The organism is Mesorhizobium sp. M0870 (assembly GCF_040319775.1).
Lineage (GTDB): Bacteria > Pseudomonadota > Alphaproteobacteria > Rhizobiales > Rhizobiaceae > Mesorhizobium.
Window position 1 is genome coordinate 1 of sequence record NZ_JAMYOI010000030.1, and the last position, 57,671, is coordinate 57,671.

At 62.9% G+C, this 57,671-nt stretch carries 49 protein-coding genes, 1 tRNA gene, 1 pseudogene and 1 riboswitch (1 of these 52 running past the window's edge); of the genes and pseudogenes, 29 read left to right on the forward strand and 22 right to left on the reverse strand.

All coding sequences use genetic code 11. The features are described 5' to 3' along the window. Positions 1-70 precede the first annotated feature (70 nt). Positions 71-469: pseudogene (locus tag NKH97_RS27300) on the reverse strand (iron chelate uptake ABC transporter family permease subunit); the annotation flags it as partial. Beyond that, positions 462-1,337 carry an ABC transporter substrate-binding protein gene (locus tag NKH97_RS27305; protein WP_352441453.1) on the reverse strand — a complete coding sequence of 292 codons (876 nt, stop codon included), beginning with the start codon at positions 1,335-1,337 and terminating at the stop codon, positions 462-464. The gene NKH97_RS27305 and the pseudogene NKH97_RS27300, both read right to left, overlap by 8 nt. Positions 1,338-1,851: 514 nt before the next feature. On the opposite strand from NKH97_RS27305, the gene NKH97_RS27310 reads away from it, so the two are divergent. Further along, complete coding sequence (locus NKH97_RS27310; protein WP_032808338.1) at positions 1,852-2,199, forward strand: hypothetical protein; 348 nt, start codon at positions 1,852-1,854, stop codon at positions 2,197-2,199. An 86-nt stretch (positions 2,200-2,285) separates the two neighbouring features. Here the strand turns inward: NKH97_RS27310 and ggt are convergent, their stop codons facing one another. The 3 genes from ggt to NKH97_RS27325 all read right to left on the reverse strand — a co-directional run bounded on the left by ggt (position 2,286) and on the right by NKH97_RS27325 (position 7,837). Continuing rightward, positions 2,286-4,025 carry a gamma-glutamyltransferase gene (gene ggt / locus NKH97_RS27315; protein WP_352799169.1) on the reverse strand — a complete coding sequence of 580 codons (1,740 nt, stop codon included), beginning with the start codon at positions 4,023-4,025 and terminating at the stop codon, positions 2,286-2,288. Between the two features lie 288 nt (positions 4,026-4,313). Further along, positions 4,314-5,606, reverse strand: a complete 1,293-nt coding sequence (gene rhaI, locus NKH97_RS27320) for an L-rhamnose catabolism isomerase (protein ID WP_352799170.1) — start codon at positions 5,604-5,606, stop codon at positions 4,314-4,316. 128 nt (positions 5,607-5,734) lie between these two features. Further along, positions 5,735-7,837 carry a bifunctional rhamnulose-1-phosphate aldolase/short-chain dehydrogenase gene (locus NKH97_RS27325; RefSeq protein WP_352799171.1) on the reverse strand — a complete coding sequence of 701 codons (2,103 nt, stop codon included), beginning with the start codon at positions 7,835-7,837 and terminating at the stop codon, positions 5,735-5,737. A 187-nt stretch (positions 7,838-8,024) separates the two neighbouring features. Between NKH97_RS27325 and NKH97_RS27330 the strand changes: the two genes are divergently transcribed. From NKH97_RS27330 to NKH97_RS27360, 7 genes are all read left to right on the forward strand, one after another. Continuing rightward, positions 8,025-8,834 (forward strand): DeoR/GlpR family DNA-binding transcription regulator, encoded by an 810-nt coding sequence (locus tag NKH97_RS27330; protein WP_352799172.1) that lies wholly within the window; start codon positions 8,025-8,027, stop codon positions 8,832-8,834. A 55-nt stretch (positions 8,835-8,889) separates the two neighbouring features. Then, on the forward strand, positions 8,890-9,885 hold the full coding sequence (gene rhaS, locus NKH97_RS27335) for a rhamnose ABC transporter substrate-binding protein (protein WP_023813908.1): 996 nt from the start codon (positions 8,890-8,892) through the stop codon (positions 9,883-9,885). Between the two features lie 113 nt (positions 9,886-9,998). Continuing rightward, positions 9,999-11,549, forward strand: a complete 1,551-nt coding sequence (locus tag NKH97_RS27340; RefSeq protein WP_352799173.1) for a sugar ABC transporter ATP-binding protein — start codon at positions 9,999-10,001, stop codon at positions 11,547-11,549. Further along, entirely contained in the window at positions 11,546-12,526 is a 981-nt protein-coding gene (locus NKH97_RS27345) for an ABC transporter permease (protein ID WP_352799174.1), read from the forward strand. Before NKH97_RS27340 ends, NKH97_RS27345 begins: the two co-directional genes overlap by 4 nt. Beyond that, entirely contained in the window at positions 12,523-13,518 is a 996-nt protein-coding gene (locus NKH97_RS27350) for an ABC transporter permease (protein ID WP_352799175.1), read from the forward strand. The genes NKH97_RS27345 and NKH97_RS27350 overlap by 4 nt, the downstream gene beginning before the upstream one ends. Then, entirely contained in the window at positions 13,518-13,835 is a 318-nt protein-coding gene (rhaM, locus tag NKH97_RS27355) for an L-rhamnose mutarotase (protein WP_352799176.1), read from the forward strand. Before NKH97_RS27350 ends, rhaM begins: the two co-directional genes overlap by 1 nt. Continuing rightward, positions 13,832-15,208 (forward strand): FGGY-family carbohydrate kinase, encoded by a 1,377-nt coding sequence (locus NKH97_RS27360; RefSeq protein ID WP_352799177.1) that lies wholly within the window; start codon positions 13,832-13,834, stop codon positions 15,206-15,208. Before rhaM ends, NKH97_RS27360 begins: the two co-directional genes overlap by 4 nt. Here NKH97_RS27360 and NKH97_RS27365 read toward each other — a convergent pair whose 3' ends face one another. From NKH97_RS27365 to galE, 3 genes are all read right to left on the reverse strand, one after another. Next, positions 15,209-17,035: an alanine racemase gene (locus tag NKH97_RS27365; protein ID WP_352799178.1), complete on the reverse strand. Its 1,827-nt coding sequence runs from the start codon at positions 17,033-17,035 to the stop codon at positions 15,209-15,211. Between the two features lie 2 nt (positions 17,036-17,037). Beyond that, positions 17,038-18,288: a D-amino acid dehydrogenase gene (locus tag NKH97_RS27370; RefSeq protein ID WP_352554088.1), complete on the reverse strand. Its 1,251-nt coding sequence runs from the start codon at positions 18,286-18,288 to the stop codon at positions 17,038-17,040. A 105-nt stretch (positions 18,289-18,393) separates the two neighbouring features. After that, positions 18,394-19,389 carry a UDP-glucose 4-epimerase GalE gene (gene galE / locus NKH97_RS27375; protein WP_352774590.1) on the reverse strand — a complete coding sequence of 332 codons (996 nt, stop codon included), beginning with the start codon at positions 19,387-19,389 and terminating at the stop codon, positions 18,394-18,396. A 268-nt stretch (positions 19,390-19,657) separates the two neighbouring features. Between galE and hemA the strand changes: the two genes are divergently transcribed. Then, entirely contained in the window at positions 19,658-20,935 is a 1,278-nt protein-coding gene (hemA, locus tag NKH97_RS27380) for a 5-aminolevulinate synthase (protein WP_127297829.1), read from the forward strand. 336 nt (positions 20,936-21,271) lie between these two features. Here the strand turns inward: hemA and NKH97_RS27385 are convergent, their stop codons facing one another. Next, positions 21,272-22,438, reverse strand: coding sequence for a pyridoxal phosphate-dependent aminotransferase (locus NKH97_RS27385; RefSeq protein WP_352792524.1), 1,167 nt, complete (start codon positions 22,436-22,438; stop codon positions 21,272-21,274). A gap of 112 nt (positions 22,439-22,550) precedes the next feature. Further along, entirely contained in the window at positions 22,551-22,973 is a 423-nt protein-coding gene (mscL, locus tag NKH97_RS27390) for a large conductance mechanosensitive channel protein MscL (RefSeq protein ID WP_023813897.1), read from the reverse strand. A gap of 263 nt (positions 22,974-23,236) precedes the next feature. On the opposite strand from mscL, the gene NKH97_RS27395 reads away from it, so the two are divergent. Next, positions 23,237-26,725, forward strand: a complete 3,489-nt coding sequence (locus NKH97_RS27395) for a PAS domain-containing hybrid sensor histidine kinase/response regulator (protein ID WP_352554085.1) — start codon at positions 23,237-23,239, stop codon at positions 26,723-26,725. Positions 26,726-26,872: 147 nt separating this feature from the next. Here NKH97_RS27395 and NKH97_RS27400 read toward each other — a convergent pair whose 3' ends face one another. After that, the gene (locus tag NKH97_RS27400) at positions 26,873-27,781 is read right to left on the reverse strand and encodes a LysR family transcriptional regulator (protein WP_352774596.1); all 909 of its coding nucleotides are present in this window, start codon (positions 27,779-27,781) and stop codon (positions 26,873-26,875) included. A 146-nt stretch (positions 27,782-27,927) separates the two neighbouring features. On the opposite strand from NKH97_RS27400, the gene NKH97_RS27405 reads away from it, so the two are divergent. Beyond that, on the forward strand, positions 27,928-29,439 hold the full coding sequence (locus NKH97_RS27405) for an MFS transporter (RefSeq protein WP_352799179.1): 1,512 nt from the start codon (positions 27,928-27,930) through the stop codon (positions 29,437-29,439). A gap of 32 nt (positions 29,440-29,471) precedes the next feature. Here the strand turns inward: NKH97_RS27405 and NKH97_RS27410 are convergent, their stop codons facing one another. Next, a complete protein-coding gene (locus NKH97_RS27410; protein WP_352774600.1) occupies positions 29,472-30,131 on the reverse strand; it encodes a response regulator transcription factor in 660 nt (219 codons plus the stop codon). A gap of 118 nt (positions 30,132-30,249) precedes the next feature. Beyond that, positions 30,250-30,678: a hypothetical protein gene (locus tag NKH97_RS27415; RefSeq protein ID WP_352799180.1), complete on the reverse strand. Its 429-nt coding sequence runs from the start codon at positions 30,676-30,678 to the stop codon at positions 30,250-30,252. Positions 30,679-30,865: 187 nt separating this feature from the next. Here NKH97_RS27415 and NKH97_RS27420 point away from each other — a divergent pair, with 187 nt between their 5' ends. Further along, positions 30,866-31,216, forward strand: coding sequence for a DUF952 domain-containing protein (locus NKH97_RS27420; protein ID WP_023813891.1), 351 nt, complete (start codon positions 30,866-30,868; stop codon positions 31,214-31,216). Then, positions 31,213-32,289 (forward strand): quinone-dependent dihydroorotate dehydrogenase, encoded by a 1,077-nt coding sequence (locus tag NKH97_RS27425; RefSeq protein WP_352799181.1) that lies wholly within the window; start codon positions 31,213-31,215, stop codon positions 32,287-32,289. The genes NKH97_RS27420 and NKH97_RS27425 overlap by 4 nt, the downstream gene beginning before the upstream one ends. A gap of 7 nt (positions 32,290-32,296) precedes the next feature. Here NKH97_RS27425 and NKH97_RS27430 read toward each other — a convergent pair whose 3' ends face one another. After that, positions 32,297-32,470 carry a hypothetical protein gene (locus tag NKH97_RS27430; protein WP_023813889.1) on the reverse strand — a complete coding sequence of 58 codons (174 nt, stop codon included), beginning with the start codon at positions 32,468-32,470 and terminating at the stop codon, positions 32,297-32,299. Between the two features lie 287 nt (positions 32,471-32,757). Further along, positions 32,758-34,131 (reverse strand): MATE family efflux transporter, encoded by a 1,374-nt coding sequence (locus NKH97_RS27435; protein ID WP_502897099.1) that lies wholly within the window; start codon positions 34,129-34,131, stop codon positions 32,758-32,760. Between the two features lie 132 nt (positions 34,132-34,263). Here NKH97_RS27435 and NKH97_RS27440 point away from each other — a divergent pair, with 132 nt between their 5' ends. Beyond that, positions 34,264-35,166 (forward strand): histone deacetylase family protein, encoded by a 903-nt coding sequence (locus NKH97_RS27440; protein ID WP_023813887.1) that lies wholly within the window; start codon positions 34,264-34,266, stop codon positions 35,164-35,166. Positions 35,167-35,225: 59 nt separating this feature from the next. On the opposite strand, the gene NKH97_RS27445 is transcribed toward NKH97_RS27440, so the two are convergent. Then, positions 35,226-35,489 (reverse strand): DUF6460 domain-containing protein, encoded by a 264-nt coding sequence (locus NKH97_RS27445; RefSeq protein WP_023813886.1) that lies wholly within the window; start codon positions 35,487-35,489, stop codon positions 35,226-35,228. A gap of 461 nt (positions 35,490-35,950) precedes the next feature. Here NKH97_RS27445 and NKH97_RS27450 point away from each other — a divergent pair, with 461 nt between their 5' ends. The 10 genes from NKH97_RS27450 (at position 35,951) to NKH97_RS27495 (ending at position 45,479) form a co-directional block, all read left to right on the forward strand. Then, complete coding sequence (locus tag NKH97_RS27450; protein ID WP_128305256.1) at positions 35,951-36,568, forward strand: outer membrane protein; 618 nt, start codon at positions 35,951-35,953, stop codon at positions 36,566-36,568. A 317-nt stretch (positions 36,569-36,885) separates the two neighbouring features. Continuing rightward, entirely contained in the window at positions 36,886-37,278 is a 393-nt protein-coding gene (locus NKH97_RS27455) for a hypothetical protein (protein WP_128305257.1), read from the forward strand. 40 nt (positions 37,279-37,318) lie between these two features. Next, positions 37,319-37,993 (forward strand): response regulator transcription factor, encoded by a 675-nt coding sequence (locus NKH97_RS27460; RefSeq protein ID WP_128305258.1) that lies wholly within the window; start codon positions 37,319-37,321, stop codon positions 37,991-37,993. Continuing rightward, complete coding sequence (locus tag NKH97_RS27465) at positions 37,990-39,489, forward strand: sensor histidine kinase (protein WP_352799182.1); 1,500 nt, start codon at positions 37,990-37,992, stop codon at positions 39,487-39,489. Before NKH97_RS27460 ends, NKH97_RS27465 begins: the two co-directional genes overlap by 4 nt. 80 nt (positions 39,490-39,569) lie before the next feature. Continuing rightward, positions 39,570-40,559, forward strand: coding sequence for a glycosyltransferase family 2 protein (locus tag NKH97_RS27470; protein ID WP_196815360.1), 990 nt, complete (start codon positions 39,570-39,572; stop codon positions 40,557-40,559). Continuing rightward, the gene (locus NKH97_RS27475; protein WP_023813884.1) at positions 40,552-41,253 is read left to right on the forward strand and encodes a class I SAM-dependent methyltransferase; all 702 of its coding nucleotides are present in this window, start codon (positions 40,552-40,554) and stop codon (positions 41,251-41,253) included. Before NKH97_RS27470 ends, NKH97_RS27475 begins: the two co-directional genes overlap by 8 nt. A 10-nt stretch (positions 41,254-41,263) precedes the next feature. After that, positions 41,264-41,698: a GtrA family protein gene (locus tag NKH97_RS27480; RefSeq protein WP_352441489.1), complete on the forward strand. Its 435-nt coding sequence runs from the start codon at positions 41,264-41,266 to the stop codon at positions 41,696-41,698. A 38-nt stretch (positions 41,699-41,736) separates the two neighbouring features. Beyond that, positions 41,737-43,218, forward strand: coding sequence for a hypothetical protein (locus NKH97_RS27485; protein WP_352441475.1), 1,482 nt, complete (start codon positions 41,737-41,739; stop codon positions 43,216-43,218). 196 nt (positions 43,219-43,414) lie between these two features. Continuing rightward, positions 43,415-45,328, forward strand: a complete 1,914-nt coding sequence (locus tag NKH97_RS27490) for an acyltransferase family protein (RefSeq protein ID WP_352720406.1) — start codon at positions 43,415-43,417, stop codon at positions 45,326-45,328. A gap of 77 nt (positions 45,329-45,405) precedes the next feature. Next, positions 45,406-45,479, forward strand: a tRNA-Gly gene (locus NKH97_RS27495). Positions 45,480-45,481: 2 nt separating this feature from the next. On the opposite strand, the gene NKH97_RS27500 is transcribed toward NKH97_RS27495, so the two are convergent. Both NKH97_RS27500 and NKH97_RS27505 read right to left on the reverse strand, forming a co-directional pair. Then, positions 45,482-45,718: a hypothetical protein gene (locus NKH97_RS27500; protein ID WP_023813880.1), complete on the reverse strand. Its 237-nt coding sequence runs from the start codon at positions 45,716-45,718 to the stop codon at positions 45,482-45,484. 221 nt (positions 45,719-45,939) lie between these two features. Next, a complete protein-coding gene (locus NKH97_RS27505) occupies positions 45,940-46,929 on the reverse strand; it encodes a LysR family transcriptional regulator (protein WP_127411597.1) in 990 nt (329 codons plus the stop codon). 311 nt (positions 46,930-47,240) lie between these two features. Between NKH97_RS27505 and chvE the strand changes: the two genes are divergently transcribed. The 4 genes from chvE (at position 47,241) to araD1 (ending at position 52,546) form a co-directional block, all read left to right on the forward strand. Further along, positions 47,241-48,311: a multiple monosaccharide ABC transporter substrate-binding protein gene (gene chvE, locus NKH97_RS27510; RefSeq protein WP_128305264.1), complete on the forward strand. Its 1,071-nt coding sequence runs from the start codon at positions 47,241-47,243 to the stop codon at positions 48,309-48,311. Between the two features lie 121 nt (positions 48,312-48,432). Then, positions 48,433-49,965 (forward strand): multiple monosaccharide ABC transporter ATP-binding protein, encoded by a 1,533-nt coding sequence (gene mmsA / locus NKH97_RS27515; RefSeq protein ID WP_352720403.1) that lies wholly within the window; start codon positions 48,433-48,435, stop codon positions 49,963-49,965. After that, positions 49,962-51,248: a multiple monosaccharide ABC transporter permease gene (gene mmsB / locus NKH97_RS27520; RefSeq protein ID WP_352720401.1), complete on the forward strand. Its 1,287-nt coding sequence runs from the start codon at positions 49,962-49,964 to the stop codon at positions 51,246-51,248. Before mmsA ends, mmsB begins: the two co-directional genes overlap by 4 nt. Positions 51,249-51,553: 305 nt before the next feature. Then, positions 51,554-52,546: an AraD1 family protein gene (gene araD1 / locus NKH97_RS27525; protein ID WP_352720399.1), complete on the forward strand. Its 993-nt coding sequence runs from the start codon at positions 51,554-51,556 to the stop codon at positions 52,544-52,546. Between the two features lie 205 nt (positions 52,547-52,751). Here the strand turns inward: araD1 and NKH97_RS27530 are convergent, their stop codons facing one another. The 3 genes from NKH97_RS27530 to NKH97_RS27540 form a co-directional block, all read right to left on the reverse strand. Beyond that, on the reverse strand, positions 52,752-53,525 hold the full coding sequence (locus NKH97_RS27530) for an ABC transporter substrate-binding protein (RefSeq protein WP_352720397.1): 774 nt from the start codon (positions 53,523-53,525) through the stop codon (positions 52,752-52,754). A gap of 99 nt (positions 53,526-53,624) precedes the next feature. After that, the gene (locus NKH97_RS27535; protein WP_128287794.1) at positions 53,625-54,011 is read right to left on the reverse strand and encodes a hypothetical protein; all 387 of its coding nucleotides are present in this window, start codon (positions 54,009-54,011) and stop codon (positions 53,625-53,627) included. Between the two features lie 72 nt (positions 54,012-54,083). Continuing rightward, positions 54,084-55,178, reverse strand: a complete 1,095-nt coding sequence (locus tag NKH97_RS27540) for a 2'-deoxycytidine 5'-triphosphate deaminase (protein WP_027039510.1) — start codon at positions 55,176-55,178, stop codon at positions 54,084-54,086. Between the two features lie 138 nt (positions 55,179-55,316). Beyond that, positions 55,317-55,394: riboswitch (SAM riboswitch) on the forward strand. Positions 55,395-55,451: 57 nt separating this feature from the next. On the opposite strand from NKH97_RS27540, the gene NKH97_RS27545 reads away from it, so the two are divergent. Then, positions 55,452-56,639 carry an O-succinylhomoserine sulfhydrylase gene (locus tag NKH97_RS27545; protein ID WP_292564337.1) on the forward strand — a complete coding sequence of 396 codons (1,188 nt, stop codon included), beginning with the start codon at positions 55,452-55,454 and terminating at the stop codon, positions 56,637-56,639. Positions 56,640-56,644: 5 nt separating this feature from the next. On the opposite strand, the gene NKH97_RS27550 is transcribed toward NKH97_RS27545, so the two are convergent. After that, positions 56,645-57,671: the 3' portion of a ceramide glucosyltransferase gene (locus NKH97_RS27550; RefSeq protein ID WP_352752736.1), read on the reverse strand. Its footprint extends 125 nt past the window's final position; the window shows 1,027 of its 1,152 coding nt (coding positions 126-1,152); the start codon falls outside the window, past its right edge; its stop codon occupies positions 56,645-56,647.

Genomic DNA, 57,671 nt, shown 5'->3' on the forward strand with positions numbered 1-57,671 from the left:
TGGCCTCCAATCCAGCCAGCATCTTGAATCACAAACATCCGGCTTTGGGAATCCTACGATTCTCTCAAAATAGGAATCGCTCTAGTGCCAGCGCCAGATAGGCGCCCGCCGAGACGCCAACCGTTTCGGGCGAGGCAAGCGGGTTGCGCAGAACCTGCTGCAGGACGGTTCCGGCAAGCCCGAGCGCCGCACCGCATAAAAGGCTGACGGCAAGCCTGGGCAGGAAGGCGTAGTGGACGAGCACCTGCCGCATATCATCAATGTCCGGGGCGGCGAGCGATTGGAGCCAGAGCGCCGATGGCAGCTGCACGGTGAGGTTTGAGACGGTTGCCGCGATCGCCGTCGCGAGCAGCACCGCGCAAAGCAGGATCGCGCCTACCGGCTGATTGCCAAGAGAGCCCCATGGCAAGGCGCGGCCCGACGGCGCAAGCTTTCCTTCTTGAGTGACGGCCGCGGCATCCTCAGCCATGGGCGGCCTCCGCGGTCATCGCCGACGCCAGGACCCGAGCAAAACGGCGCGCGGATGGAAGCGCGCCAAACATCAGGACGGCAGGAAGGCGCATGATCCAGCGGTTGCGCACGAAAGGCATGGCGTTCCAGACCGGACTTTCGGTCAGCGTGCCGCCAGCGCCCTCAGGCAAGGGTTCGAGATAGGCGAGGCGCGCATCGCTGGATGTTGCCAGCCCGTCGATACCGACGGTCGAAAACCCCCAGTAATTGGTCTCGGCCGTCCACGCGTTGCTGAGCCCGATGCGGTCGAACACCTCCTGAAACAGGCTCTTTGCGCCGTAGACGCGCACATTGCGGGGGTCCAGGAAGCTGACGACATAGATCGGCCGTGCCGACAGCGGCGCCAGTTGCTGGCGAACTTCCGTAAAATACGCGTCTGTCGCCACGATCAGCGCTTCGCCTTCGCTTTCCTTGCCGACAAGCCCGGCGAGCTGGCGCGTCGCCTCGACGGCGTGCTGATAGGGCTGCCCGGCTTCGGTGTAGAGACCGATCGTCGTCACCGGAGCCACGCGTTCGAGCAGCGGCTTGATGCCGTCGAGATACGGCATGGACAGGATGATGTCGGGCCTGAGCTGCTGCAGGAATTCAAGATTGGGCTCGAGCAGCGTGCCGACATCGGCGATGTCAGGCGGCAGCCGCGGCTCGACCACCCATTTCTCCCAGACCTCCCGATCGGCAATGGCGACCGGGCTGACGCCGAGCATGAGCAAGGTCTCGGTCAACCCGTCATCCAGGCAGACTATGCGCAACGGACGGGCTTCAGCCGTGGAGAACCCCATGCCGGCGAACGGCAGCGTGAAAAGCCCGAGCGCCTGGCGCCGGGTCATTCGGCTGCGCAAGTGATCGGACGCGGCTCTCGACTGGGGCTCTCGGTCTCTCTGCAATGCGGCGTGCCCTGCTTTTCGGGATACGGTCTCCAGTGACCACTGCCCGGTTGACTATGAAACATGAGTTTAATAGTCAACATTTTGGTGGCCTGACAAGTCAACTTTTACGCAACCGCATGCCAGGCGCAGCCGCCGCTTGGCCGCAAGGCGATTCGCCCGTACAACAGCGCTGTGCGATGTGGCCGCCAAAAAATCACGGCCCGCGAAGCCCAATCCGCGCCTCGCATCATTTTTCCTCCACGAAGGCATTCCATGATAGACGAAGCCACGGTCGCCTTTGGGCAGCCGTTTCCTGGATTGCCTGAGAGACCAAAGACGGCCAAGGAACGAACCAAAAAAGCCGGCAGCAAGCCGCCGCCTGAAGACGTCAAGGACCGGTCGAACGCATCAAGGCAGCGCGATCGGGTTGCACTCGGCAAGGCTTGATGATTTGTTGCCGCTATACGGAGAACGAATGATGCGAGAGCCTGCCGGTCAAGACGAATACGGGTCGACGAACCCCTTCGATCCGGACGACCTGCCGACGTTGAACGCAATCGGCCCGAGCATGGGTAGCGGCAATGATTTCGAGAGATATGCCGTTGCCGTGATCATCGTGTTCGGTGCGCTGATCATTGGCGGGCTGATGGCCGCATCGATGGTCTTCGGGCACCGCAACGGCTTCCTCTTCGCGCTTGGCGGCGCCACGTCCGCCTGGATATCCGGAAACGCGCTGCTGCTCGACCGGCCGCGTATCTATGCGCTGTTCGTCGGCATTGCCGCCTTGATGCTGGTTGCGTCCACCCTCACGCTGGTCTTGTGACGGTCAAATCGGTGTGAGCCGATCCACTTGAGCAGCGGGCGATCAACCCGAATCGCCGCGCGGCACCAAGCTTTTCCTCCGAGCTGTCAGTATCCGAGCGCCTCGCCAGAGGCCGCGCGGCTGTCGATGGCGCCGTTGTAGCGCGCGCCGCCGCCCTTCTCGATTTCCGCCAGGCTCTTGCCGCCGACCAGGATGCCGGCCGCCTGCCCCCAGGTCTGGTCAGCGAGATCTAGGTGATATCCCATGCCGGCCAGCAGCTTTTCTGTGTCCGGCGACAGGCCGAACGGCTCGACATAAACCTTGTCGGGCAGCCATTGATGGTGGATGCGAGGCGCGTCGATCGCCTCCTGGATGTTCATGCCGTGGTCGATGACATTGACGATGGCTTCCAGCGTGATGGTGATGATGCGCGAACCACCCGGGCTGCCGATGACCATGAACGGCTTGCCGTCCTTGGCCACCACGGTCGGGCTCATCGACGACAGCGGCGTCTTCTTCGACTGGATGGCGTTGGCCTCGCCCTGGACCAGGCCATAGAGGTTGGGCACGCCGGGCTTCTGGGTGAAATCGTCCATCTCGTTGTTGAGCAGGATGCCGGTGCCGTCGGCAACGACGCCGGCGCCGAAGGACCCGTTCAGCGTGTAGGTGACCGCGACCGCGTTGCCGTCATCGTCGATGATCGAATAATGCGTCGTCTCCTTACTCTCGCCAAAGCCCTTCGGCATCAGTTCCTGCGACACGCCGGCCCGGAACGGGTCGATCTTGTCGCGGATATCCTTGGCATAGGCCTTATCAAGCAATTTCGAGACCGGATTGTCGACGAAATCGGGATCGCCGAGCGCGGAATTGCGGTCGACATAGGCGTAGCGCATCGCCTCGATCATGACGTGGACCGTCTCGGCAGAACCGGCACCGAGGTAGGATAAGGGATAGCCCTCCAGAACGTTGAGTATCTCGCAGATGATGACGCCGCCGGAGCTGGGCGGCGGCGAGGAGGTGATCTCGTAGCCGCGATAGGTGCAGGTCACGGGCTTGAGTTCACGCACCGCATATTGCTCGAAATCCGGTTTGGCGAGAATGCCGCCCTTGGCGCCGCTCGCCTTGACGATGGCATCGGCGATGGCGCCTTTGTAAAAGGCATCCGTACCCCTTTCGGAAATGGCGGCGAGCGACGCCGCGAGGTCGGGCTGGACCAGCCGCTCGCCGATGCCATAGGGCTTGCCGTCGGGTTTCAGGAATATGGCGGCCGCCGCGGGGTCCTTCGCCAGCCTGTCGGCACTGCCGGCAAACGAGGCGGCGTCGCCCTGGTTGAGGATGAAGCCGTCCTTGGCGTAGCCGATTGCCGGCGCCATCAGATCCTGGCGGGACAATTTGCCGTATTTTTCACGGGCCAGTTCCAGACCGGCCACCGAACCCGGCACGCCGACCGCAAGATAGCCGTCGAGACTGGCCCCCTTCACCGGGTTGCCGTCCTTGTCGAGATACATGGTTTTTGTCGCCGCCAGCGGCGCCCGCTCGCGGAAATCGAGAAAGGTCGATTTGCCGTCCTTGAAGCGGATGGTCATGAAGCCGCCGCCGCCGATATTGCCGGCATTGGGGTAGACGACCGCGAGCGCATAGCCGACGGCAACCGCCGCATCGACAGCATTGCCGCCCTTCTTCAAGACCTCGATGCCGACTTCGGACGCCAGATGCTGGGCCGTCACCACCATGCCGTGCTCGCCCTTGGCCGGTTGCGGGGAAGCGGCGAAGGCGCTCGTCAACGGCGCCAGGGCAAAGGTGATGGAAAGACTGGCGGCGATCAGTGTCCGACGGTTGAGAGGCATGGCGGTTCTCCGGGCGGGGGTGCGCCTAGAAAAGACCCTCGGGATGGGTTAGTCCAGCCAATAGTGACGGTTGGCGTTCCTTCACACCCCCCTCTGTCCTGCCGGACATCTCCCCCGCAAGGGGGGAGATTGGCAGCTTCAGCTGCGGCGCTCTTCCTGCATCGTTGGCGATTGGCGAAAGCGGAAATGACATCCGATCTCCCCCCTTGCGGGGGAGATGTCCAGCAGGACAGAGGGGGGTGCTCAAGTGCCGCCCTCTCTGTCCAATCGACGGAAAAAACTAAAGGCCTACACAATCCCGCCTGAACCGCCGGCGACCGCCGGCCGTTCGGCCGCGACCTTGGCGCGGTAGCCCGCCGCACGATAGGCTGCGACCGGATCGATGGCACCGCCGGTCTTCAGCCGCGCCATGGCGAGGATCGGCTCGACATCGGTGCGGTAGGCGGCTTTCAGCGTCTGCGTCGCCATCAGCGCGTCGTTCAAGTCCTGAAAACCTTCCAGCGCCTTGCGGTCGACGAGCAGCGCCTGCGCATAGGCGCGCTGCACCTCGACCGCCGACAGCATCAGGCTTTCGATCGGGTCGGTTACGTTGTGGCTCTGGTCGAGCATGTGCGCCGGGTCAAAACCCTCGGCGCCGGACAGTTCGGCATCGACCAGTTCGTTGAAGACGAGGAACAGCCGGTAGGGGTCGATCGAACCTGCATCGAGATCGTCGTCGCCATATTTCGAATCGTTGAAATGGAAGCCGCCGAGCTTCTTGAACTGGATCAGCCGCGAGACGATCATCTCGATGTTGACGTTGGGGGCATGGTGGCCAAGGTCGACGAGACAGAACGCCTTGTCGCCCAACTCTTGCGCGATCATGTAGTTGGTGCCCCAGTCCTGCACGACGGTGGAATAGAAGGCCGGCTCGTACATCTTGTGCTCGGAAAACAGCTTCCAGTCGGCGGGCAGCCCGGCATAGATCTCCTTCATGGCGTCGAGATAGCGCTCGAACGCCTTGGCGAAATTCACCTGACCGGGAAAGTTCGAACCGTCGCCGATCCACACCGTCAGCGCCCTGGAGCCCAGCGTCTTGCCGATCTCGATGCATTCGAGATTGTGCTCGACCGCTTGCCGGCGCGTGCCGGCATCGGCATGCGACAGCGAGCCGAATTTGTAGGAAAGCGTCTGGTCTTGGGCGTCGGAAAAGGTGTTGGAGTTCATGGCGTCGAAGCCGAGCCCGAAGCGCGAGGCTGCCTGCTTCAGCCGGTTCGGGTCGGCCTTGTCCCACGGAATGTGCAGGGAGACGGTCGGCGTCGCCTGCGTCAATTGCTGGATGACGGCGCAGTCCTCGATCTTGTCGAAGATGTCGCGCGGCTCACCGGCGCCGGGAAAGCGGGCAAAGCGCGTGCCGCCAGTGCCGACGCCCCAGGACGGGATCGCCACCGCGAATTTCTCGACCTTGTCACGGATGTCGTCGATGGCGATGCCGCGACGGTCGAGGCGTTCGCCGAGCGAGGCGTAGTCGCGCTCGAGGTTGGCCTTGCGCGCGGCGTTGTCCTTGTCGACGAGGTCGGCGGAGATGATGGATTCGGACACTACGATTCCTCCCAAAATGCGTACGGTCGGCGCTGCCCCCGCCGGAGCGCTTCCTTATCCCCGTCACTATACGGGGAGAAGGTGCGGGCAGTCGGATGAGGGGCAGCGCAACCCTCCAAGACAATCGCTCAACGCGTGAATGATTGCGCGTTGCCTGCGTCGACATTGATGATGTTGCCGGTGGACTTGGCCGACATGTCGGAGGCGAAGAAATAGATCGCCTCTGCGATGTCTTCCGGGAAGACCGACCGCTTGAGCATCGAACGCGAGCGATAATGCTCCTCCAGATCGTCGGTCGACATCTTGTAGGCGGCGGCGCGCTGTTCCTTCCACTCGCCGGTCCAGATCTTCGAGCCGCGCAGCACCGCGTCCGGGTTGACGACATTGACCCTGATCTGGGCTTCCGCGCCCTCGAGCGCCAGGCAGCGCGCCAGATGGATCTCGGCGGCCTTGGCGGTGCAATAGGCGGCGGCGTTGGGCGACGCGGCAAGGCCATTCTTGGAGGCGACGAAGACGACGTTGCCGCCGATCTTCTGGGTGCGGAACAGCCGGAACGCTTCCCGCGAGACCAGGAAATAACCGGTCGACAATATGTCCATGTTCTTGTTCCACAGCGCCAGCGTCGTCTCCTCGATCGGCGCCGAGGTGGCGAGACCAGCATTCGACACCAGAATGTCGATGCCGCCGAACTCGACCGCCGTCTCGGCGAAGCCTGAGATGACCTGCTCCTCGGCAGTGACGTTGATCAGCACGGGGCGGACGAAATCCTTGCCATAGGCCTTGGCCAGTTCCTCATTGGCGCTGGCCAGCGCTGCTTCGTCGATGTCGGCCAGCACCACGCAGGCGCCTTCGCGCAGCAGCCGGTTGGCGGTGGCGCGACCGATGCCGCCTGCGCCACCGGTGACCAGCGCGATCTGGCCGGCGAGCGCCTTCGGCTTCGGCATGCGCTGCAGCTTCAGATCCTCGAGCAGCCAGTACTCGATGTCGAAGGCTTCCTGTGCGGGCAGGCCGACATAGGACGAGACCGTCGAGGCGCCGCGCATGACATTGATGGCGTTGACATAGAATTCGCCCGAAATGCGGGCCGTTGCCTTGTCGCCGGCGAAGGTGAACATGCCGACGCCGGGCATCAGGTAGACGACAGCATTGGGATCGCGGATGGCGGGCGAGTCCGCGTGCTTGCAGCTGTCGTAATAGGCTTGATAGCCGACGCGATAGGCAGCCACGTCGTCGGCGAGGCGGGCGATGACCGCATCGACATCGGGTTTGGCCGGATCGAACTCGATGACCAGCGGGCGGATCTTGGTGCGCAGGAAATGGTCCGGGCACGACGTGCCGAGTGCCGCCAGCGGGCGCAGATCCCTGGAATTGACGAATTCGAGCACGGCGGCGGAATCATCGAAATGGCCAAGCTTGTGGCTCTTTTCCGAGATCAGGCCGCGAATCCTGGGCATCAGCTTTGCGGCAATGGCACGGCGCTCAGTGGCATCGAGCGACTTGACCACTTCACCACCGAAAATGGCGAGGCCCTCGGACCGGCGTTCGAACCACTCGATTGCCTGGTTGATCACCGAGATCGTCGTCTCGTAGCATTCCAGAGGGGTGTCGCCCCAGGTGAACAGGCCGTGGCTTTCCAGGATGACGCCCTTGGCGGCCGGATGTTCGAGGCAGAATTTTTCCAGCCACAGGCCAAGTTCGAAGCCCGGACGCTTCCACGGCAACCAGCCGATGGCGTCGCCGAAGATCTCCTTGGTCAGCGCCCTGGAATCCTTGGCGGCGGCAATGGCGATGATGGCGTCGGGATGCATGTGATCGACAAAAGGCTTCGGCACGAAGGCATGCAGCGGCGTGTCGATCGAGGCCGCGCGCGGATTGAGGTTGAAGGTGCAGTGCGGCAGGAAGCCGACCATCTCATCCTCGTGCTCAACGCCGCGATAAAGGCCTTTGAGCGCGCGCAGCTTGTCCATGTAGAGCGTGGCGAAGCCGTCGAGCTTGATAGAAGCGCTGTCGCCGCCAGAGCCCTTGACCCAAAGCACTTCGGCGTTCTCGCCGGTGAGCGGGTCTTTCTGCCAGATCTTCGAGGAGGTGTTGCCGCCGCCATAGTTGGTGACGCGCTTGTCCGAGCCAAGCACATTCGATCGATAGACGAGCCGCTCCGGCTCGCTCATCGCTTGAGCCTTGGCCTCATCCCACAGATTGGCGAGGCGCGCGCCGGTGCGCTTGTCGAGCATAGGGTATCCTCCCGAAAGGCACGCAAACGCTGCGGCCAATTTTGGGCCGAATTTCCACGGAAGCATCTAGCTTGTCAATCATAAACGATCAAGATCGATCATATTGCACTGCACAATGAAATTATATGATCGGAAATGATTGACACTGCGCGTTTTGGATGCCTAGATGCCCAGGCAGGGAGGAACCATGCACGAAAAAGAGCGCCACAGGATCATTCTGTCCGCCGTCCAGGAAAAGCCTGTTGTGACGGTGCAGGAGATGGTCGACCTGACGGAGTCCTCCGAGGCGACAATCCGGCGCGATATCGCGGCACTCCATGTCCAGAAGCGCCTGCGCCGGGTGCGCGGTGGCGCCGAGGCTATATCGCCGCCGCAGTTCATCGGTCTCGCCGGCCGGCCCTTTTCCGTCAACGAAACGATCAACGCCGCGCAGAAGCGGACAATCGCACGCGAAGCGGTCGAGCTGTGCAAGGATGGCGAGCCGATCATCATCAATGGTGGCACCACCACCTTTCAGATGGTGCATTTCCTGACCGGCCGCCGCATGCCGATCTTCACCAATTCGTTCCCGATCGCCGAACACCTGCTCAAGCACTCCAAGAACACGGTGATGCTGTCGGGCGGCACGATCTACCGCGAGCAGAACATCATCCTGTCGCCCTTCGACAATGACGTGACGCGCAATTTCTATGCGCGCCGCATGTTCATGGGCGCGCAGGGGCTGGGGCCGCTTGGCCTGATGGAAGGCGATCCGCTTTTGATCCAGGCGGAGCAGAAGCTGATCGACCAGGCCGACGAGTTGGTGGTGCTGGTCGACTCCTCGAAATTCCGCAAACGCTCCAGCCTGATCCTGTGCGGCCTGTCGCGCATCGCCACCGTCATCACCGATGACGGCATCGAGGATCGCGAAGCCAAGATGCTGGAAACCGCCGGCGTGACGCTGATCGTCGCCCGCACATCCGCAACCAACAAGGAAGAATCTTCACTGCAGGCCTGAGGCCAACTCGCGCTCGCAGCGGCGATGGAATGCAACGCTCAAGGGAGGAAATTCGATGAGCTTCTTGAAGAAATTGATGGTGACGGCTGCATTCTCAGCCGCCATGTTCGTGAATGCCGCCTATGCCGAGAACGTCAAGATCGCGTTGGTGGTGAAGTCGCTCGGCAACGGCTTCTTCGATGCCGCCAACAAGGGCGCCGAAGAGGCGGCCAAGGAACTCGGCGATGTCGACATCATCTACACCGGCCCGACCAAGGCGACCGCCGAAGCGCAGATCGAAGTGGTCAATTCGCTGATCGCGCAGAAGGTCAACGCCATCGCCATTTCGGCCAATGACGCCGACGCGCTGGTACCGGTGCTGAAGAAGGCCATGGAACGCGGCATCACCGTCATCTCCTGGGATTCGGGCGTCGCCAAGGAAGGCCGCCAGCTTCACCTCAACCCGTCCGACACCGGCCTGATCGGCGAGACCATCATCAAGCTTGCCGCCGATTACCTGCCGGAAGGCGGCGAAGTCGCCATCCTGTCGGCCTCCTCGACCGCGACCAACCAGAACGCCTGGATCGATGCGGCCAAGAAAATCCTGCCGGAGAAGTTCCCCAAGATCAAACTTGTCGCCACCGTCTATGGCGATGACGATTCGGCCAAGAGCACTGATGAGGCCAAGGGCCTGTTGAAGTCCTATCCGAACCTCAAGGCGATCATAGCGCCGACCACCGTCGGCGTCGTTGCCGCCGCCCAGGTCGTCACCGATGAGAACTTGATCGGCAAGGTCAATGTCACCGGTCTCGCATTGCCGTCCGAGTTCAAGAAGTTCATCGACAACGGTTCCAGCCAGGCGGTTGCGCTGTGGAACCCGATCGACCTCGGCTACTCGGCCGTCTACCTCGCCCATGATCTGGCAGTGAAGAAGGAAGAGGCCAAGCCCGGCGCCACGCTGTCGATCGGCCGTGTCGGCAAGGTCACGCTCGACGACACCAACTCGGCTGCGATGGCTCCGCCCTTCCAGTTCGACAAGTCGAACATCGAGAAGTTCTCCAAGATCTATTGATCTGGAGCGCTTGCACCCTCCCCCCTGTGGGGAGGGTCGGCGAGGCGGTCTTGCGAAGCAAAACCGGCGAGACGGGGTGGGGTGGCGACATCTCCACGCACCAGGACCTTGATATGCTAGACAACCCCCACCCCGCTCCAGTCGTTCGCGACCCTCCCCAGAAGGGGGAGGCGGCTCCACGCCTGACGCTGTCCGGCATCTCCAAGAGCTTTCCCGGCGTGCGCGCGCTGCACAATGTCAGCCTGTCGCTCTACCCCGGCCAGGTGACGGCGCTGATCGGTGAAAACGGCGCCGGCAAGTCGACGCTGGTCAAGATCATGACCGGCATCTACCAGCCCGACGGGGGCACAATCAGCATAGACGGCAAGGCCGTTACCCTGCCCAGCGCGCATGCCGCCTTCGGCCATGGCGTCACCGCCATCCACCAGGAAACCGTGCTGTTCGACGATCTGAGCGTGGCCGAAAACATCTTTCTCGGCCACGCGCCGCGCACGCGTTTGCGCACCATCGACTGGCGCACGATGCGCAAAAATGCGCGCGAAGTGCTCGACACCATGCATGCCGGCCATATCGACGCCGATGCGCGGCTGAAGGACCTCGGCATCGCCAACAAGCATCTGGTCGCCGTCGCGCGCGCCATGTCGATCGACGCGCAGATCGTCATCATGGACGAGCCGACCGCCGCCCTTTCGATGAAGGAGATCGAGGAGCTCTTTTTCCTGATCGAGTTCCTCAAGAGCGACGGCAAGGCGATCCTGTTCATCAGCCACAAGTTCGACGAGATCTACCGTATCGCCGACCGCTACACGGTGTTCCGCGATGGCGAGATGGTCGGCGAAGGCCTGATCAAGGATGCCGGCCAGAGCCAGATCGTGCGCCTGATGGTCGGCCGTGCGGTCGACCATATCTTTCCGCAGCGCAAGGCCGAGATCGGCGCGCCCGTCCTCTCCGTTTCCGGCCTGTCGCATCCGACCGAATTCAACGACATCGGCTTCGAACTGCACAAGGGCGAGATCCTCGGCTTCTACGGCCTGGTCGGCGCCGGCCGCAGCGAGGTAATGCAGGCGATATCGGGCATCACCCGCACATCAGCCGGCACGATCACGCTGGAAGGCAAGACGCTCGCGCCGAAATCGGCGGCGGATTCGATCGATGCCGGGATTGTCTACGTGCCCGAAGAACGCGGCAAGCAAGGCGTGGTGATCGGCCTGCCGATCTTCCAGAACGTCTCGCTGCCTTCGCTCAAGCGCACGTCGAAGTCCGGCCTGCTGCGGCTGGCGGAAGAGTTCGATCTGGCCCGCTCCTACACTGAGCGGCTCGACCTCAGGGCCTCCTCGCTAAGCCAGGACGTCGGCACGCTGTCGGGCGGCAACCAGCAGAAGATCGTCATCGCCAAATGGCTGGCGACGTCGCCCAAGGTGATCATCCTGGACGAGCCGACCAAGGGCATCGACATCGGCTCGAAGGCCGCCGTGCACGGCTTCATGGCCGAGTTGGTGGCGCAAGGCCTGTCGGTGATCATGGTGTCGTCCGAGCTGCCCGAAATCCTCGGCATGTCCGACCGTGTCGTGGTCATGCGCGAGGGGCTTGTCGCGGCGGTCTACGACAACAAGGGGCTGGACGCCGAGACGCTGGTTCGGACGGCAGCGGGGATCGCGGCATGAAGGCTTTCCTCAAATATCGCGAAATCTGGCTGTTCGCGGCCATCGTCCTGCTGATCGGCCTGATCTCGACGCGCTTTCCGGCCTTTGCCGACCCCGGCAATCTGCGCCAGGTGTTCAACGACACCTCGATCCTGATGATCCTGGCGCTGGGCCAGATGGTGGTCATCCTAACCCGGTCGATCGATCTGTCGATGGCGTCTAATCTATGCTTCACCGGCATGGTGGTGGCGATGCTGAACGCCGCGCATCCGGCAATCCCGATCCCGCTGCTGATCGTCGTCGCGCTGGCCGTCGGGCTGATGCTCGGCGCCATCAACGGCCTTTTAGTCTGGCGGCTGAACATCCCCTCGATCGTGGTGACGTTGGGCACGCTGACCATCTATCGCGGCGCCACCTTCGTCCTGTCCGGCGGTGCCTGGGTCAATGCCGACAAGATGAGCCCGGAATTCATCGGCTTTCAGCGCGCAGCCTTCATCGGCATTCCGGTGCTGTCGTGGATCGCCATCCTGGTCATCGCGCTGTTCTTCATCCTGATGACGCGCACCGCGCTCGGCCGCTCGATCTATGCCATCGGCGTCAACCCGACGGCTTCCGTCTATGCCGGCATCGATGTCGGCCGCACGAAATTCATCGTCTTCTGCATCTCCGGCATGATCGGCGGCCTGTCAGGCTATCTCTGGATCTCGCGCTATGTGATTGCGTCGGTCGAGGTCGCCAATGGCTATGAGCTCAACATCATCGCCGCCTGCGTCATCGGCGGCATCTCGATCGCCGGCGGCATCGGTTCGGTCGGCGGCGCGGTGCTCGGTGCGCTGTTCCTCGGCATCATCTCCAACGCGCTGCCGGTCATCAACATCTCACCCTTCTGGCAGATGGCGATTTCCGGCAGCGCCATCATTCTGGCCGTCGTGCTGAATGCGCGCGGCGAACGCCAGCAAGGCCGCATCATCCTGAGAAAGGTGGAGGCGGTGACATGACCGACATCCCTGCCCCACGCCACATTCCCGACCGGCTCGACAAGCCGCTTCGTTCGGCGATCTTTTCCTGGGAAGCGCTGCTGGTCGTGGTGGCCGTCGCCATCTTCGCCATCAACAGCTTCGCCTCGCCCTATTTCCTCGACCCTTATTCGCTGTCCGATCTCACCTTCAATTTCACCGAGAAGGGCCTGATCGCCTTCGCCATGGCGCTGCTGATCATCTCGGGCGAGATCGATCTGTCGGTGGCCGCCATCATCGCGCTGGCGTCGACGATGATGGGCATGGCGGTGCAGGCCGGCGCCGGCACGCCGGCGCTGGTGGCGATCGGCATCGTCGTCGGGCTCGGCTGCGGCGCCTTCAACGGGCTGCTGGTGACAAGGCTCGGCCTGCCGTCGATCGTCGTCACCATCGGCACGATGAGCCTGTTTCGCGGCATCGCCTTCATCATCCTCGGCGACCAGGCCTACAAGGGCTATCCCTCACACTTCGCCTTCTTCGGCCAGGGCTATGTCTGGTGGGTGGTGTCGTTCGAACTGGTGCTCTTCCTGATCGCGGCCGTCGTCTACTGGTTCCTTCTGCACCGCACGAGTTTCGGCCGCCGCGTCTTCGCCATCGGCAACAATCCGGTCGCTGCGCAATTTTCCGGCGTGCGCGTCGGCCGCACCAAGTTCATCCTGTTCTGCCTGACCGGGCTGATGTCGGGCATCGCCTCGGTGCTGATCACCTCCCGCCTCGGCTCGACACGGCCGTCGATCGCGCAAGGCTACGAGCTGGAAGTCATCACCATGGTGGTGCTCGGCGGCGTCAGCATCCTCGGTGGCGCCGGCAGCATTCTTGGCGTCGTGCTTGCAGCCTTCATCATGGGACTGGTGACCTTCGGGCTTGGCCTGCTCAACGTGCCCGGCATCGTCATGTCGATCTTCATCGGCCTGCTGCTGATCATCGTCATTGCCTTGCCGATCGTCTGGCGGCGACTCCGCGGAGGGCGTTGATGGCCGAAAAATACGCATTCAAGATGAAGCTCAAGCCCGGCATGAAGGCCGAGTACAAGAAGTGCCATGACGAAATCTGGCCGTCGCTGCTCGCGCTGCTGAAGCAGGCCGGCGTCTCCGACTATTCCATTCATCTCGATGAGGAGACCAATATCCTGTTCGGTGTGCTGTGGCGGCGAGACGACCACGGCATGGACGAATTGCCCAGGCATTCGGTGATGCAGCGCTGGTGGGCTGAAATGGCCGACATCATGGAAACCAGACCGGACAACGAGCCGGTGGCCGTGAAGCTGGAAACAATGTTCCACATGGCATGAGTGCTATGCGCCACATCGCCGTCATCGACATCGGCAAGACCAACGCCAAGGTGGCGCTGGTCGACCTCGCGACGTTGAGCGAGGTGGCGCTGCGCCGAATGGCCAATGCGCCGGTGCGACAGGCGCCCTACCCGCACCACGATGTCGAGGCCTTGTGGGCATTCATCCTCGAAAGCCTTGCCGGCCTCAACCACGAACAGCGCATCGACGCCATTTCGATCACCACCCACGGCGCGACCGGCGTGCTGGTCGACGCGGCGGGTGAACTGGTGCTGCCTGTGCTCGACTATGAGTTCGATGGCCCTGACAGGCTGGCAGCGGATTATGAAGCGATCCGCCCGCTCTTTTCCGAGACCGGCACGCCGCGCCTGCCGCTCGGCCTCAATCTCGGTGCGCAATTCTTCTGGCAGCAGAAAAGCTTCCCGGCCGAATTCGCTAGGGCCGCCGCGATGCTGATGTACCCGCAATACTGGGCGCTTCGCCTGACCGGCATCGCCGCCAACGAGGTCACCTCGCTCGGCTGCCACACCGATCTGTGGAACCCGTGGACGGCGGATTTTTCATCGTTGGTCGACGGCTTGGAGTGGCGGAGCCTGATGGCGCCGGTGCGGCCAGCCAGGGATCGTCTCGGCCCTATCCTGCCCATCGTTGCGGTGCGAACCGGACTCGGTGCGCAAACGCCGGTGTTCTGCGGCCTGCATGATTCCAACGCCTCGCTGCTGCCGCATCTGCTGTCCGACAAACCACCTTTCTCCGTGGTCTCGACCGGCACCTGGGTGGTGTCGATGGCGGTCGGCGGCAAACAGATTGCGCTGGATGCCGCGCGCGACACACTGGTCAATGTCAACGCACTCGGCAATCCCGTTCCCTCTGCGCGCTTCATGGGCGGCCGCGAGTTTTCCGTGCTGACCAAGGACCAGCCGGAGCAGTGGACCGAGAATGATGTCGGCGCCGTGCTGGCGCGAAAGATGCTGCTGCTGCCGTCGACCCAGCAAGGGTCTGGGCCGTTCCCGCATCAGACCGCGGCATGGCTCAACGCTGACGGCATGAACAGCGGCCAGCGCTTTGCCGCCATCTCGTTCTATCTGGCGTTGATGACGGCGACCTGCCTCGACCTGATCGGCGCGGACGGTCCGACCACGGTCGAAGGCCCCTTTGCCCGTAACCGGCTCTTTGTCGGCATGCTGGCGGCAGCCACGGCGCGCGCCGTGGTTGCGTCCGAGGCCGCCACCGGCACCAGCATCGGCGCGGCGCTGCTGGCATCCGATCAGCCGGCGACGCACGGCAAGGGCGAAAGAATAGAACCGCCTGTAGACCCGGCCTGGGTTGATTATGCCAGCGCATGGCGCGCGGCAGTGGACGTGCAGGGCTGATCAAAGAATCCGCTTGCCGAAGGCCGACATGACGAAGTTGACCGCGTCGGTGCCGATCTGCGGCTCCAGATCCGCCGTCAGGCCCGACACATCCATCGACAGCAGCCCGCCGGAGAGTGCGATCGCCTCCATCGCCTGATGCGTCTCGCGCACGGTCAGCCCGCCGGAGCCCGCAGCCCAGCCGGCGAATTCGGTCGCGGTCGGCGAATAGCTGACGTGAAAGCCTTGCGTACCAGAGGTGGCGATGCGTATCGCCTCATGCATCAGGTCGCGCATGCCCATGGCGTCGATATCGGTCATGGTGAATGCCGACACGCGCGAATCCTTCAGCACCCGCGCTTCGGCCGGATCGGCGTGACGCAAGCCGACGATGACGACATTTTCCGGCGACAGCTGCGGCTGCAGCGCACCCGCCTTGTGGTCGAGGCCGAGAGTGCGCGCCAGCACCGAGCCTTCCGGCAGGTCGATGCCCTCCTCGTCCTCCGGCATCAGGGCGGCGATGGAATCGATCCAGATCAGGCCGAAGGAATGTGTCGCGCGCGCCGTCGCGGTCAGCGCCTTGTGGGCGATGCGCCGGTCGGCGCCTGCGATGAGGCGGACCAGCCCCGATGGCGGCCTCTCGACATCGGCGAGTTCCACCACGTCGAAGTTCATCGCTTCCAGCCGCGCGCCGGTGCCTTCCCGGGCCAGGATGCCGGCAGCTCCCTGCCCGGCCGTGATCTGCACCATCTTGCGACCGGAAAAATCCTCGACGTCGTGCATCGGGGCCTTCTCGACATATTCCGAAGTCATTGCCAAAAGCATGGCGCCATAGCTCATGCGGAAGGCGACGCGGTCGCCGACGGAGGGCCTCGGATCGGCATCGGCGACGTCGAGTAGCAGATGATCGCTGGAGGCGCCCAGCACCCGTATCCCCTTGGCGATCGGCGTCAGCCCCTCGACCAGCACGTCCTCGCGGCCGATATTGGCGATGGCGCGCAGCCTGTCGCCCTCGTCGGGGAAGACCGGCTGGTTGCCGAAGGCGTCATAGCCGGATTGGCCGATCGGCCGTGACGGCTTGAGCTTGACCTCGATGATGTCGCTGGTCAGCCGGCAGGCATCGGGTTCGAGCTCCGCCCACGGCGTGTCGCGGAAGGTCTCGACGCCGCCTTGCAGGATCGCCTCGCCGACCCGCAGATTGTTGATGCCGGCCGGCAGTCTGCCTTCGAGCAGCAGCGGCAGCGACGACGAGGCACCGCCGGAGATCACGTCGAGGCTTCTGCCGGACAGGCGCTCGGTCTTGTAGGCATGGGCGACGAGTTGGCCGAGATTTTCCGGCGTCGGCATGATGGCGCCGAAACAGCCGAGATTGGTGCCGATGCCGGCAATGCGAACGCCCTTGAACTGCAGTATCTGCTCGACCGTCGGAATAAGGTCATTTGGCCAGATGCCTTCGCGCAGATCGCCGAGATCGATCATCAGCATGATGTCGTGGACGCGGCCCATGCGCTCGGCGATGCGCGAAATCTCGCGGATGGTGGCGAGTTCCGACTGCAGGCTGATGTCGACGGTGCGTACCACCTCCTCAACCCGCGCCATCGGCGGGCTGCGCAACAGCATGATCGGCGCGTTGATGCCGCTGTCGCGCAGCCGGCGGATGTTCTCGAAGCGCGATTCGGCGATGCCGGCGACACCGGCGCGCAGCATGGCGCGCGCCACTTGCGGCATGCCGCAAGTGCCCTTGGTAACGCCGAATACTTTTATGCCCGACAGCGCGCAACGCTCGACGATCGTGCGCGCATTGCGCTCGATGCGGCCCAGGTCGATAGCGACTTGCGGTCCCGACATCACTAGCCCCCGTAGACCAGCCCCTGCGGGTCGATCTCCGGCTTGCGGCCGGAAACGAGGTCGGCAAGGAATTTGCCGGAGCCGCAGGCCATGGTCCAGCCGACATGGCCGTGGCCGGTGTCGAGATAGAGGTTCTTGTAGCGCGCCTGGCCGATGACCGGCACCGAGTTGGGCATCATCGGCCGCAGGCCCGCCCAGAACACAGCCTTCTTCTCGTCGAAGGCACCCGGGAAAAGATCCTTGCCGGTGCTGATGATCGTCTTGAAATCGGCGGGCTTGAAAGTTCGGTCGAAGCCGGTGAATTCAGCCGTCGAGGACATCCGCAAGCGGTTGCCCAGCCTGGAATAGCCGATCAGCCGGTCCTCGTCGGCTCCGCCCATGGTCGGTCCCTTGCTTTCGTCCTCCAAGGGAATCGTCGCGGTATAGCCTTTTACCGGATAGACAGGCAGGTCGATGCCATAGCGGCGCCCGAGCAGGCCGCTCTCCGGTCCCATCGAGATGACCACGGCATCGCCGGCGACCGGGCCGGCCGACGTCAACACCGCGCGCACATGATCGCCCTCGATGTCGAGGCCTTCGACTGTCGTGCCGAACAGGAATTTGACGCCGAGCTTCTCGGCAGCATAGGCGGCCAGCCTGTCGACAAACTGCTTGGAATCTCCGGTCTGGTCGGTTGGCGAATAGACGCCACCGGCAATCTTGTCCTTGACGCCGGCAAGGCCTGGTTCCAGCTCGACCAGCCGGTCGCGGCCGACGATTTCGATCGGCAGACCGTGCTTGGCAAGATAACGGTAATTGTCGGTACCGGTGTCGAGGCTCTTTTGCGAGCGGAAGAAATAGAGAATGCCCTTCTTGCGCTCGTCGTAGTGGATGCCGGTGGCTTCCGAAAGCGCATTGATGCAGTCGCGCGAATAGAGCGCGAGCCTGAGCTTGATGTCGGTGTTGGCGCGCAGGCGCGCCACCGTGCACTGGCGCAGGAAACGCAGGCTCCAGGCGAGGAAATAGGGATCGAGGCGCAGCCTGACCTTGATGCCGAGATCATGGTTGTAGAGCCCGCGCAGGAAGGTCTTCAAAGCCGCCGGCGAGGCCCAGGCGGTGGCGTCACCCGGTGACACCAGGCCGGCATTGGACTGGCTGGTGCCTTGTGCCGCCGCCGGATGGCGCTCGATCACTGTCACCTCATGGCCGTCGCTGGCCAGATAATAGGCGGCCGCCGTACCGACGACACCGGCCCCGAGCACCGTTATTTTCATGCCATCCCCCAAGAGCTCCTCGCGGTGCGGCGCCTCCGCGCCTTGCCGCGAATGCCTTCAATAGCGCTTCACTGCCCGCCTTGCGAGCCCTTGGGAGAACCCGGCTCAGCCGCGCGCGGAGTTCTTGCCGGTCAGGATGCGCTCCCAGGCGAGCGCGTCGGCGACGATCTGGTCGAGATCGTCGCGTTGCGGGGTCCAGCCGAGCTCGGCGCGGGCGAGATCCGAATTGGCGACCACCGCCGCGGCGTCGCCAGGGCGACGGTCGCCCATCTTCACCTCGAAATCACGGCCAAAGGCGCGGCGCACGCTGTCGATGACCTCGAGCACCGAATAGCCATGGCTGTAGCCGCAATTGGCGACGAGGCTGGTGCCCCCGGCGCGCAGCCGCTGCAGGGCCAGGCGATGCGCCGCCGCCAGGTCGCTGACATGGATGTAGTCGCGCATGCAGGTGCCGTCCGGCGTCGGATAATCGGTGCCGAACACCTGCATGAACGGCCGCTTGCCAAGTGCCGTCTCGCAGGCAACCTTGATCAGATGAGTGGCGCCCGGCGTCGACTGGCCGGTGCGGCCCTTCGGGTCGGCGCCGGCGACGTTGAAGTAGCGCAGCGCGGTATAGCGCAGGCCATGCGCGATCGACGCGTCGCGCAGCATCCACTCACTCATCAGCTTGGACAGGCCATAGGGCGATTCCGGCGACAGGCGGGCGTCCTCGCGCACCGGCTCCAGGCCGGCTCCGCCATAGACGGCGGCGGTCGAGGAAAAGATGAAATTGGGCACGCCTTCGCGCACCGCGGTTTCGATCAGCGTGCGCGTCTTCGAGGTGTTGTTCTCATAGTAGCTGAGCGGGTCGGCGACCGATTCCGGAACCACGATCGAGCCGGCGAAATGAATGATCGCGTCGACCTTGTTCTCCCTGATGACCCCGCCGACCAATTCCCTGTCGGCAACATCACCGACAACCAGCCTTGCCTCGGGCGCCACTGCCCATTCGAAACCGGTGGAAAGACGGTCGAGAACGACCACGCTTTCGCCGGCATCCAGCAGCTCCCAGACCATATGGCTGCCGATGTAACCGGCGCCGCCTGTAACCAAAACCGTCATCCGCGTCCTCGCTTATCCAAGATTTATCGGAAACTGTCTCAACCCCCGCTCTACTGGAAAGCCCGCCGCATGACCATTGGAACCCGTGGTAACCGGCCTCGCCGGCCAGTGGCATTGTCCTGAAACAAAGTTGATCCACATCAAGGGAATAGGCCACGATCCGTGGTCGTTAGGAACAGGTCCGGGGCGTGGCATTTTGACCAAAAAGGCCAGGTGGACGACCAACAGGCCAATGATTATGATCCCGCGCAAAGATTGGGAAGTCGACATGAACTATCAGCGGTTCTTCGAGGAAGCGATCGACCAGCTCCATGCCGAGCGTCGCTACCGCGTTTTCGCCGACCTGGAGCGGATCGCGGGCAAGTTCCCGCGCGCCATCTGGCGTTCCAATGGCCGCGCCGAGGAAATCACCGTCTGGTGCTCCAACGACTATCTTGGCATGGGCCAGCATCCCGACGTCATCGCCGCTTTCCAGAATACGGCAGGCAAGATGGGTTCGGGCGCCGGCGGCACCCGGAACATTTCCGGCACCTCGAACCCGCTGGTCGAGCTCGAGGTGGAGCTTGCCGACCTGCACGACAAGGAAGCGGCACTGGTCTTCACCTCCGGTTTCGTCTCCAACGAAGCCTCGATCTCGACCATCGCGAAGCTTTTGCCCAACTGCCTGATCATCTCGGACGAATTGAACCACGCCTCGATGATCGAAGGCGTGCGGCGTTCCGGCGCCGAGAAGAAGATCTTCCGCCACAACGATGTGGCGCATCTGGAAAGCCTTTTGCAGGCGGCGGGGCGCGAACGCGCCAAGCTGATCGTCTTCGAAAGCGTCTATTCGATGGATGGCGACATCGCGCCGATCAGAGAGATCGTCGAGCTCGCCGAGCGCTACAACGCCATGACCTATATCGACGAGGTCCATGCCGTCGGCATGTACGGGCCGCGCGGCGGCGGCATCACCGAGCGCGAAGGCCTGGCCGACCGCATCGACATCATCGAAGGCACGCTGGCCAAGGCATTCGGCACGCTGGGCGGCTATATCACCGGCACCAGCGCCGTGATCGACGCCGTGCGTTCCTATGCGCCGGGCTTCATCTTCACCACGGCACTGCCGCCGGCGATCGCGGCTGCCGCGACCGCGTCGATCCGCCATCTCAAGCGCTCGCAGGCCGAGCGCGACGCCCAGCAGCAGCAGGCGAGCCGAACCAAGCAGATCCTGTCGGCCGCCGGCCTGCCGGTGATGGACTCGCCGACCCACATCGTGCCGCTGCTGGTCGGCGATCCCGAGGCCTGCAAGATGGCCAGCGACCGCCTGCTCGGCGTGCACGGCATTTACATCCAGCCGATCAACTACCCGACCGTGCCGCGCGGCACCGAGCGGCTGCGCATCACGCCGACGCCGTTCCATTCCGATGCGCTGATCGCCGAATTGCAGGATGCGCTGGTCGAGACCTGGGATGCGCTCGGCATCCCCTATGGCTCCGCCGGGCGGCCTTCGGTGGCCAAGAGCGACCGCATTATTCCCCTGCTGGTGCCCAAGTCGGGCGGCTGAATCCCGTTGCTGGTTGCGCCTGTCGATTGCTTCCAACGCCGCGACGCTCCGACGTCACGGCATGGATCCTAGGGTCTCCGCGGCGTCGCTTCGCGACTGCTACGCCCTAGGATGACGAAGCGTGGGGGCTTCTGGCTAGTCACAGAGATGGAGTTTGGCATCGTAGCAATGGCCGACCTTCGAGGTTGGCCGAGGCATCTTTCTCTTCGTCATCCTAGGGCGGAGCAAGGAGCGAAGCGACGCGGCGCAGACCCTAGGATCCATGCCGTTACTGCGGCCGAAGAGTGAGGCGGTCCAGAATCTTCAAACGCGCGGCTTTCCTGTCCAGCCCAATCCTCAAATAGCCTTCATCCAATTTGCCAGCCGGTGTGCCGCTTCCTCGACCTGGTCGAGGCGGCGGTGGAAACACAACCGCAAAAACGCCTCGCCACCGGGGCCGAAAGCGGTGCCTGGCGCCAGGCCGACATTGGCCTTGTCGACAATGTCGAAGGCAGCGGTGCGTGAATCGGTGATGCCGTCGACAGTGAAAAACAGATAGAACGCGCCCTGCGGCACCGTGAACCGGGCGCGGCCGGTGGCGCCGAGAATGCCGCAGACAAGGTCGCGCGCCTTGCGCGCCCGCTCCACCTGTTCGGCAACGAAGGCGTCGCCCCCATCAAGGGCGGCGGCCGCGCCGCGCTGCATGAACTGGGCGACGCCGGAGTTCGAATACTGGATCAGGTTCTCGAACACCTGCTGCAAGCTCGGATGCGTCTTGATCCAGCCGACGCGCCAGCCGGTCATCGCCCAGTTCTTGGAGAAGGAGTTGACGTACAGGATGCGGTCTTCCGCCGACGCGATGTCGAGGAAGGACGGCGCGCGGCCATGGCCATAGTGGAAAAGCGAATAGATCTCGTCCGCGATGATCCAGAGGTTTTTCGCGCGCGCCAGATCGAGGATGGCCTGCAAGGTCTCATGATCGGCGGTCCAGCCGGTCGGATTCGACGGCGTGTTGATGAACAGCGCCTTTGTGCGTGGCGTGATCGAAGCCGCGATCTTCTCGACGTCGCAGGACCAGCCATTGCCGGAATGATCGAGCGTGACCGCGACTGGAACGGCTCCCGCTATCGCTGCTGCGGCATCGAAATTCGGCCAGGCCGGCGACAGATAAACCACCTCGTCGCCGGCGCCGGCGAGCGCGTCGAGCGCCAGCTGGATGGCATGCATGCCGGAGCCGGTGACGATGAATTCTTCCTCCGGGAAGGTCTTGCCGAAATGCCTGGCATAGTAGCGGGAGAGCGCCTGCCTGAGATCGGGGATGCCCCTTTGCCAAGTGTAGAATGTCTCGCCGCCGGCCAACGCCTTCGACGCGGCATCGGTGATGAAGGCTGGCGTCGGCAGGTCGCCCTCGCCGGCCCAGAGCGGAATCATGCCTTCGCGCAGGCGGCCGTAATTGACGACGGCGACAATGCCGCTTTCGGGTGCCGCACGGGCCTCGGTGCGCAAGCTGTCGATCAGGGTCATTGGCGGGTCCGTTTTGGTCAGCGGTTTTCGTCAGCGGTCCATACCAGATGCGAAAACAGAAAACCCCGGCCGCGAACGACCGGGGTTTTGGTCCAGCAAATGCTGCCCGTGGTCAGCGCCTGGCGAGCAGATCGCGAATTTCAGTGAGCAGCGCGACGTCGGCTGGCGGCGGAGCGGCCGGAGCAGCGGGCTTCTCGCGCTCAAGCCGCCTGCGCATGTTGTTCACCGCCTTGACCATCAGGAAGATGATGAACGCGAGAATGAGGAAGTTCAGCGCCACGGTGATGAAGCTGCCATAGGCAAAGACCGCGCCCTGCTTCTTGGCATCGGCCAGCGAGGTCGCGTTGACGGCTGAGGACAATCCGAAGAAATAGTTGTTGAAGTCCAATCCGCCGAAAATCGCACCGACGATCGGCATGATGATGTCGTTGACAAGGGAATCGACGATCTTGCCGAAGGCCGCGCCGATGATGACGCCGACCGCAAGGTCCATCACATTGCCCTTGGAAATGAATTCCTGGAATTCTTTCAGCATTCGACCCTCCTTGTCGTGACTGGCCAAGCTGCCGTTTCCGTCCTTGCGGCATCGACCTGAGGCAACATAACAAAAACCTCCGGTTGCAACATCGATAAAAGGGAGAAAACAACCGCTTTCTTCTTACCTGACGGCACCTTGCTTGTACTGTCTGAATATCGCGGTCGCGATCATGCTTCCAAAGCCGCAATGGACTCGGACGCCAAGCTGTGGTTGCGTCCGGGCAAGCCGGATAAAACGCGGCAGAGGAGGAAAGTCCAGGCGTGCAGGGCTTGTTCATCGTCATCATCGCGGTCGCCTATGTGACGCTGCTGTTTGCCATCGCCAGCCTCGGCGACCGCCGCTCGGCCATTTCAGGGCCGAGCCGGGGGCGGCCTTTCATCTACGCACTTAGCCTCGCGATCTACTGCACATCCTGGACTTTCTTCGGCTCGGTCGGCCTCTCTTCCGAACGCGGCCTCGAATTCCTCGGCATCTATACGGGCCCGGTGCTCGTCTTCGTGTTCGGCTTCCCGCTGCTCAACCGCATCGTGCGGCTGGCCAAGACCGAGAAGATCACCTCGATCGCGGATTTCCTCGGCGCACGCTACGGCAAGAGTTTCACCGTCGCGGCGATCGCCACGCTGATCGCCACCATCGGCGCGGTGCCCTATATCGCACTGCAGTTGAAGGCGATCTCCGGTTCGGTCAGCCTGATGGTCGAGCACTATACGGGATCGCCGCCTTCGTTCGATCCCTTCGTCAGCGACATCTCTCTGGTCGTCGCCATGCTCCTGGCGCTGTTCGCGGTGCTGTTTGGAACCCGTCACGCCGACGCCACCGAACACCAGGACGGGCTGGTGCTGGCGGTGGCGGTCGAAACCGTCGTCAAGCTCGCCGCCTTCCTGGCGATCGGCCTGATGGTCACCTTCCTGATCTTCGGCGGCCCGGGCGACATGTTCGACAAGCTCGCCGAGAACGCGCAGGTCCGACATGCGATGAGCTACAACACCTCGCTCGCCACCTGGCTGGTGCTGACGTGCCTCAGCGGTTTTGCCATCATCATGCTGCCGCGGCAGTTCTACGTCACCATCGTCGAGAACCGCGGCGAGGCCGAACTGCGCACCGCGACATGGGTGTTTCCGCTCTACCTCGTGGCGATCAACCTGTTCGTACTGCCGATCGCCTTCGCCGGCCTTTCGCTGGTCGGCACCGGAACCAGCAGCGATCTCTACGTGCTGTCGCTGCCCCTGTTCAGCGGCCATGATTTGCTGGCGATGGCGGCTTTCATCGGCGGCCTGTCGGCGGCGACGGCGATGGTGATCGTCGAAAGCGTGGCGCTGTCGATCATGATCTCCAACGACCTCGTCATTCCGCTGTTCGTGCGCCGCCTGCTCAAGACCTCGACCTCCGAGACGGAGGACTGGTCGACGCTGATCCTCAATGTGCGGCGCGGGGCGATCTTCATCCTCTTGTTCATCGCCTTCCTCTATTATCGCGAGAGCACCGACAGCGCGCGGCTGTCGTCGATCGGCCTGATGTCGTTCGCGGCCATCGCGCAGTTCGCGCCCGCCCTGATCGGCGGGCTGATCTGGCGCGGCGCCAATGGCCGGGGTGCGGCACTTGGCATGGTCGCCGGCATCCTCGTCTGGGGCTACACGCTGCTGTTTCCATCGCTTGCCGCCCCTGATACCGGCATCATCGTGCACGGGCTGTTCGGCTTCGAGGCGCTGCGGCCGCAGGCATTGTTCGGCACCGTCGCCGAACCGCTGAACCACGGCGTGCTGTGGAGCCTGTCGCTCAACGCGGTGTTCTTCGTGCTCGGCTCGCTGTCGCGCGCATCGGTGCCGCTGGAACGCATCCAGGCGTCGATCTTCGTGCCGCGCGATGCCGGCCCGATGCCAAGCCTGCGCCGCTTCCGCACCGCCATCACCGTCAACGACCTGAAGGACACGATCGGGCGCTATCTCGGCGTCGAGCGCACCGAGCGCTCTTTCCAGTCGTTCGAAAAGACCAACGGAGCCTCGCTGCACGGCAACGAGCAGGCGAGCATGGACGTCATCCGCTTCTCCGAGCAATTGCTGGCCAGCGCCGTCGGTTCCTCCTCGGCGCGGCTGATCCTGTCGCTGCTGTTTCGGCGCCACGACCGCGAATCCAGGGATGCCTTCCGCTTGCTCGACGACGCCACCGAGGCGCTGCAGCACAACCGCGACCTGTTGCAGATCGCGCTCGACCAAATGGAACAGGGCATCACCGTCTTCGACCGCGATTTCCGCCTGATCTGCTGGAACCGCCAGTACCGGGCGCTGTTCGACCTGCCCGACGAGATGGGCCAGGTCGGCGTCTCGCTCGACCGCATCCTGCGCCATCTCGCCGAACGCGGCGACATCCCTGCCGATCAGCGCGTGGCCATGCTCAACCGGCTGACCAGTTTCGTCAGCCCGTGGCAGATGGAGCTGAAAACCTCGGGCCGCATCCTGGAACTCCGCTCCAACCCGATGCCGGACGGCGGCATTGTCGCCACCTATGCCGACATTTCCGGGCGCGTGGAACAGGATCTGGCCCTGAAGCGTGCCAATGAATCGCTGGAGCAGCGCGTCAAGACCCGCACCATCGAACTGACCCGGGTCAACGAGGAGCTGGCGCAGGCGCAGATGCTGGCCGAGGAGGCCAATCTCGGCAAGACGCGCTTCCTCGCCGCCGCCGGCCACGACATCCTGCAGCCGCTGAACGCCGCCCGGCTCTATTGCTCCTCGCTGATCGAGAAGGCCGGCAAGGGGCCTGCCGGCAAGGCGGCCGTCAACATCGAATCCTCGCTGGAATCGGTCGAGACGATTCTCGGCGCCGTGCTCGACATCTCCCGCCTCGATGCCGGCGCAATGAAGCCGGACGATACCGCCTTCAACCTCGACGGATTGCTGCGCCAGATCGGCAACGACTTCCGGCCGCTCGCCGCCGAAAAGAAGCTCGCGCTGACCATCATGCCGTCATCGCTGACAGTGACGACCGACCGCAATCTGCTGCGCCGCCTGATCCAGAACCTCGTTTCCAACGCCATCAAATACACGCGCCACGGCCGCGTGCTGGTTGGCGTCAGGCGGCGCGGCGAACTGGCCGAGATCCAAGTGATCGACACCGGCATCGGCATCGCCGGCGACAAGCTGAACACCGTCTTTCGCGAATTCACCCGGCTCGACGAGGGCGCGCGCGAGGCCGAAGGCCTCGGTCTCGGCCTCTCCATCGTCGACCGCATCGCCCGGGTGCTGCGCCTGGAGATCCGGATCTTTTCCACCCCTGGCAAGGGCACGCGCTTCTCCGTCATCCTGCCCGTGGCGGCCGTGCAGGAGCCGCGGCGCGAGATCGAAACCAGGGCTCCTGCCCGCGCGACGGCTTCGCTGGCCGGGCTGCACGTGCTGTGCATCGACAACGACGCCCGCATCCTCGAAGGCATGCGGCTCCTGCTCGAAGGCTGGGGTTGCAACGTCGACACCGTGGCCGGTTCAAAGGATCTGGAGACCGCGAAGATACACCGCCCGGACATCGTCCTTGCCGACTACCATCTCGACGGCGAAACCGGTCTCGAACTCGTCGTCAGGCTGCGCGCGATCCATGGCGACAACCTGCCGGCCGTGCTGGTCACAGCCGACCGCTCCAACGAGGTGCGCACGGCCGCCGGCGGGCTCGAGATTGCGGTGATCAACAAACCGCTCAAACCAGCGGTACTGCGCTCGATGATGGCCAGGGTCAGGCCTCTGGCACCGGCGGCCGAATAGCATCAGAGGCGCCCGGTCTCAGCCCTGGTGTCCGAGGGTGGTGTCCTAGAGCATTTCACCGTTTCATGGAAACGGCGTTCTGCTCTAATTCTTTGTTTTAACGCAATTCTAGACGGAAAACCGCTTCACACTTTTCCTAGAATTGCTCTAGGCCAGGCCGTCGACCATCTGGGAACTGCGGAACCGGGGCCGTCCGGCATTGCCCGCCACAGGCGGACGATGCTCGCGAAAGGCCATTGCAAGCGTCCTCAGCGCCTCGCGGGACTTGGCGTCCGTCAGCGTCGAAAGCAGCACGATCTCGGAAGGCGGCAGCGCCGGCAGCCCGAATTTCCGGCTGACCTCGATGGTGCCGGATGGGGCAAGCCGGCAGGAAAATACCGAGGCTGCGAGGCCGGCCGAGACGGCCTCGGCGACGGCGAAGGAGCCGCAGCCGAGGAACACCTCCGTCCACGGTATTCCGACAGCGTCGAGCGCGCGGGTGGTGATGTTACGAATACCGCATGATGGCGAGGATGCCGCCAGGCGCAGCGGCTCGTCGGCCCGGTGGACGAAGTCGGGCGCGGCGTACCAGCCGAAATGTTCGGGCGCCAGCAATTCACCATCGCGCCGGTCGTCCTCCCGGCGGATGATCGCCGCGTCGATCTCACCGCGATCGAAAGCGTCCAGCAGGTCGTGTGAATCATCGAGCCGCACTTCGATGGTGAGCGCCGGGTCATGCGCATTGAGCCGCGCCAGCAATGTCGGGACTTCCGCGCCTCCGACATGGGTGGCGATGCCCAGGGTGAAGCGGCGGCGAACTGAAGACAGGCTGGCGATGGCGCGGTCGTGCGCGGCGAGGAAGTCGCGTGCGGGCTGGAGAAACACCGCGCCCTGCGCCGACAAGCGCACCAGCCGAGGCGTGCGCTCGATCAATTTCTGGCCGACGCGCTCTTCCAGCCGCTTCAGCTTCACGCTGATTGCTCCTTGCGTGCTGCCAAGAGCCTCGGCCGCCCGCGTAAAGCTCTGAAGATCGGCGATGGCGACGAATGTTTTCACAGCGTCTACGTCCAGCGTCATGTCAGCTATCCGCACTTGTTGTCTCTGAAATAGCCAACCATGCAATTCTAAAATGATCAAGCCTCGCCTACCCTGGGCCATACGCGCGCCGGGCGAGCTGCAATGGATTCGCCGATTGCCGACAAATACGTTCGAAAGGTTGAACCATGCCCACTGCCCTGACCCGCCGCGGCATCATCGTTCTGTTTGCCGCCTGCCTGGCGTGCCTGATGTTCGGTCTGGAGATTTCAAGCGTTCCCACGATCCTGCCGACACTGGAGCAGGTGCTGCATGCCGACTTCAAGCAACTGCAATGGGTGATGAACGCCTATACGATCGCGGTCACGACGGTGCTGATGGCGGTCGGCACGATCGCCGATCGTTACGGGCGCAAGCGTGTCTTTCTGGTCGCCATCGCCGCCTTCGGCCTGACATCACTGATTTGCGGCGTCGCCGAAAGCGTCTCCACGCTCATCGTCGCCCGGTTTCTGCAGGGCCTGAGCGGCGGTGCGATGCTGATCTGCCAGCTTGCCGTGCTGTCTCATGAATTCCGGGAAGGGCGCGAACGCGCCGTCGCATGGGGCTGGTGGGGCGTCATCTTCGGCATCGGCCTCGGCTTCGGCCCCATCATCGGCGGCGGCATCGTCGCGGTCTCGAGCTGGCAATGGGTGTTTCTTGTCCACGTGCCGGTTGCGGCGCTGGCGTTCGCCCTCGCTCTGATGGGCGTCCACGAATCGAAGGATCCACAGGCGGGCAAGCTCGACGTAGCAGGCATCCTGACGCTGTCGCCGTCGGTTTTCTGCCTCGTTTTCTACATCATCCAGGGGCCGGATCTGGATTTCTCCAGCCCTGCCGCGCTGGCCATCCTCTGTATCTCGATAGTGAGCTTCATCGCCTTCCTCATTGCCGAGAAGGTCAGCCAGCGGCCGATGTTCGACTTCTCGGTCTTCCGGATTCGGCCCTTTTCGGGCGCCATCGTCGGCTCGGCCGCGATGAACCTCAGCTATTGGCCTTTCATGATCTACCTGCCGATCTGGTTCCACGCCGGGCTCGGCTATGACACCGTCTCCACCGGCCTTGCCCTGCTTGCCTACACGCTGCCGACGCTTGTGCTGCCGCCGTTGGCAGAGCGCTTTTCGCTGCGTTATCGGCCCGGCATCATCATTCCGGCGGGCCTCGTCATCATCGGCGTCGGGTTCATCCTGATGAAGTTCGGCAGCGCCGCCGCGCAACCGGACTGGCTGACGATGCTGCCCGGCTGCCTGATCGCGGGGATGGGTCTGGGAATAACCAACACACCTGTCACCAACACGACGACGGGTTCCGTTTCGAGCGATCGCGCCGGCATGGCCTCCGGCATCGACATGAGCGCGCGCATGGTTTCATTGGCGTTGAACATCGCGGTGATGGGCTTCATCCTGGCCAGCGGTGTGCTGGCGCATCTGGGGCATGCGCTGCCCGACCTCGACGCTGCCCAATTGCGTCTTCTCGCCGAAGCTATCGCTGCTGGAAATCCCATCTCCGGGCTCGCCGGGACCGTCGCCCAGGATGCGCTGCGCAACGGCTTTGGCTGGGTCATGCTCTATGGCGGGATCGGCGTCTGGATCATGGCCGCCATCAGTTTCGCAAGCTTCAACGGCCGGCCGATGCGGCGGACGGAGGTTCAGTGCTCTGATTGAACAATGTTCTGATTGAACAGGCGCCCTGGCGATCAACCCGCCGGCTGCAGCGGGTCGCTGCCGATCTTGGACAGCAGGATCACCGCCTGCGTCCGGCTGTCGACGCCGAGCTTCTGCAGGATGGCGGAGACATGCGCCTTGATGGTGGCCTCGGAGACGCCGAGTTCATAGGCGATCTGCTTGTTGAGCAGGCCCTCGGCCAGCATGCCCAGCACCCGTGTCTGCTGCGGCGTCAAAGCCTGCAGCCGCTTGATAAGGTCCGATATTTCGGGATCGCGCTCGATGCCGAGATCGACGCCGACCGGTGCTGCGATGTCGCCGGCAAGCACCGATTGCACGGCGCTGCGGATCTCTTCCATGCTGGCCGATTTGGAGATAAAGCCGGAAGCGCCGAGATCGAGCGCCCGCCTGATGGTCGCCGGATCGTCATGCGCCGACACCACGACCAGCGGCACGGCCGGATGGATGCCACGCAGCGAGACCAGGCCGGACAGGCCGCTGGCGCCCGGCATCGACAGGTCGAGCAGCACCAGATCGACGTCCTCGTTGGCCACGACCAGCGCCTTGGCGCTCTCGAAATCGCCGGCTTCATGGATGGCGGCGACATTGCCGATGCCGGCGAGTGCTTCGCGCAGCGCACCGCGAAACAGCGGGTGATCGTCGGCGATGACGAAAGAATAGCCTGCCGGCAAATGTCCCTCCCCAAATCCCCGATGATTTTTGGCTTTTCGGGTTCAATTGGACGATTATGAGGGGCTGCGCTGTTTTCAAGCGGCAAAGCCAGCGCGCCGCCTCCCGTGGTTGAAACGCTCAGGTCTTCTGCGAATTGGGCTGGGCGCCGTTGTCCTTGTCCATATCCCTGACGATGCCCATGAAGCCGCGAAGGAAGCGCTCCATGTAGCCCATCGTCTTGTTGAAATCCTCCTCGCTCGGCAGTTTCGATTCGAGGCGGGCGGAGAGCGAATTCTCGAGCTTGGTGACGCGCTCGTCCATCACCTTCATCGAGGTTTGCAGGCGGTCGACCTCGTCCTGGAAAGCAGCGCGTTCGTCGGCCGCCATCTTGCAGACGAGCTGGCCCGAACGCTCCTCGCAAATCGACATGGCGCCGGTCTGCGTGTCGATACGGACAAAGCCGTTGTCAGACTTTTCCAGCCGGTAACGGTCGGTTTCTTCGGAATAAGCTGAAGCCGCGACCAGCGAAACGAGCGCGGCGGGGATCAAGATGTGCTGCAGACGCATGTTGTCCTCCATGGCCAAGGTCTGGAATATCGCATGTTTGCGCCGGAAATGGGGAAGACCCTTGGCATGGCCTTTCCCGAATGGCTGGTTCGGAATCTTCTTGACGCAATTCCCAAGGGAAAGCGCTATGCGCTTTTCCCGGGAAAACCGTTTCACACTTTTCCTGGAACTGCTCTATAGCGCAACCATGTCTCAGATTATCTACAAGATAACCCCGCAAGCGCCATGGCGCGAGGCCGAAACGCATGGCCGCTTCACCGGCGCGCCGATCGATGTCGCCGACGGCTTCATCCACTTCTCCACGGCAGCACAGGTCAGGGAAACGGCGACAAAGCACTTTGCCGGCCAGACAGACCTTTTGCTGGTCGCCGTCGACGGCGCCGGCCTGGGCACTGCGCTGAGATACGAGGTCTCGCGCGGCGGCGAACTGTTTCCGCATCTCTACGACGTTCTGGACCTGAAAGCTGTGCTGTGGGTCCGACCACTGCCGCTTGGCGCCGATGGTGTGCACCAGTTCCCGGCACTGGAGGGGCAATGAGCGTGCTCGACCGGCTCGGCCAGAAGCTGCTGTTCGCCTTCGATCCGGAAACGGCGCATGGCCTGTCAATCGCCGCCTTGCGATGCGGCGTTCCGGTTGGTGCGCGGGCGGTCCGCGACGACAGGCTGAAGGTCAGCGTCTGCGGCCTCGATTTCCCCAATCCGCTCGGCATGGCGGCCGGCTATGACAAGAACGCCGAGGTGCCCGACGCGCTGCTTGGCCTCGGCTTCGGTTTCGCCGAGGTCGGCACGATCACGCCGCTGCCGCAGGTCGGCAACCCGAAGCCGCGTATCTTCCGGCTGACGGCCGACGATGCGGTGATCAACCGGCTGGGCTTCAACAATGAAGGCCATGCAGCGGCCGAAAAGCGCCTTGCCGCGCGTAAGGGCCGCTCCGGCATCGTCGGCGTCAACATCGGCGCCAACAAGGACAGCAGCGACCGCGTCAGTGACTATGAGCGCGGTGTCGCCCAGTTTGCGCAATACGCCAGCTATCTCACCGTCAACATCTCCTCGCCCAACACGCCGGGCCTGCGCAACATGCAGGCGCGCGAGCAGCTCGGCGAGCTCTTGTCGCGGGTCATGGCCGCGCGCGCCACGGGAACGGCGCAGCCGCCGGTGTTCCTGAAGATCGCGCCGGATCTGGTCGAGGCCGAACTGGAGGACATCGCCGCCGAGGTCACCGAGAAGCGGATCGACGGCGTCATCGTCTCCAACACCACCATCTCCCGACCGCCGCTGCGTAGCGGCGACACCGCGCGCGAGACCGGGGGACTCTCCGGCAAGCCGCTCTTCGAGCGTTCGACCATCGTGCTGGCGAAGATGCGCAAATTACTCGGGCCGGAGCTTGCCATCATCGGCGTCGGCGGCGTCGATTCCGCCGATACGGCGCTGGACAAGATCCGTGCGGGCGCTGATCTGGTGCAGCTCTACACCGGCATGATCTATGCCGGGCCCTCGCTACCAGCCCGCGTTCTTTCCGGAATGATCCGTTTCGTCGAAAAGGAACGGTTGAAGTCGATTTGCGAGTTGCGCGACAGCCGCCTCGACTTGTGGGCGTCCAGGCAACTCTGAACCGCTCTCAGGAGCGTAGATTGCGACTGACGGCCCGCTCGCAGATGGTGCCGCCGATGGCAGGCAACACGCCGAAGAGAAGCAACTGCGCGGTTCCGCCGATGCCAGAAACCGCGGAGAGAATGAACGCAGCGAGCAATCCCAGCGCCGCGCCCAAGACATATGGCAGGTAGCTTCGCATAAGCTCGCCCTGGAACAATTGGTGCATCAAGTCTGTTGGAAATCGACTGGAAGTGCAAGTGCATCCGACCGCACAGCATTGGCACCGGGTTCCTTCGGAGTCTCGCCGAGGCGTTGGCTGACGGAGCATCAAACGAAAAACCCGCCTGTGCGGCGGGTCACTGGCGCAAATCAGCACCATAAACAAATATGTACCATAGCTGAGGTCACCGAGTCAAGAAAAAATTCCTATCGCGAACAGGTGTCGTTCGGTGCCTGGACGGCGCAGGGCCTTCCGGGGGACATCGTCTAAAACGCCGTCCGTACCCTGAGCCGCAGGATCGTCAGCAGGCTGAAGCCTCGCACCAGCAGGAAGACGTGCAGCGCCGCCCACAGTCCATTGTTGCCGAAGGCGGGCGCAAGGGTCAGCAGCGCGGCCGCGAAAACCAGGAACGACAGAAGCATCATGTTGCGCATGTCGCGGGACCAGGTCGCGCCGATGAAGACGCCATCCATCTGGAACGCCAGCACACCGCTCAGCGCCGTGAATGCCGCCCACGGCAGGTAGATGTCGGCCACCGAACGGACTTCCTCCGATGTCGTCACGAGTGCGACCAGATTGGCGCCCCCAGACAGCATTACCAGCGTCGCGGCTCCCGCCAGTCCGAAACCCCAGAACAGCGTCAGCCGGACGGCCTGGCGGAACGGTGCGGCGGCGCGCGCGCCGACTGCACGGCCCGCCAGCTGTTCGGCGGCGGTGGCAAAGCCGTCGAGGAAATAGCCGGCGACGAGAAAGAAATTCATCAGCACGGCGTTGGCGGCCAGCGTCACCGTGCCGAACTGTGCGCCCTGGCGGGTGAACAATGCGAAGGCGGCGAGCAGCGAGAACGAGCGGATCATGATGTCGCGGTTGAGCGACATCATGCGCAGGAAGGCGGCCATGTCGAGCAGGCGGTGGCGCGGCAAGGGCGGGGCCGACCGGAACCGGCGGATCACGATCGCCAGGCCGAGCAGCATGGCCAGGAACTCACCGGTGACGGTCGCCCAGGCAACGCCGGCGACACCCCAGCCAAGTTCCAACCCAAGCAGGAAGCAGAGCGCGATGTTGATGCCGTTGAGCACCAGCTGCAGCATCAACCCGAGCCCACCCTCGCCGCGCCCCAGCACATAGCCGAGGATGGCATAGTTGATCAGCGAGAAGGGCGCCGCAAGCAGCCTGATGCGGATGTAGACGCCCATCGCTTCGCTGACGCGCGGTTCGGCGCCCATGAATTTCTGCCCGGCGATGGCGACCAGTGGGGCAAGGGCCGCGAGCACGATGCCGGCGATAACCGCGATCAGCACGGCGCGCCAGAACACCGCCTGTTCCTCCAGGGCATCGCCACGCCCAAACGCCTGTGCGACAAGGCCGGTGGTGCCCGAGCGCAGGAAATTGAAAGAGGTGAAGACGACGTCGAAGATCAATGCGCCGGCCGCCAGGCCGCCAAGCAGGGCGGCATCGCCGAACTGGCCGACGACAGCCGTGTCGACCAGGCCGAGCATCGGCGTCGTCAGATAGGCAAGCGTCATCGGCACGGCGATGGCGAGCACGGAGCGGTTGGTGACGACAAATGATCCGGGGTGGATCGGGGATCCCGCGTGGATAGGGGATCCGGCGTCGGCTGGTGTTGCACCTTTGTCCAAGGATTGCTGCCTTGCTGATTGCGGCTTGATAGAACCGTCGATGTGCCCCATTTTCCGGCCACCGCGCAATCACCTATCCCTTGACGGCCAACCGAAATCCCGGTCTGGCGTGAGCCAGCCGGATACGATTTCATGCCTCTGCAGATCGTCCATCATCCCGACTACGACGCCGGCTTCGCCGTCAACCATCGCTTTCCGATGAGCAAATATCCGTTGCTGATGGAGGCGCTGCGTACGCGCGGCCTCGCCGGCCCCGACGCGCTCAGCACCGCCGAACCGGCACCAGCGTCATGGCTGGAGCTTGCCCATGCGGCGGACTATGTCGACCAGGTCGTCAACTGCTGCGTGGCCGAGAAGATCGAGCGCGAGATCGGTTTTCCGATCGGACCCCGCGTCTCGCTGCGCGCGCAGCTTGCCACCGGCGGCACCGTGCTGGCGGCGCGGCTGGCCTTGCGCCACGGTATCGCCTGCAACACCGCAGGCGGCAGCCATCATGCGCGGCGCGCGCAGGGCGCGGGCTTCTGCACCTTCAACGATGTCGCCGTCGCCGCATTGGTCCTGCTCGCCGAAGCCGCGGCACAAAACATCCTGGTCGTCGACCTCGACGTGCACCAGGGCGACGGCACGGCGGATATTCTCGCCGATGATCCGCGCGTGTTCACCTTTTCCATGCACGGCGACCGCAACTATCCCGTGCGCAAGATCGCCTCCGACCTCGATGTCGCGCTGCCCGACGGCACGGGTGACGTCGCTTACATGAAGAGGCTCGCCGCCATCCTGCCGGAGCTCTCCGCCCAAGCCCATTGGGACATCGTGTTCTACAATGCCGGCGTCGACGTCCATGCTGAGGACCGGCTTGGCAGGCTGTCGCTGTCGGATGACGGCCTGCGCGCCCGCGACGACATGGTCATCAGCCACTTTCGCACGCGGGGCGTTCCGGTGTGTGGCGTCATCGGGGGTGGCTATTCAACGGATGTGCCCGCACTCGCGGCGCGCCACGCCATCCTGTTCGAGGTCGCCGCGGGCTACGCCTGATAGTCCTTTTCAAGCACGGTCTTGTCGGAAAACCGGTTCCCACTTTTCGGGATCATGCTCTACTTCCGGTAGTTGGCGATCCTCAACAAGATGAACGCCGGCACGACGATAGCCGCGCCCAGCAAGATATAGCCGAGGAAGCGGTCGATGGCGTGGAAGCCGAGATTCCACAGGTCCATGAAGAACTTCCGGATGCCGTAGAGCACATCCATCGGCGACCAGCCAAAGGCATTCATGACCAGGCCGACGAGGAAAGACACCACCAGCAGTTTCAGGATCACCTTGAGCGGCGAGTCGCCAAGGAAGCGCGTCAATGCGGACAAGGCCCGTCTCCAGATTGAGGTACCCAGACTCGAGGGCTTCGGCCCAGACATACGCACTTGGCTTGCCCGCTTCAAGCCGGCAGTTTTGCGGGATGCCAAAGGCCTCCACCGAGCGATTGCATGGCAAGATTGTGCTGCTGAACTGGCCAAACCCGCGCCAGACTGTTAAATTTGCGTAAACAGAACCGCGTTAATATCTTGAAAATAAAGCGAAAAATCGTCATTTTTCGACTTCCCGCAATGTGCGCGCAATTTTCGCCTGCGAGACGGTCGGCGTCTTTCAGGTGATTGGCCGCGCGGGCGCTCTGACCCCCCTACCACAGCTGGCGAAAGCCAGTCCCAGGACCGCGCAACCATCCCTGAAAGACGCCAAATCGGAGCCCGACCGCCCCAACGGTCGAGTTCTTCGGGAATTAACCTGCGCATCGATTGCCGGATGCGCGCGTGTGTGGAGTAATGCAGTGTTCTCTCAAGCAAAGATCATCCTGACGGCAAGTGCCCTTGCCGTATGCCTCCTAGGGCCGGCGATGGCCGCCGACCTTTCGCCCACCTACAATGATCCCCCCGCGTTCCAGTGGAGCGGCGCCTATGTCGGCGTGCATGGCGGCACGGCGTTCACCGGGATGCCGAACCCGTTTGCCGGCAGGAATGGTCTCAGCGGCGGCGTTCAGGCCGGCTACAACCAGCAGATGGGTCCAGCGGTTCTCGGTGCCGAGATCGAGGGCTCCTATCTGGGTGGCGCCGAGCACGACGTCCGGGGCGGCAAGATCAAGGAAAAGTGGCGCGGAGCCGCCAAGGCCAAGGCCGGCTTGAGCTTCGACCAGACGCTGCTGTTTGGAACCGGCGGCGTCGCCATGACCAAATTCGACAAGGGCGACAAGGTAAGCAGCACCGACGGATGGAAACTCGGCTATCTGGTCGGCGGCGGCATCGAGCAGGGTTTTGCCGGCGGCCTCTCGGCCAAGGTCGAATATGACTATGTGCGCACCCCAGGCGTCGAAACGACGTCCGCCCTGGGCAAATCCAAGGCGACGATCGGCAGCCATGAACTGAAGGCCGGCATCAACTACCGGTTCTAGGGCAGGCCATGGGTTCCGTTGAACCCGTCTGTATTTTGCTCGAACGACCTTGCGCGGCGCCCGGATGCAACGGGGCCGCGCAATTGCTTTGCCTCCATCCGCACCGGCGTCGACGCGTGTCGGCAGACCGCATTTGTGTGCCAGGTCCTGCGTAATGTCGATGCAATCTTCACACCCTAAAGCGCGTCGCATCGAAGCGGATCATGCGGCCCGCTTCAGGTTTTTGTTTTTGTGCATGTCGTTGTCCCCAAAACCGGGGCCACTTTTGGGCGACATGCATTCGGTGCCGCGGATAACCTTGATGACGGGAATCGGATATGTCCAAAAGCAGCGCAAACCATCTGGTGTGGATCTCCAAGGCGTTCTTCGTCGCAATCGTGCTGGTGCTGACGGGATGCGCCTCCGACATCATGAAGAACTACATCGGGCAACCGGTCGAATCGGTCATTCTGGACTACGGGCCGCCGACCGCCGTCGTTGATCTCGGCCGGGGCGAGCGGGCCTATCAGTGGCGGACAATATCCACCAACGCGGTTTCCGGGACCTCCAGCGGCGAGGTTCGCCACACAAAACACGGAACCGTCTACGAAGAAACCGAAACGCCTGGCTATATCGAGCGCCAGGAATGCTTCTATACGTTCTATGCCCGCGCCTCGGGCGGCCGATGGTTCATCACCAATTTTCGTCAACCGAAGCTGGAATGCGAATGAATTGCCACGGCGTGCCGGCTGCCTGTGACGGAGAGTGCGCATGCGTATCCTGCTGATCGAGGACGAGCCGGAAATGGCCTCGGTGCTGAAGACCGCACTCGAGCGCCAGGACATCATCGTCGACCATGCCGCGACACTGGCGGATGCCGAAGCCGTGGCGCGGCTCGGCCACCATGACGCGGTGGTGCTGGACCGCCGGCTGCCGGACGGCGATGGCCTCAGCCTGATCCCGCGCCTGCGGGCCTTGCATCTGGACGTGCCGGTGATCGCGTTGACGGCGCTCAGCGGGCTCGACGATCGCGTGGCGGGGCTCGATGCCGGCGCCGACGACTACATGGTCAAGCCGTTCGCCACGGTGGAACTGGTTGCCAGGCTCAATGCCTTGCACCGGCGTTCGTTCACCACGCGCGCCCACCAGACGGTGGTCGGCCGCCTCACCTATGATTTTCGCCATCGCGAGGCGCTTGTCGAGGACCAGACGCTGGAGCTGCCGCGGCGCGAACGGCTGGTGCTCGAAACGCTCATCCGCAGGCCGGGCCGGACGATTATGCGCGGGACGCTGGAAGAAGCCGTCTATGCTCTCGACGACGAGATCGGCTCCAATGCATTGGATGCGCACATTTCGCGGCTGCGTCGCAAGCTTGACGACGTCGCTGCCGGTATCGAGATCAGGGCGATCCGCAACCTCGGTTATCTCTTGCGGGCCGCCTCGTGAAGAAGCCGCGCACGCGATCGCTGCAATGGGTGCTGGTGCGGCGGATGATCCTGCTGCAGGCGGCGACACTCCTTGTCTTCATCGTGCTGTGCGCGGCCGCGCTATGGATCGCCAATCCGCGGCTTCTTGTCGACAACGAAGCTGCCGTCGCCGCCCTCAAGGATGCCGTCGATCGTGACGGCAACGGCATATTGATCGTCCATGAGACCGACGGGCTGCGTTCGTTTCGTGAGGGTTTCCCCAATGTCTGGTACATCATCCGCGACAACAGCGGCCAGAGCATCCGCTTCGGCAGCATACCCGATGTCTACACCAGGAATTTTGGCGATCTGCTGGGCCAGGCCGATCACGCCACCATCGGATTTTCCGAAGATGATTTGAGGCCGGAGGCCTATCTCGAAAGGGTTTCGACCAAGGCCGGCACGGTTCAGATCATCGCCGCGACAAGGTCATCGCGGGAAGAGACCGAGGGCCTCGAGGTCACCATTTCGGCCAGCATCGACGTCGCCAAGAACCCGGATGGCAGCAGGAACTGGGAGAAGGCGCTTCCCGCTCTCGTGGCCATCATCGTCATCCTGCTGTTGCCGATTGTCCTCGTCATGGGAGCCACGACCCTGGTGACGACGCCAGCCGTCGTGCGCCGGTCGTTTGCCGGACTTGTCGACACCGTCCAGCAGGCCGCGCGCATCGACATCGGCACCCGTGCGATGCAACTGCCGGTCAAGAATGTGCCGCAGGAGATCGCGCCGCTTGTGCATGCCTTCAACCAGACGCTGGCGCGCCTCGCCCAGGGCTATGACCGGCACGATCGCTTCCTCACCGACGCCGCGCACGAACTGCGCACGCCGATCGCCATCCTGCGCACGCGCGCCGAATTGCTGAAGCAGGAACCGCAAAGCGCGCGCCTGCTGCATGACATCGAGCGCCTGTCGCATCTTGCGCAACAGCTGCTCGACCACCAGTTGCTCGACCGCCCGGCGGACCAGCGCCAAATCATCGACCTCTGCGATCTTGTCAGCCGGGTCGCGGCCGACTTTGCCCCGCTCGCCATCGAAGCAGGCTACGATCTTGCCTTCGAGCCGACAGCCAACAAGGTCCATGTCGAGATCAACGTGCCGCAGATCGAGCGGGCGCTGGCAAATCTCGTGCGCAATGCCATCGATCATGGCGGCGGTTCCGGCACGATCACCATAGCGATCTATGAAACCGGCGGCGTCGAAATCCGCGACGAAGGCCCAGGCATTCCGGCCGATGAGCACGAGAATGTTTTCGAGCCCTTCTACCGCCTGCAGCCGCAATCGCGCGGCGCCGGTCTGGGATTGAACCTTGCCCGGCAGATCGCACTGCTGCACGACGGCTCCATCCGGATATTGGCGGGCTCCTGGCAAGGCGCCCGCATCCGCATGGAGTTGCCGGTTCGGTCGGTGGCCGCGTGCGGCAGAAATGATGGCCGGCCGACGGTTGCGGCCGATCCCATTGGCTTATCTGTTTTCTAACCAATTGCCGCTATTCCCAATCGAATAGCGGGAGCAAGGCTTTGGTGGAGACGGAGAGAAACACCGCGCGACGCGGCGTCATGCTGTCGGTGGTCATCCCATGCTACAACGAGCTGGATGGCGTGGCCGAACTGCACCGGCGGGTCACGGCCGCATGCCTTGAACAAGGCCCTTCCTACGAGATCGTCCTTGTCATCGATGGCGCGACCGACGGTACGCGCGAGGCCATTCTACAACTGGCCGAAAAGGACGAACATGTCGTCGCCATCGACCTCGCCCGCAATTACGGCCACCAGATCGCGTTGAGCGCCGGGCTCGAATTCTGTCGCGGCCAGCGCATTCTCATTCTCGATGCCGACCTGCAGGATCCACCTGAACTGCTCGGCGCGATGATGACGAAGATGAACGAAGGCTTCGATGTGGTCTACGGCCAGAGGCTGACGCGCGATGGCGAAAGCTGGTTCAAGCTCGCCTCCGCGTCCATGTTCTATCGCTTGCTGCGCCGGATGGTCGACGTCGACATAGCCCCGAATACCGGTGATTTCCGGCTGATGAACCGTCGTGCGCTCGACCATCTGAACGCGATGCCAGAACGTTACAGGTTCATTCGCGGCATGGTTAGCTGGATCGGGCTGAAACAGGTGGCTTTCCCCTATGAGCGGCACCGCCGCTTTGCCGGCACCACCCATTATCCGCTGAAGAAAATGCTTCTTCTGGCGGTCGACGCGATGACCAGCTTCTCCATCGTGCCCTTGCGCTTCGCTTCGCTGCTCGGAATGATGTTCGGGCTTCTGGGGCTGGTCGTGCTCGGCTACACGCTGTTCGAATGGTCGGTCGGAAACGTGTTGCCCGGCTGGACCAGCCTTGCCGCGATCGTGCTGATCCTCGGCAGCGTCCAGCTTATGGTGCTCGGAATCTTCGGCGAGTATCTCGGGCGCATGTACATGGAGACAAAGCGGCGGCCGCTCTACTTCGTCAACGAGATCGTTTCGCGCAGCCAGGCGGTGGAGGACGGCGAATTGCCGGTCCATCGCCTGCAGGAGATGGCAAAGAGGGCCGCACGTGCTTGAGGCGGAGTTCGACCAGTTTGCGCGGGAATATCAGGAGCAGCATGCCGCAAGCATAAGGCTGAGCGGCGAAAACCCGGATTTCTTCGCCAGGTACAAGATCGACGACGTCGCCGCGACGCTGCGGCGGGCCGGTGTCAAACCCCGACGAGTACTGGATTTCGGCGCCGGCGTCGGCAATTCGCTCGGCCATATGCGCAACGCGTTTCCCGACGCGGAGATCACCTTGCTCGATCCTTCGCGGGAATCGCTCGACATCGCCAGCAAGCGCTTTCCCGGCCAGGCCGCCTTCACGCATTTCGACGGCAAGACAATTCCTTTTGCCGACGGCAGCTTCGACCTGGCCTTCGCGGCCTGTGTATTCCACCATATTCCCGAGGACCTGCAGATCGGACTGTTCGCCGAGATCGGCAGGGTGCTGGCCGATGGCGGCAGCTTCTTCGTCTTCGAACACAATCCCTGGAACCCGCTGACCACGCACGCGGTGAGAAACTGTGCCTTCGATGAAAACGCGGTTTTGATAAATTCGCGCGAGATGCGCAGGCGCATGGCCGAGGCGGGCCTTGCCAATACGAGGATCGTCTACCGGATTTTCTTTCCTCGGATGCTTGCGAGACTGAGGCCGTTCGAGCGCTTCCTCACCAAGGTACCTGTCGGAGCCCAATATTTTGCGCATGTGGTCAAGCCTGCCGTTTGACTTCCCGAGGATGCTGCGATTTGGCGCCGTCGGTCTGTTGAACACGGCGCTGGGATACGCTGTCATCCTGGCCGGGCTTGCGCTGGGTCTGGGCGACATCCTTGCCAACGCCACGGGTTATGCCGCCGGCCTTGTCCTCGGCTTCTTCCTCAACCGCCAATGGACCTTCAGCAGAGCCGATGGTTTCCAGCCCGGAACCGCGCTGCGCTACGGGGGTGTCTTTCTGGTCGCCTACAGCGTCAATCTGGCCGTCGTGATCGCCGCCCGTTCAGCAGGCATCGTCGAAAACCCGCTGGTCCACCTCGCGGGAATCTGCGTCTATTCGGTTGTTTTCTATCTTGGCTCGGCTCGCTTCGTGTTTGTGGGGCGCGGGGACGACAGCACCGACCGCACAGTTCGGGTGGCCGACAAGCCTCGGCAGCACCCCGCCAATCCAACACCTTGAACCCAACTGTCACCGGAACCGATCAGAGGCGGCGCAGCATGAACGACGCTCAGGCCAGTGCGGAGGCCGCGACATACAACGAGCGGAACAGGCTGATCTTCTGCCTGTTCGCGGCCTTGGCGATGGCCGGTGCGTTGGGTGCCCAGGCAGGCGCCACCCTGCAGGATCCCGACAGCTGGTGGCAAGTGAAGGTCGGTCTGGATTTCCTGACTAACCGGACATTTCCGACCGTCGATCCCTATTCCTACACGTTTGCCGGCCAGCCCTGGATTGCCAAGGAATGGCTGGGACAGGTCCTGCTGGCTCTTGCCTACCGGGCGGGCGGCTGGAACGGGGTCGTCACCGCGATCATCGCCTCGATCTCCCTGACGGTTTTCCTCATGGGGTGGTTTCTCAGCGCATGGCTGAAACCGATCCTGGCGATTACACTGGCCTTCGCGGCGGTGTTCCTGATCAACCCGATCTTCACGGCGCGTCCGCATGTCTTCACCTTCCCGATCATCGTCATCTGGACGGCGGTGCTCTTCGGTGCGGCGAGGGAAGAACGGGCGCCGCCCTGGTGGCTGCTTGTGCTGGTCGTGTTATGGGCGAACCTGCACGCCACCTTCACCTTGAGCTTCGTCATCGCGGCTTTTGCCGGTCTCGATCTGCTGGCGCGCACGGGCCTGTCGAAACCGTCCCTGCTGGCGAAGTGGATCGCGTTCGGTCTGCTTTGCCCGCTGGTCAGCCTGATCCACCCCTACGGCGTCCAGGCCATCCTGGCGACGCTCGCCGTGGCCTACGGCAATGAGGCGGTGTCGCTGATCATGGAATGGAAACCGTTCAATCAGCCGGACAGTCCCGTCCAGGAAGCGGCGATGCTGCTGGCGCTTTTCGGGCTACTGGTGTCCCGATTGCGAATTGGCTGGGCCAAGGCCTTGTTCGTCGTCTTCACCTTGCATGTCTATCTCGCCCATGTGCGCTTCATGTATCTGTTCTTCCTGCTGATTCCGCTGGTGATGGCGGCCGAGGTCGCCCAGCAATATCCCTCGCTTTCGGCCACCGCATGGCTGGCCGAAAAGCGCGACGGACTGGAGAGATTCTTCGCCAGGCGGTTCTACGCCATCTGCGGCACGGCAGCCGTTCTGCTGATTGGCGGGGTCACTGTGCTCGGCAGCGTCTATCAGGTAGCGCCAAGTCCGAAGACATCGGCCAGCGGGGCGCTGGCATTCGCGCAAAGCCATCATCTATCCGGCAACGTGCTGAATTCCTACAATTTCGGCGGCACGCTGATTTTCCACGGGTTCAAGACCTATATCGACGGACGGACGGACCAGCTGTTCCTGGGAGGTTTCACAAAAGCCGATGACGAGACGGGTCACAGCAACGGCAAGCCACTCCTCGAAGCCCGGTTGAAGAAATACGCAATAGGCTGGGCGCTGCTGTCGGCTGACGACGCCCGCATCCCCTTTTTCGACCAGTTGGGCTGGAAGCGGGCCTATGCGGACGACCATGCAGTGATCTATCTGCCTGGCGCCTGATCCTGGTGCGTTGCTGGCGAATTTCGCGACGGCCAATATATGCCTTGACACGTATGTTGCAGCGCAACAAATTACTGCTTGGGGATAAGCCTGTGAGATCGATGAGCCGGGATTTTCAGCACGACCTGAGGCATCGCCGAATGAGCGTGGCGGGTGCGGCAGCACGGATCCTGGTGGCCGTGTGCGAGCCGGCCGGATGAACTACCGGCGCGACATCGACGGCCTGCGGGCCGTTGCGGTGCTGCCCGTCGTGCTCTTCCATTTCGGCGTGTCCGCCATTCCTGGCGGCTTCACCGGTGTCGACATCTTCTTCGTCATATCGGGCTATCTGATCAGCGGCAGCCTGCTCGATGATCTTGAGCGGGGCCAGTTCTCGATCGGCCGCTTCTACTGGCGCCGCGCACGGCGCATCCTGCCGGCGCTGACCTTCGTCATCCTGCTCGCGAGCATTGCCGCCTGGTTCATCCTTCTGCCTTCGGATCTCCACGAATTCAGCCTTAGCGTGATCGCCGCCTCAACCTTCTGGTCGAACATCTATTTCTGGAAAACGACGAACTATTTCTCCATCGACGCCGAACTACGGCCACTCCTGCACACATGGTCGCTTTCGGTGGAAGAGCAGTATTATATCTTCGCGCCGATCCTCCTTTATCTGATCTACCGATACGTCTCGAAACGCTGGCTGACGGTACTTCTGCCGATGGCCGTCGGCAGCTTTGCCCTGGCAGTCATAGCAACCTCGCTGGCACCGACGGCAGGCTTCTATCTCTTGCCGACGCGCATATGGGAGCTGGCGCTGGGCGCCATGCTGATGTTGCGGAAGCCTCCGGTCCTAGCCAGTCGGCTGGCGGCGGACCTGATCGGCCTCGCCGGCTTTGCCCTGATTGCATTTGGCTTTGTGATGATTTCGGACAGCGATCCGTTCCCCGGCTACAACGCCCTATTCCCCTGCATCGGAACAGCTTTGCTGATCTATGCTGGCCAGGATAACGCCGACAGGCCGGCATCTGTCGCCACTCGCGTGCTTCGGTTGGCGCCGCTGGTCTGGGTCGGCCTCATTTCCTATTCGCTTTACCTCGTCCACTGGCCGATCAACTCGTTCGTCCATTATCTCTCCCTGAAGACTGTCGGTGTGCCAACGATTATCGCGATGACGGTGGCCAGTTTCGCCTTGGCGGCATTCTCCTGGAAATATGTCGAGCAACCCTTCCGCCACAAACGCGCCTATACCGCCCCGCTGCCTATCTTCGCCTTTTCGGCGACGGCAATCGTGCTGCTGTGCGCCGGTGGTTTGGCCGGTGCACTGGGCAACGGTTTCCCGCAACGGTTTCCGGATTTCTCGACCGAACGTATCCGGGTCGGCGACTGGCGCAACGGCATCTGTTTCAACGAAAACGGGACCCGCATCGAAGACTGGAACCTTGCCGACTGCACCCGTACAATGGGCTTTGCCACCAATGTGCTGCTGTGGGGCGATTCTTTCGCTGCCCATTATGTTCCGGGACTTGAGCCCAACGCCCAGAAAATCCAGGCCAATGTCATCCAATACACCTATGCCGGCTGTCCGCCCGACCTGACCTATTTTTCCTATGCTCGGCCCGCCTGCACCCGCTTCAACGAACGGGCCTTGTCGATTATTCGCGACGCCAACATCCAGGCGGTGATCTTGAGCGGCCGATGGACCGACTACCAGGCCAGGGGCTTCGACGGCCTGCAGAAGACGATCGATCGGCTTCGCGAGATGGGGGTCAAGGTCTATACCGTCGGCCAGTCTCCGGAATTCATCGCCGACGTCCAGAAGATCGCTTTCTTGGTGAAACGGGAGCATGCCGGAACCACATCCTGGCCGATGGCTATGGATCCGAACATCAACGCACGGGTTCTGCCGTTCACCAAAGGGGCCGATTTCATAGATCCGCTGACGTATCTGTGCGACTCGGCCGGTTGTTCATACGCCGATGCCACGACCAATGAATTTCTCTACTTCGACTATGGCCACTTCTCTTCCGCCGGCGCGACGCTGGCCATCTCGAAATACTGGCCAAGCTTCGCCCCCGGCAATAAGGTCGCGGAGGCAAAACGGCAATTCACGGCCGCGGGCGCGCCGTGATCCGCAGCACGACCGTCGTGAGAACAGACCGCTTTGCGATTGCCCGAAGCCGGGCCGTCATGGTAACGAGGGCGCACGCGGGTATGATGTAATGGTAGCTTGTCAGCTTCCCAAGCTGAACGCGAGGGTTCGATTCCCTCTACCCGCTCCAGTCTAAGGCGTCAGAACCATTTCAGCGCCTGCCTGTTCGTCGAACACAACCGAGCAGCCTCGCGCAAGCGCCACCGTTGCGAGGGCGTTTGCTGCCACGTCATCCGATGAAACGAAATCGCCGGTCAACACCCGCAATTCTTCCACGCCTTCAGCCATGGAAACGAAATTCCCGACCGATCGATCGTGCTTGCAGGCCTCGATCACGTAAAGCAGATCGATGATTTCGAAGCTGCGCATGTTCAGCCTCCAGAAGAAATCGTCCCTTGCAAGATCATGAACGCATTGGCGGGAAACAATGTTCCCAGTTCGCTTTCGCTAGAGCAATTCCAGGAACGGTTTTCCGTCCGGAATTGCGTCAAAACGAGGAGTTAGAGCGGGTCGCCGTTTCCGTGAAACGGTGAACTGCTCTAGCCTCGGCCTGGCGGTGCTTTCGCCGGACAACCTACCCGGGCCAGCCATCATCCCACTTCCCTCAGAATGAAGTCGTGCAGCATCTTGGCGGCCGGCGACAGCGCGCGATTCCTGACCGTGATCAGGCTGTAGGGCCTGACCTCGATGTCGAATTCGGTCTGGACGACGTCAATGGCGCCGGCCAGCCCGTCAGGGTTCTGGATGAATTTCGCCACCTGGACAGAGACCGGTGCGATGGCATCGGATTGCGCGACCATGACCAGGGTCAGGAGCAGCGAACTGGTGTTCAGGATGCGGTCCGGCAGAGCGATGTTGCGGTTGAGGAAGTTGCTCTCCATCGCCTGGCGCAAGGGCGAGCCGCCAGACTGGAAGACCCAGTCATAGGCGGCGGTCTCTTCCAGCCGCACCGCCTCGCCCTTGGTGAGCGGATGGCCCCGGCGCACGATCAGGCAGGCCTTCTCGACGCCGATGACGCGCGACTCGAACAGCCGCGGATTGAGATCGTCGGGGATGCGCGCGATGATGAAGTCATGGCGCGTGGCGATCAGCTCACGTGCCAGCACATTGGAGGTCTCGACCTGCATGGTGATCTCGATACGCGGGTAAATGCGGCGGATTTCACGAATTGCCGGCACCGCCAACTCGATGGCCGGCGCGGTCACGGCACCCAGGAAAACCGAACCGCCCTTGCCCGCCTTGAGCTCGGAAATCTCGCGGTCGACCTCGCGCATCTCCAGCAGGATCGAGCGCGCGCGCCTGGCCAAAGCCTTGCCGTATGGCGTCAAGGTGATACCGCGCGGCAGCCTCTCGCACAGCTTGACCTCCAGCACCGCCTCCATCTCCGCGATCATGCGCGAGGCCGCCGGCTGCGAAATGTTCAGAACCTGGGCTGCCGCGCTGACCCGGCCATGGTCGTCGAGCGCGACGATCATGCGCATGTGACGCAGACTGAGACCGCTGCGCAGCAGGGTTTCGCCATCGCCCGGTGCTTCTCTGTAACCATTTGAAGCTGTTGTCGGATTCCCGGGCCGCGCCATCGCTTTCCCTGCCTTCTGCTCGTGTTAGGCCGACATCGGGGTCAGCCCGTCACGTCGCAATACATATACCAACCATGATATAGCAACCATCAAAGATCGCATTTGACAGTTATGGCAAAGACCCACACCCTCCGCGCGTTCCAAGACGTGACGGTCGCTGACGAGCAAAATCGTATCGATTGAATCAGCGTCTCGGGGCCATGGGAGGATACCGGAGATCGATATGACGGCAGCAGTGCCTTGGCGCTTCTGCACGATTGCGCGGCCCGCGACCCCCGGGGTGCCGCGTCCATCAACCAGGGAGAGTTAAAGTGAAAATCATCAAGACACTGGCCGCCGTCGCGGCCCTTGGCATCGCTGCCATGACCTATTCGGCGCACGCAGCCGACAAGGGTCTCGTCGGCGTGCTGATGCCGACCAAGACCTCGCAGCGCTGGATCAACGACGGCGACGCCGTCAAGTCCCAGCTCGAGGCTCTCGGCTACACCGTCGATCTGCAATACGCGCAGGACGACATCCCCAACCAGCTCAGCCAGCTGGAAAACGAGATCACCAAAGGCCCGAAGGCGCTGATCATCGCTTCGATCGACGGCACCACCCTGTCGGATGCTCTGCAGAAGGCCGCTGACGCGGGCGTCGTCGTCGTCGCCTATGACCGCCTGATCAAGAAGACCGCCAATGTCGACTACTACACCACCTTCGACAATTTCGGCGTCGGCGTGATCCAGGCGAATTCGCTGGTCAAGGGCCTCAAGGAGCGTTTCCCGAACACCAAGCCGTGGAACGTCGAACTGTTCGGCGGCTCGCCCGACGACAACAACGCCTTCTTCTTCTACAATGGCGCCATCTCCGTCCTGCAGCCGCTGATCGACGACGGCTCGATCAAGATCAAGTCCGGCCAGACCGGCATGGACAAGGTCGGCACGCTGCGTTGGCTCGCCGCCACCGCCCAGGCGCGCATGGACAACCTGCTGTCGGCCAACTATTCGGACGGCAGCCGCGTCGATGGCGTTCTTTCGCCCTATGACGGCCTGTCGCGCGGCATCACCGCCTCGCTGCGCGCCGTCGGCTACGGCACCGAGGCTCAGCCGTGGCCTGTTGTGACCGGCCAGGACGCCGAGACCGCTTCGGTCAAGCTGATCATCACGGGCGAGCAGTATTCGACCGTGTTCAAGGACACCCGCGAACTGGCCAAGGCCACCGTCGAACTCGTCGACAAGGTGCTCTCGGGCGGCAAGCCGGACGGCCTCGATGAAAAGACCTACAACAACGACGTCAAGGTCGTTCCTTCGATCCTGCTGACGCCGCATGAGGTCGACAAGTCGAACTACCAGGCGCTGGTCGTCGACTCCGGCTACATCAAGGCCGACGAGCTGAAGTAACCCCGGTTACAAAGTCAGGGGTCCTGCGCAACGCAGGGCCCCTTTTCGTTCACTAGCGAGCCCGGTATTGTCGCCGACCTCGCCGGCAATGTTTGCCGAGCTCTCAAGGAGCGGTTGTCCCATGGCCTCGACGATTTTGGAGATGCGCGACATCACCAAGACGTTCCCCGGCGTGAAGGCGCTGTCGAACGTCAACCTCAGCGTCGAGGAAGGCGAGATCCATGCCGTGGTCGGCGAAAACGGCGCCGGCAAGTCGACGCTGATGAAGGTGCTGTCGGGCGTCTATCCCTCAGGAACCTATGACGGCCAGATCATCTTTAACGGCGAGGAATGCCAGTTCAAAGGCATCCATGACAGCGAGCGCAAGGGCATCGTCATCATCCACCAGGAACTTGCGCTGGTGCCGATGCTGTCGATCGCCGAAAACATCTTCCTCGGCAACGAGCACGCCAGATACGGCATCATCGACTGGAATGCCAACGAGGCGCGCACCAGCGCCCTGTTGAAGAAGGTGGGCCTCAAGGAGGACCCCAAGACGCTGATCACCAATATCGGCGTCGGCAAGCAGCAGCTGGTCGAGATCGCCAAGGCGTTGAGCAAGGAAGTCAAGCTCCTGATCCTCGACGAGCCGACGGCGTCGCTCAGCGAAAAGGACAGCCAGGCGCTGCTCGACCTTCTGCTCGAATTCAAGCGGCAGGGCATGACCTCGATCCTGATCTCGCACAAGCTCAACGAGGTGAACCGGGTCGCCGACAAGGTCACGGTCATTCGTGACGGGCGCACCATCGAGACGCTGGCCAAGAAGGACATCTCTGAAGACCGCATCATCACTTCGATGGTCGGCCGCTCACTCGACGACCGCTATCCGCCGCGCGAGCCTGATATCGGCGAGATCGTGTTCGAAGTGAAGAACTGGTCGGTCTATCACCCGATCCATGCCGAGCGGCAGGTGATCAAGGGTATCGACATCAACGTGCGCAAGGGCGAAGTGGTGGGTATTGCCGGGCTGATGGGCGCTGGCCGCACCGAATTCGCCATGAGCCTGTTCGGCCGCTCCTACGGCCGCCGCATCTCCGGCGAGGTGCTGCTCAAGGGCAAGCCGGTCGACGTATCCTCGGTGAGCAAGGCGGTCCAACACGGCATCGCCTACGTCACAGAGGACCGCAAGACCTACGGTCTCAACCTTATCGACCATATCAAGCACAACATCACGCTGGCCAATCTTGGCGGCGTCTCGCGCCACAGCGTGATCGACGACATGCGCGAGCTCGCCGTTGCCAACGACTATCGCAAGAAGACCAATATCCGCGCGTCCAGCGTCTATCAGATGACCGGCAATCTCTCCGGCGGCAACCAGCAGAAGGTGGTGCTGTCGAAATGGCTGTTCGCCGACCCGGACGTGCTGATCCTCGACGAGCCGACACGCGGCATCGATGTCGGCGCCAAGTACGAAATCTATACGATCATCGCGCGGCTCGCCTCGGAGGGTAAGGCGATCGTGGTCATCTCGTCGGAAATGCCGGAATTGCTCGGCATCACCGACCGCATCTACGTCATGAACGAAGGGCGCATCGTGGGCGAAATGCCCGCCGCGGAAGCAAGCCAGGAAAAAATAATGCGTGCCATCGTTCGTGGAGAAGGAAAAGCAGCATGAGCACCGAAAGCGCCCCCGCCCCGCAGGGCAACGTCGCCGAAGAGCAGCGCCCACGCATCGCCGTCTCGGCGCTGACGACGAACCTGCGCGAGTACGGCCTGATCCTGGCGCTGATCGCCATCATGGTGTTCTTCCAGTTCACCACGAACGGAACGCTGTTCAAGCCGGTGAACCTGAGCAATCTGGTGCAGCAGAACTCGTTCATCATCGTGATGGCGCTGGGCATGCTGCTGGTGATCGTCTCCGGCCATATCGACCTCAGCGTCGGATCGGTCGCCGGTTTCATCGGCGCGCTGGCGGCGATGATGATGGTCATCTGGCCGCTCGGCCCGTTCAGCAATCCGCTGGTGGTGTCGATCATCTGCCTGATCGTGGGCGGCGCGATCGGCGCCGCGCAAGGCTACTGGATCGCCTATCACCGAATACCGAGCTTCATCGTAACGCTGGCCGGCATGCTGATCTTCCGCGGCATCTGCCAGGCCCTGCTGGGCGGCGGATCCTCGGTGGGGCCGCTACCCGATGGCTTCAAGGCGCTCAGCTCCGGCTTCATTCCGGATGTCATCGGGCCACTGACGCTTATCCCGCCGACGGTGAACGCGGCCGGCAAGACCATCCTGGGCAGCGGCCTGACGCTGCACATGACGACGATTGTGCTGGGCCTGATCGCCGTGCTGGCCTATGCCTATTTCGGGGTGAGGACGCGCCGCAAGCGCGAACGCCATGGCTATGAGGCCGAGCCCTTTGCCCTGTTCGTCGTCAAGACGCTGGTCGGCAGCGCGCTGGCCCTGTTCCTGGTCTACCAGTTCGCCAGCTACAGGGGCCTGCCGGTGGTGCTGCTCGTCATGGGCGTGCTGATCTCGCTGTTCGTCTTCGTCACCAAGCGCATGACCATCGGCCGCCGTATCTACGCCATGGGCGGCAATTCCAAGGCCGCGCAGCTGTCGGGCATCAACACCGAGCGGCTGACGCTGATGGTGTTCATCAATATGGGCGTGCTGTCGGCGCTCGGCGGCCTGATCATCGCGGCGCGACTGGGACAGGCGGTGCCGGCCGCGGGCCTCGGCAGCGAGCTCGACGTCATCGCCGCCGTCTTCATCGGCGGCGCCTCGGCGATGGGCGGCGTCGGTCAGGTCATCGGCGCGGTGGTCGGCGGCTTCATCATGGGCGTGATGAACAACGGCATGTCGATCATGGGCGTCAACGTCGACTGGCAGCAGGTGGTCAAAGGCCTGGTGCTGCTCGGTGCCGTGATCTTCGACGTCTACAACAAGAACAAGGCTTGAACGGGCTTAAGAGCAATTCCAGGAAAAGTGTGAAACGGTTTTCCGCCCGGAATTGCACCAAGACAATGAGTTAGAGCGGTTTGCCGTTTCCGTGAAACGGTGAACTGCTCTAGTCGAGGCAAGCAGGAGGCATACGATCGCGGCGCTGCCGGCAACCCGCCGGTAACAGAAGTCCCTGAGGGACCAGGCCCGCGAGCGCAATCCGAACTGAGAATTTAAACCGTGGCATGGACGAGGTCCCGGCCGCGCCGAGCAAGGTCTGCCGTTTTGGCAGTCCTGCCAAGGCAAATGAGAGAGGATTCATCATGCTGATCTCCCAGATCCTTGACGACGCCGAGACCATCCGCGTCGTCGCCCGCAATGGCGGCAAGACCCGGATCATCAATGGCGCCCGCAGCGTCTATTCGCTGGCGATGGAGGCCGCCCGCACCGGCGTCGGCCTCGTCGCGCTGATCGAACGCAAGGGGCTTGGCGAGACGGTCGATCTCGAGGCCGCTTACAAGAAGGGGCGGCTGCTGTCGCCGATCAATCACCCCGATCCGGCGCATCTGCACCTGACCGGCACCGGGCTGACGCATCTCGGCTCCGCCGCAACGCGCGATTCCATGCACAAGAAGCTGAGCGCCGACGGCGAGGAGCAGCTCACCGATTCCATGAAGATGTTCCGCATGGGGCTGGAGGGCGGCAAGCCGGCGAAAGGCCAGATCGGCGTGCAGCCGGAATGGTTCTACAAGGGCAATGGCACGATGGCGGTGGCGCCAGGCGCCGCACTCCTGTCACCGGCCTTTGCCAAGGACGCCGGCGAAGAGCCCGAGGTGGCCGGCATCTATGTCATCGGCGATGACGGCGCACCTTTCCGCGTCGGCTTCACGCTGTCGAATGAGTTTTCCGACCACGTCACCGAGCGCGTGAACTATCTGTTCCTCGCCCATTCCAAGCTGCGCAACGCCTCGTTCGGTCCGGAAATCCTGATCGGCGACCTGCCGCCCGATATCCGCGGCACCTCGCGCATCGTGCGCGACAGCGAGGTGCTGTGGGAAAAGCCGTTCCTGTCCGGTGAAGCGAACATGTCGCACACCATCGCCAATCTCGAGCATCACCATTTCAAATACGCGGCCTTCCGCCAGCCGGGCGACGTGCATGTGCATATGTTCGGTACGGCGACGCTGTCCTTCGCCGACGGCATCAAGACCGAGGCCGGCGATGTGTTCGAGATCGAGGCCGGGGATTTCGGCCTGCCGCTGCGCAACCCGCTGGAGATCGAGCAGCCGGTGAAGGTGGCTGTGAAGGCGCTGTGAGGCGTCGATGACAGCGTGATCTCCCCCCTCGTGGGGGAGATGGCCGGCAGGCCAGAGGGGGGCGCTGTCCCGCCAACGTCTCCATCCTACTTAGTTTTTCTTTCGAACCAGTCTGCTGGTGCAGAGAGGTCGCGATCCCTCGCGCCCCCCTTCTGCCCTGCCGGGCATCTCCCCCACGAGGGGGGAGATTGGCGGCTTCGACGTCTCAATAAATATCGAAGTCGAAATATTTGGCCTGGATCTTCTTGTAGGTGCCGTCGGCGACGATGGCGTCGATTGCGGCGTTGAGCTTGTCGCGCAGGGCCGTGTCTTCCAGGCGCACGGCAATGCCGGCTTGCGTCTCCGTACCCTTGACGTCTCCAATCATCTTGCAGCAGCCTTCGCTCGCCTTCTTCATCCAGTCCACCAGCACGAACTTGTCCGAAATGACCGCATCGAGGCGGCCATTCTGCAGATCGGTGATCGCCTCTTCCTGGGTCGGGTAAAGCTTTGCCTCAGCGCCCGCCTTGCCATATTCATTCTGGGCATAGTCGGCCTGCGTGGTCGAAGCCTGGGCGCCCACCGTCTTGCCGGCAAGGGCCGCCGGTTCGGTCGAGGTGAGATCGCTGTCCTTAGGCGCCACCAGAGCGAGCGGTGTCGTATAGTATTTGTTGGTGAAGGCGACCTGTTTCTTGCGCTCCTCGGTGATGCTCATCGAGGCGATGATGGCGTCGAACTTCTTGGCCTGCAAAGCGGGAATGATGCCGTCCCAATCCTGGGTGACGATTTCGCATTCGACCTTCATCTGCGCGCACAGCGCATTGGCGATGTCGATGTCGAAGCCCTCCACCTTGCCGTCGGCCGTAATGGTGTTGAACGGCGGATAGGCGCCCTCGGTGCCGATCTTGATTTTCTCCGCCGCCTGCGCCGACAAAGAGCCGGCAGCCATCACCAGCATGGCAGCGCCTGCTGCCGATACGATCCATTTTGAAATCTGCATTTTCTTGGTTCCCCTTGCAGTGTTTCGTTTCAAGGTCAGCGTAACCAAGCATGGCGGGGCAGAGTCAGGCAAGCTGAGTCTGGTCGGGACCGAAGGCCATCAATCGATTAGGTCGATTTCAAATTCAGGTAGCCTTTGCCACTTGGCAAATGGATTTGGATCACGCCGCCAATACTCCAGCACTTTGACTGGCTCAACACTCAGGTCGCCGTTCTCGGCATGCAAACCTGCTGGAGGCTCGCCCATTGCCAAAGTCTTCGACCGGGTCAGATGATCGGCTCTCTCAAACTGGGCGGTGTGCCCGCATATCAACTGCAGATATTCAGGACCACCGCGCGCCCGAGCCAATACAAGGAGGCATTCCGTTGGCCTACCATACGCGCCCATGCCTGGACGAAACGGAGCAAAGCGCGGCACGTCATGGACATCCCACCAAATCGGTTTGCTGTCGGTTAGCGATAAGATGTCGTCATAGGGGTCGTTCATTGAACTCACCGCTCTTCCAGTACGAACCATCTCCTGGCCGAGTTTTCACAAGAGCTCCGCCTGATCAAGTATTCAGCGCGCGGCGCGGAAATGCTTGGACAGCTTCAGGCCCTGCGCCTGGTAGTTGGAGCCGAGATCGGTGCCGTAGAGCGCCTGCGGCCGCTTCAGCATATGTTCGTAGACCAGCCGGCCGACGATCTGGCCGTGGTCAAGGATGAACGGCACTTCATGGCTGCGCACTTCCAGCACCGCCCGGCTGCCGGTGCCGCCGGACGCCGAATGGCCGAAGCCCGGATCGAAGAAGCCGGCATAGTGGACGCGGAATTCGCCTACCAGCGGATCGAAGGGCGTCATCTCGGCGGCGTAGAGCGGCGGCACGTGCACCGCTTCCTGGCTGACGAGGATGTAGAATTCATCGGGATCGAGCACCAGTTCGCCGGCGCCGCTCTTGTGGATCGGCTCCCAGAAGTCGACGACCTCCTGGGCCGCGCGCTTGTCGACATCGACGAGGCCGGTGTGATGCTTGCCGCGATAGCCGACCAGGCCGTTCTGATCGCCGTTGAGGTCGATCGACAGCGCGATCCCGCCGCCGGAAATGTTCGGCGGCTCGGTGGCGACCAGCATCTCGGTGCGATGCAGGTCGTGCAACTCGGCTTCGGAGAGCAACGCATTGCCGGTGCGGAAACGGATCTGCGACAGGCGTGAGCCGGTGCGGACCACGATCGGGAAGGTGCGCGGGCTGACTTCCAGAAAGAGCGGGCCATGATAGCCGGCGGCGATCTTGTCGAACTCGTGGCCGCGATCGGTCATGACGCGGGTGAAGATGTCGAGCCGTCCGGTCGAACTCTTCGGATTGGCCGAGGCCGAAATGTCCGCCGGCAGCGCCAGGCTTTCAAGCAAGGGCACGATGTAGACGCAGCCGGTCTCCAGCACCGCGCCCTCGGCAAGATTGATCTCGTGCAGTTGCAGCCGGTCGAGCTTTTCCGAAACCTTGTGGTTGGGGCCGGGCAGAAAGGAGGCGCGCACCCGCCAGGCCTTGTCGCCGAGCCTGAGATCGAGGCTGGCCGGCTGGATCTGGTCGGCGTCGAGCGCACGCGCCGACTTCAGCGCGCCGGACTGGAACAGCGCTGAAATGTCCTGATCGGGAAGAATGCCTGTCTGCCGCAAGGCTCCACTCCTAGGTCAGACGTTTTTCTTGTCGCAGGTTCTTGTCGCAAAACCGTGGAACACTTTTGCGGAACCTGCTTGGTACAAACCTCTTAATGAAGCCGGCAATTGACGCAAGCGCGGTGCGGGTCTAAAGGGTCGTTATCCCGTGGTGATTTGGCCGGTCGGCTTGCAGCCACGTTAAACAAGTCGCTAAAGGACCGTCGGGCCGCAAGGCCGTATGGACCGGTTGCGACTTTCGCGGCCGGTTTTTTTGTGTCTGGAAGAAGAGCGATGAGCACCAAGAAGCACAACTGGAAGCCTCAGACGGCACTCGTGCACAGCGGAACACTGCGTTCCGGTTTCGGCGAAACGTCGGAAGCGATCTACCTCACCCAGGGCTATGTCTACGAAACGGCGCAGGCCGCCGAGGCCCGTTTCAAGGGTGAGGAACCGGGCTTCATCTATTCGCGCTACGCTAATCCGACCGTCGACATGTTCGAAAAACGCATGTGCGCGCTCGAAGGCGCCGAAGACGCCCGCGCCACCGCGTCCGGCATGGCTGCGGTGACGGCCGCCCTTCTGTGCAGCGCCAAGGCCGGCGACCATATCGTGGCGGCGCGTGCGCTGTTCGGCTCCTGCCGCTGGGTGGTCGAGACGCTGGCGCCGAGATACGGCATCGAGGCGACGCTGGTCGACGGCACCGACATCGCCAATTGGGAAAAGGCGATCAAGCCGAACACCAAGCTGTTCTTCCTGGAAAGCCCGACCAATCCGACGCTGGAAGTGGTCGATATCGCCGCTGTCGCTTCGCTTGCCAATTCGATCGGCGCCAGGCTGATCGTCGACAATGTCTTCGCCACGCCCCTGCAGCAGAAGCCCTTGCAGCTCGGTGCCCATATCGTCGTCTATTCGGCGACCAAGCACATAGACGGCCAGGGGCGCTGTCTCGGCGGGGTGATCCTGTCGGACAAGAAGTGGATCGACGAGAACCTGCACGACTATTTCCGCCATACCGGCCCAAGCCTGTCACCCTTCAACGCCTGGACGCTGCTGAAAGGCCTGGAAACGCTGCCGCTGCGCGTGCGCCAGCAGACGGAAAGTGCCGGCCGGATCGCGGATTTCCTGGCCGAGCGGCCGGAGATCGCCCGCGTCATCTATCCCGGCCGCGCCGACCACCCGCAGGCTGATATCGTCAAGAAGCAGATGGCGGGCGGCTCGACGCTGATCTGCCTCGACGTCAAGGGCGGCAAGCAGGCGGCCTTTGCCTTGCAGAACGCGCTCGACATCGTCTTGATCTCCAACAATCTCGGTGACGCCAAGAGCCTGATCACCCACCCGGCGACGACGACGCACAAGAATCTGAGCGACGAGGCGCGCGCCGAGCTCGGCATCGGGCCGGGCACGCTCCGGCTGTCGGTCGGGCTGGAAGACACCGACGATCTGCTTGAGGACATCGCGCAGGCGCTGAAGGCCAGGTAGGGCCTTCAGGCGCCGGACGGCGTCTCCTCCAGCTCGGCCGTCTTGGTGCCGATGGTCATCGCATTGCCGCGCCAGTCGACGGCGCCGCCGAGCCAGCCGCGCCCCCACATCGCCGGAAGGATCAGGTCGCGCGCCATGATCGCCGTGACCATGCGTGGCGACAGGTACCAGCCCTTGGACCAGGCCAGCGCGCACTCGGGAAGGTAGAAGGCTACCAGCACTGCAAGGGCGGTTGCCCAGAGGCTGAAGCCGGCACTGGCCGCGGCAATCAGCGCAAGCACCAGCGGCACCACGGCGCCGGTCAGGATTTCGGGTGCGAAGAACAGAGGGAAAGTGACGCGGCGCAGGCGCGCCCAACGGGCCTGACGCGACCAGATCTCGTCAAAAGAGCGCCGGCCAAGCGGCTGCTCGAAGGGGGCGGCGACGAGATTGACGCGCAGGCCGAGACTGTTCACCAGCTTGGTCGCGGCGGCATCCTCCGCGATCTCGGCGGCCAGCGCGCGGATGCCGCCATTGGCGTCGAGCATCGGCTTGTTCCAGAGCATGCTCTTGCCCTGGGCAAAGCCCAGGCCGAGCGCCTCGCCGGCATATTGCCAGCGCGCCTGCAGCGTGTTGAGGAAAGCGCATTCGACCTCGGCCCAGAAGCCGGCCGGCCGCGAGCCAATCGGCGTCGAGCAGACAAGGCCGGTGCCGGGCCGCCAGGCAGCCATCAGATGCTGGACGTAGTCCCTCGGCATCAGCACGTTGGAATCGGCCAGGACGACCCAGTCGTGCCGCGCCGCCTCCCAGCCCTTGACGCAATTATTGAGTTTCGGATTGGCGCTGATGCGGTCGTCGCCGACAAGCAGCCGGGCCGGCACTTTCGAAAACCGGACGATCGTCCTGTTTATCAATTTGACCACCGGATCGTCGGCATGGGCGACGCAGAAAATCAACTCGTAGCACGGCCAGTCGAGCGAGAAGGCGCGCTCCAGCGTCTCCTGCGTGAACGGCTCGACGCCGCGCGACGGCACGACGATCGACACCGGCCGT

Coding starts and splice junctions, on each gene's coding strand:
- NKH97_RS27305 (WP_352441453.1), bottom strand. CDS start 1,337: ATGACCCGGCGCCAGGCGCTCGGGCTTTTCACGCTGCCGTTCGCCGGC.
- NKH97_RS27310 (WP_032808338.1), top strand. CDS start 1,852: ATGATGCGAGAGCCTGCCGGTCAAGACGAATACGGGTCGACGAACCCC.
- ggt (WP_352799169.1), bottom strand. CDS start 4,025: ATGCCTCTCAACCGTCGGACACTGATCGCCGCCAGTCTTTCCATCACC.
- NKH97_RS27325 (WP_352799171.1), bottom strand. CDS start 7,837: ATGCTCGACAAGCGCACCGGCGCGCGCCTCGCCAATCTGTGGGATGAG.
- NKH97_RS27330 (WP_352799172.1), top strand. CDS start 8,025: ATGCACGAAAAAGAGCGCCACAGGATCATTCTGTCCGCCGTCCAGGAA.
- rhaS (WP_023813908.1), top strand. CDS start 8,890: ATGAGCTTCTTGAAGAAATTGATGGTGACGGCTGCATTCTCAGCCGCC.
- NKH97_RS27340 (WP_352799173.1), top strand. CDS start 9,999: ATGCTAGACAACCCCCACCCCGCTCCAGTCGTTCGCGACCCTCCCCAG.
- NKH97_RS27345 (WP_352799174.1), top strand. CDS start 11,546: ATGAAGGCTTTCCTCAAATATCGCGAAATCTGGCTGTTCGCGGCCATC.
- NKH97_RS27350 (WP_352799175.1), top strand. CDS start 12,523: ATGACCGACATCCCTGCCCCACGCCACATTCCCGACCGGCTCGACAAG.
- rhaM (WP_352799176.1), top strand. CDS start 13,518: ATGGCCGAAAAATACGCATTCAAGATGAAGCTCAAGCCCGGCATGAAG.
- NKH97_RS27360 (WP_352799177.1), top strand. CDS start 13,832: ATGAGTGCTATGCGCCACATCGCCGTCATCGACATCGGCAAGACCAAC.
- NKH97_RS27365 (WP_352799178.1), bottom strand. CDS start 17,035: ATGTCGGGACCGCAAGTCGCTATCGACCTGGGCCGCATCGAGCGCAAT.
- NKH97_RS27370 (WP_352554088.1), bottom strand. CDS start 18,288: ATGAAAATAACGGTGCTCGGGGCCGGTGTCGTCGGTACGGCGGCCGCC.
- galE (WP_352774590.1), bottom strand. CDS start 19,389: ATGACGGTTTTGGTTACAGGCGGCGCCGGTTACATCGGCAGCCATATG.
- hemA (WP_127297829.1), top strand. CDS start 19,658: ATGAACTATCAGCGGTTCTTCGAGGAAGCGATCGACCAGCTCCATGCC.
- NKH97_RS27385 (WP_352792524.1), bottom strand. CDS start 22,438: ATGACCCTGATCGACAGCTTGCGCACCGAGGCCCGTGCGGCACCCGAA.
- mscL (WP_023813897.1), bottom strand. CDS start 22,973: ATGCTGAAAGAATTCCAGGAATTCATTTCCAAGGGCAATGTGATGGAC.
- NKH97_RS27400 (WP_352774596.1), bottom strand. CDS start 27,781: ATGACGCTGGACGTAGACGCTGTGAAAACATTCGTCGCCATCGCCGAT.
- NKH97_RS27405 (WP_352799179.1), top strand. CDS start 27,928: ATGCCCACTGCCCTGACCCGCCGCGGCATCATCGTTCTGTTTGCCGCC.
- NKH97_RS27415 (WP_352799180.1), bottom strand. CDS start 30,678: ATGCGTCTGCAGCACATCTTGATCCCCGCCGCGCTCGTTTCGCTGGTC.
- NKH97_RS27420 (WP_023813891.1), top strand. CDS start 30,866: ATGTCTCAGATTATCTACAAGATAACCCCGCAAGCGCCATGGCGCGAG.
- NKH97_RS27425 (WP_352799181.1), top strand. CDS start 31,213: ATGAGCGTGCTCGACCGGCTCGGCCAGAAGCTGCTGTTCGCCTTCGAT.
- NKH97_RS27430 (WP_023813889.1), bottom strand. CDS start 32,470: ATGCGAAGCTACCTGCCATATGTCTTGGGCGCGGCGCTGGGATTGCTC.
- NKH97_RS27440 (WP_023813887.1), top strand. CDS start 34,264: ATGCCTCTGCAGATCGTCCATCATCCCGACTACGACGCCGGCTTCGCC.
- NKH97_RS27455 (WP_128305257.1), top strand. CDS start 36,886: ATGTCCAAAAGCAGCGCAAACCATCTGGTGTGGATCTCCAAGGCGTTC.
- NKH97_RS27460 (WP_128305258.1), top strand. CDS start 37,319: ATGCGTATCCTGCTGATCGAGGACGAGCCGGAAATGGCCTCGGTGCTG.
- NKH97_RS27470 (WP_196815360.1), top strand. CDS start 39,570: ATGCTGTCGGTGGTCATCCCATGCTACAACGAGCTGGATGGCGTGGCC.
- NKH97_RS27480 (WP_352441489.1), top strand. CDS start 41,264: ATGCTGCGATTTGGCGCCGTCGGTCTGTTGAACACGGCGCTGGGATAC.
- NKH97_RS27485 (WP_352441475.1), top strand. CDS start 41,737: ATGAACGACGCTCAGGCCAGTGCGGAGGCCGCGACATACAACGAGCGG.
- NKH97_RS27490 (WP_352720406.1), top strand. CDS start 43,415: ATGAACTACCGGCGCGACATCGACGGCCTGCGGGCCGTTGCGGTGCTG.
- NKH97_RS27500 (WP_023813880.1), bottom strand. CDS start 45,718: ATGCGCAGCTTCGAAATCATCGATCTGCTTTACGTGATCGAGGCCTGC.
- NKH97_RS27505 (WP_127411597.1), bottom strand. CDS start 46,929: ATGGCGCGGCCCGGGAATCCGACAACAGCTTCAAATGGTTACAGAGAA.
- mmsA (WP_352720403.1), top strand. CDS start 48,433: ATGGCCTCGACGATTTTGGAGATGCGCGACATCACCAAGACGTTCCCC.
- mmsB (WP_352720401.1), top strand. CDS start 49,962: ATGAGCACCGAAAGCGCCCCCGCCCCGCAGGGCAACGTCGCCGAAGAG.
- araD1 (WP_352720399.1), top strand. CDS start 51,554: ATGCTGATCTCCCAGATCCTTGACGACGCCGAGACCATCCGCGTCGTC.
- NKH97_RS27530 (WP_352720397.1), bottom strand. CDS start 53,525: ATGCAGATTTCAAAATGGATCGTATCGGCAGCAGGCGCTGCCATGCTG.
- NKH97_RS27535 (WP_128287794.1), bottom strand. CDS start 54,011: ATGAACGACCCCTATGACGACATCTTATCGCTAACCGACAGCAAACCG.
- NKH97_RS27545 (WP_292564337.1), top strand. CDS start 55,452: ATGAGCACCAAGAAGCACAACTGGAAGCCTCAGACGGCACTCGTGCAC.